The sequence below is a fragment of the Tindallia californiensis genome, assembly GCF_900107405.1.
Lineage (GTDB): Bacteria > Bacillota > Clostridia > Peptostreptococcales > Tindalliaceae > Tindallia > Tindallia californiensis.
Map to the genome: position 1 here is coordinate 1 of NZ_FNPV01000010.1, position 57,671 is coordinate 57,671.

Sequence of the window (57,671 nt, forward strand, 5' to 3'; positions counted from 1 at the left end):
CTGCCAATTCAACGCTTTTCAACGGAAGAGGAGGCTCTGGAACTGGCAAATAAATCACGTTTTGGCCTTGCTTCCTACGTTTTCACCGAATCACTCAGCAGAGGTATTCGGGTTTCTGAAAAATTGGAGTATGGTATTGTAGGCCTTAATGATGGCGGTCCGGCAACGGTGCAGGCGCCTTTTGGAGGCTTTAAGGAAAGTGGCCTTGGAAGAGAAGGAGGACATTTCGGGATTGAAAGCTTTCTGGAGATTAAATATATCTCCATTGGCATAAAATAACCAAGGACAGAGGATCAGTGGGAGGGGCTGGGCTCAGTGTGGGCTCAGTGGGGCCGGGGGCAACTCGCCCTCTCAACACGTCCTCCTTAAGCTTTCAAAATAAAGAAGAATATTGGAGGAAACCTTTAAATGAAAAGAGTGATATGGTGCAGCTATATAATCTTATTAAGTCTCATCTTAATGTCTTGTAGCCAAGCGGATAAAGATGTTGTTTTGGTTGGAGAGTCAGAACAATTCAGTGACAAAGAAATTAATCAGGCAATTGAATGTGTGAAGGAAAAATTTAAAGATTTCAATGGATGCGAACTTACGGATATTTGGTACGATGAAGAAAGATCTAATTCATTTATCGAGACTTATATGAACTATGGGCGTGGATCAATTAATGGTGTAAGTCCTGACAATGTAATGGTATTACTATCAAACTTTACGGTGGATGAGTCCAGTAGTGATGGAAGTCTTGAACCAAATTCAACCTATACAGACTGGATGTGGATATTAAATAGAGAGAGTAACACGAGTGATTGGACAGTAGATGATTGGGGATACTAGTTTATGCAAGGTATAAGGATCTACCGCGTATTCAGTGAGAGCATATTTTCATGAAGGTAAGAAGCGGATGAAAGGATGAAAAAAGGGTTGTTGAAACGGATGGTTAGGGGGAGCTGTGTTGAATAATTCATATAACATTTACCAGGAACTGGCCAAACCACCTTTATCTCCACCGGGTTGGATCTTTGGACCCGTTTGGACCGTATTATATGCGATGATGGGAATTGCCTGTTTTAGGGTGCTGTCCAAGGGTTTGGGTAGGCCTGAAGTCCAGAGAGCAGCCTTGGCATTTGTTCTTCAGCTTGCATTGAATTTCCTGTGGCCCTACCTGTATTTTACCTTAGGGCTTCGAGGCGTGGCAGCAATAGAAATTCTGGTATTGTGGCTGGCCATCGGTTTGTGTACCTGGCTTTTTTTCCGAATAGACGCTTTGGCTGGATGGCTAATGGTGCCCTACCTGTTATGGGTCACATTTGCCACTTATTTGAATATAGCAACCTGGTATCTGAATGCATAAGCAGGACGGATTCCTAGGTACAAAAAATGCTAAAACAGGCGCTAGGATGATGATAGGATCAATTCCAGTAGTGCTGGTCGATAGGGATTCTACAAGAGGGAGATAAGCGGTGCTACGTCTCTGGATAAGAATCCTGTTGATAAGAATCTTATTGATGTGAGGCTTGGACGATTCGAATATGTCGGACCCTTGGATCTTCCGTTCCCTGAATCCATAGACCAGCTTCTCGCTGGGTTTCAATGTAGCGTACCAGCTCTTCAGAAATAAGCTCTCCTGGGCAGAGGAGAGGAATACCGGGAGGGTATACCATTAAGAACTCTGCACTGATGTGATGGATACTTTCCCATAAGGGAAGCAAATGCGTATCGCCGTGCATGGCTTCTCTTGGTGAGAGCTTTTGCAAAGGGAGCGGTGGCAGGATGACATTATCTGTTTCAGAACAGGAGAGAATCGGGCTTTGACCATAGCCTTTACGGATAGATTGAAGGGCGCTAATCAGTGAATCCACCTGCTCCTGCGTATTACCAATGGAAAGCGTACATAAAACATTGTAAAGATCCGATAATTCTGGCTGAATATGGTATTCTTTGGAAAGAATTTCCTCTAACTGATGACCAGAGATTCCAAGATTCCGGCAGGTAATGGTTAACTTGGCTGGATCCAAACCATAGAACCCTGGACTTCCAAGGTTTTCGGCACCAAAACAGTGAAAGCCGTCGATGGCATTAATACGTTCTCGGGCTTGGTGGGACAGGAACTGTATCCTTTCCAGCAATTGAAATCCTTCTGTCATCATTTGGCGGCGGGCTACGTCTAAAGAAGCCAGTAAAATATAAGAAGGACTGGTGGTGTGCAGTAGGTTTAAGGCTGCTTGAACCTTTCGATGATCCACCCTCTCTCCCTGTACATGAAGCATGGAGCTTTGGGTCAGGGAACCAATGATTTTATGGGTACTCTGGGCACAGATATCCGCCCCTGCCTCCATGGCTGACATGGGAAGATCCTTGTGAAAGGATAGGTGAGGGCCGTGGGCTTCGTCCACCATAAGGGGGATGTTATGTTGGTGAACCAGTTTTGCAATGGCTTTTAGATCTGCTGCAACACCGAAGTAGGTGGGATTAATGACGAGCACTCCCCGAGCATCTGGATGGTCTTGTAGTGCTTTTTCAACGGTTGCTGGGGTTACATTCAGTGCTGTACCAGTCAAAGAGTCGATCTCAGGATGGATATAAATCGGTAGAGCGCCCACAAGAGCAAGGCCTGTGGTGACAGACTTATGAACGTTTCTTGGAAGGATGATCTTATCGCCTTCCCTGAGCACGCTGAGCACCATGGCATGAAGGGCTCCAGAAGTTCCATGGACGCAAAAGAAAGTATGCGTTGCCTGAAATGCATCTGCCGCTAATTTCTGAGCTTCGGCGATGCAACCGGAAGGATGATGGAGGCTGTCTACCTGCTCAAAAACCGTGACATCAATGGCCATGGCGTTGGTACCGATAAATTCCCGAAAGGCTTGGTCCATGCCGACTCCTTTTTTATGTCCAGGTACGTGAAAAGGAATGGTTTCGTTGTTAACATAGGTTAACAGTGCCTCAAAAAGAGGTGCTCTTTGATGATTTAGAGGGATCATTTTATTCACTCCTGCCCTTTAAGGTTAAAGTAAGACCTGTACAGAACCACTATAAACTTTTTTAGAGGTGGGTGCAAACTTAATCCTGTCTGGATCAATTGATTTGTTTACTAGCATATGTGAAACATTCAGCAGGAAAGCTTGATGTGGAGCCTGTAAGATCAATAAGCCCTCGTTTCTCCTTAGTAAAAAACACAAAAGGGAGGACGGGGGCTTTTTATGGCTAAAAGTACAAAAACGATCGCAATTATGCATAGATTATCAGTAACGGTTGCAGTATAATCATATTGCAATCGATTATTATTATCGCTTGATCAGAAATGCGAGAGGAAAATTTTCTAGCCGAAATAGAGCACATTAGGAGGGTAACAGCCGATGATGTTAACACGAAAAAAAGTTAGTTGGTTTATCATGAGCATGTTGATTGTGATGTTGATGGCAAGTTGCACGAGGGGAGAAGAATCTCCTTCAAATCTAGAAGAAAACAATCCGACCTCGGAGGAGGTTTCGGAGGAGCTGGTCTTTGTTAACTTTAGAGATATAAGAGACCTAAACCCTCATCTCTATAGTGGAGAACTTTTTGCACAAAATTTATTATTTGAAGGTTTGGTCATGGTTACAGAGGATGGAATTCAGCCTTGGCTGGCGAAAGATTGGGACATCTCTGAAGATGGACGCAAGTATACCTTTCATATTCGTCAAGGAATTACATTTTCGGATGGGCATCCATTTGATGCCAGTGTGGTAGAAGACAATTTTCGAGCGATTTATGACAACTACGATCGGCATGGATGGCTTGAAAGTATCCGATTGCTAGAAAGCTATAGCGCCACGGACAAGTATACCTTTGAAATGGAACTAAAAGAACCCTATTATCCTCTACTAATTGAGCTTGCCGTAACAAGACCCTTTCGCTTCATCTCGCCGGAGGCATTTATTGACGGCACTACAAAAAATGGAGTCAGTGAACTAATTGGAACGGGGAAGTACGTACTTGCGGAAAACCATATTGATGAATATGCCGTATTTGAGGTCAATCCAAATTATTGGGCAGAAAAACCAGAGATTAGCAGGATCGTTGCGAAGGTTATGCCGGATAACCAATCAAGAACACTTGCCTTGGAAAGTGGTGAAATTGATATTATCTATGGAACAAACATGGTGGATGCGGATACCTACATCAAGTATTCGGAGATGGATGGGTTTGGTGCAAGCTTATCTGATCCGTTGGCAACCAGAATGCTTATTATGAACTCTACGGATCCAATTTTATCGGATGTAAAGGTACGGCAGGCATTTAACGCTGCGGTGAATCGAGAGGAAATATCGGAAGGAATATTTTATGGTCTGGAAGCTCCTGCCGATAGGCTGTTAGCCAGTACCGTTCCATACTGTGATGTCGGATTGGATGGATACATTTACTCTCTGGAGAAAGCCAATAGCCTTTTAGAAGAGGCCGGTTGGCAGATGAATGAAGCAGAGAATGTTCGAGAAAAAGACGGAGAACCGCTGGAAATACAGCTGCATTACAATGCGGATAGCGTGACGGAAAGAACCATATCAGAATACTTACAAGACGAAATGAGAAAAATTGGTATGGATCTAAAGATTACCGGAGAAGAGGAACAAGCATACAGAGATAGAATGAAGAGTGGAAATTTTGGTATTACCTTCAATATATCATGGGGGACGCCATATGATCCTCATTCTTTTCTGGGAGGCATGAGGATGCCGGCGGTTTATGGCGACTATGCAGCTCAGCAGGGCCTTGAAAAAGTGGACGAGCTTCATGATACGATCTTAAAGGCATTTACAAGCATCGATGAAATCCAAAGACAAACATACTATGACGAAATACTTACCTATTTACACGAGGAAGCTGTTTACGCACCTCTCACTTTTGAAAGAAACAGAGCTGTATACAATGAAAAAGTCAACAATGTAACCTTTAATCCTTCGCAATTTGAAGTGCCTTTGGACAGAATGTATCTGGATTAGTGTTAGAAACAGATAGGGTCATGGGAAAGCTCTTCTATGACCCATCTGGCTTTCTGCAACGTAAGGGAGATTGCTATGAAAAACTATATGGTAAAAAGAATAGTAATGACGATACCGATGATCGTTGCCGTATCCTTGGTGGCCTTTATTTTAATTAACCTTATTCCCGTGGATCCGGCAGAAGTTGCTTTGAGAGTGAATGATATTATACCGACGGAAGAAGCGCTGGAAGGAATGAAAGAAGAGCTTGGGCTCAATAAATCCTACCTTCAGAGGTATATTGCTTGGATGGGCGATGCACTTAGACTGGATTTCGGGAACTCTTATGTGAATAGAAACAGGACCGTTTTAGATGAAATCACACGCAGTTTGCCGGCTACCATTGAACTTGCAACGGCTTCTTTGCTCATCGTGTTATGTATCAGCATTCCTGTTGGTGTCTTGTGCGCACTATATAAAAATAGTGTTTTCGATAAAATAGTTAGAATGTTTATTTTTGTTGGTTCGGCGATGCCCAATTATTGGATTGGGATTCTGCTGATATGGTTCTTTGGCGTAAAACTAGGGATTCTGCCAACTGGTGGGAACCGGGAAACTGGGGCTATTATTCTGCCGGCCGTTACCTTAAGCCTGACCTATATTTCTACCTATGTTCGACTGATAAGAAATAATATGTTGGAAAACATGACGGAGAATTATGTATTTTATGCAAAGATCAGGGGGCTTAAAGACAGAAGCATCGTAGTAAAGCATGTCCTTAAAAACTCCCTGCAATCATCCGTTACGGCATTAGGGATGAGTATTGTGCAGCTTATTTCTGGAACGGTAGTCATAGAAAACATCTTTTCTTGGCCGGGGATTGGGAGACTATGCATTACGGCGATCTTCAACAGAGACTACCCGGTTATTCAGGCGTACATTCTTATGATGGGCATTCTGTTCATTTTTTGCAACCTAATGGTAGATATTGTGCACCATAAATTGGATCCAAGGTTACGCGAGGGGATATAAAATGCTAAGAAAACTAAAAGGAGATAAAGTCGCAATCATAGCCTTAACGATTATTTTAGTGACGATGCTTCTGGGCGTACTTGCAGGACAAGTAGCTCCCAATGACCCTAATGAAACAAGTATTGTCAATAAATATGCTGAAAGAAGCCAGGAGTATCCGATGGGGACGGACCATTTAGGGCGTTGCGTTTTTTCGAGACTTATTTATGGGATCAGACCCACTATCTTTCTGTCCTTACTTACAATGGGATGCACCATCCTGCTTGGAACAACGATTGGAATGGTATCCGGGTATGCCAGAGGTATTGTAGATGAACTCATCATGAGGATTGTTGATGTGATGTTATCTTTCCCCAGTCAAGTCATGATATTGGCAGTGGTGGGGATGATGGGAGTTGGCATTAGGAATGTGGTTATCGCAAGCATAGCAATAAAATGGGCATGGTATGCCAGGATGATCAGATCTACGGTGATAAAATATAATAGCAAAAACTATATTTTATATGCAAAAACCATCGACACAAAGAAGTCTTTTATTATTACCAGGCATATGCTGCCAAACATTTTGTCGGAAATCATCGTATTGGCAACACTGGATATGGGATGGGTTATCATAAGCATCTCCACGCTTTCATTTCTGGGCCTGGGCGTTCAGGCGCCGGCGGCAGAATGGGGAGCAATGCTTAGTGAGGCGAAAAACGTTATTCAATCTCACCCTGGACAAATGATCGCCCCAGGGGTGGCGATTTTAGTGCTTGTATCTTCTTTCAACATGCTGGGCGATAGTCTGAGAGATATATTGGATCCCAAGGAGGTATAAGATGTCTACGGAACTTTTAACGGTTAAAGATCTGGAAGTGTGGCACAAGGAAGACTCCCATATTGAAAACATTATTTCAGATGTTTCATTTCGTTTAAAGAAGAATGGATGCTTAGGCATTGTTGGAGAAAGTGGAAGCGGAAAAAGCATCACCTGCAAAGCGATACTAGGGTTGCTGGATAAGAGTTTTGACGTAAAGGGAGAGGTTATGTTTAATGACATTCATCTGCTTAAAGCCGACAAGAGAATGATCAGGAAAATAAGAGGCAAAGAAATATCCATGATTCTTCAGAATCCAATGACTGCCTTTGACCCACTTTATACCATGCACTATCAAATGGCGGAGACCTTTATAGAAAATCTAAAGGTAAGTAAAAAGGAAGCACTGGAAATGTCCTTGAAAGTACTGGAAGATATGAACATGATTCTGCCCAAAGATGTGTTAAAGAAGTATCCGCATCAGTTGAGTGGTGGCATGATTCAAAGAATTATGATTGGGATGGCCCTGTTTTTAAAGCCCAGCATCATTATTGCGGATGAGCCAACCACGGCGGTGGATGCTATTAATGTAGTAAAGCTGATGGAGGAATTCAAGAAGATTAGAGAAAACCATGATACATCCATGATTTTTATCTCTCATGACTTGGGAGCTGTGGCAAAAATAGCCGACGAGGTTCTGGTGATGAAAGATGGAAGAGTCATTGAACATGGGGAAACAAAGCATCTTTTAAGATATTCAAAAAATCAGCATACGAGATACCTAATCGATACAAGATTATCCCTTGTAGATAAATTTCATCAAGCCCTAGGGTATGGAGGTGCTCATGCTATTAGAAGCAAAAGAATTGTATAAAAGCTACAAAAAGCCAGCCGGTATCGTCAGAAAGGAAGAAGTGAGAATTTTGAAGGGAGTGTCCTTTACCCTTTTAGAAGGGGAGTGCCTTGGAATAATTGGTGAAAGCGGCAGTGGCAAGAGCACTTTAGGGCGCATTCTAATTGGACTGGAGAAACCAGACAGCGGGGCGATACAAGTAAAGAGATCCGACGTGAGCTCGATAAAAAACAACCCTGTAAAACAGAAATCAAGTGTTGTTTTTCAGGATTATAGCACTTCTGTCAACCCAAGGTTTAAAGTGGTGGATGTTCTTTTTGAACCCATGAATTCCCTAAAGAAATTAAGAAAAAAAGATAAGCTTGAGAAAGCCGTAGCGTTGTTAAAAAAAGTAGGATTATCAGAAATATACTTATATCGGTATCCTCACGAACTCAGTGGTGGACAACTTCAACGAGTATGTATAGCCAGAGCAATAGCTGCCAACCCGGCATTCATTGTACTGGACGAAGCCATTAGCTCTTTAGACGTATCCATACAAGTGCAGGTGATGGACCTGCTCATGGACTTAAAAAAACAATTAAACATTGCGTATATCTTCATTACCCATGACCTGACAGCTATTACCTATATATGCGATCGTGTTTTGTTCTTTAAAGACGGTGTTGTGATTGAAGAAGTTCAAAACATGGCGGAACTACGAAATGTAAAAGAAGATTATTCCAAAGCATTATTGCATGCCGCGATGGAGATGAATGGAGGAGAGAACGGGGCGTATGAAATATAGTGAATATCTTAAACTTGCCATCCCTTTTACGGTGTCAACGATTACACAACCGTTGCTAGGAGCAGTGGATACTGCCGTAATAGGAAGATTGGGAGATCCCGCCTATATTGGTGGTGTAGCGGTAGGGACGGTTATTTTCAGTACAATGTACTGGTTGTTTGGATTCCTGAGAGTAAGCACATCCGGCTACTCCGCTCAAGCATTGGGGACTAAAAAAGAAGAGGATGGGTTGTTTGCACTGTATAGACCGAGCTTGATTGCTATGGTGATCAGCTTGCTATTTATACTATTCCAAGTGCCGATTTTCCAAGGGGCTATGAAGATTATTCGACCCGAAGCAGATGTATATCGTCAGGCATACGCATATTTTCATATATTAATCTGGGGCGCTCCTTTTGTTTTGCTGAATTATGTGAATTTGGGATGGCTCATGGGCAGAAAAAAAGTAAAGGCTTCCATGTTTTTACAGATATTTTCCAACGGTCTAAATATTGTGCTGGACGTAGTGTTTGTTTTATATTTCAAAATGGGCGTTGAAGGAGTAGCGTATGCCACCTTAATCGCACAAATCACAGCCTTTATTATTGGATTTTATCTTATTCGTATACATATTGATCTGGTTGCCATAAAAAAGCACACGGACCGGTTGTTCGATAAAGTGGCGTTTAGAAAAATCATTGGGGTGAATTCGGATTTGATGGTAAGAACCATATGCCTGCTGATTGTTACCAATATGTTTGTTGCCAAGGGTGCTTCTTTAGGGACAGAAATGTTGGCAGCCAATGCGGTTTTATTTCAAATGAAATATATAATGGCTTATTTTTTTGATGGATTTGCCAATGCTTCCAGTGTATATATTGGTACAGCCGTGGGCGAGAATAATGTAAAATTGTACGAAGAAGTTTTGAGGATTTCCACTAAAAGCACTTTTGTGTTAGCGAGTGCGATGTCTCTGTTGGTGTTTTTTCTTCGAAGTCAGATGATCACCACGTTCACAGTGATAGAAAGCGTTATTAATTTGAGCATGGAGTATTCTGTATGGCTGGCAGCCTATCCCTTTGTTGCAGGAATCGGCTTAGTCTACTATGGCATTTTTACTGGTGCTACTTACACAGCTCCTGTTAGAAAATCGATGATTCTATCGCTAATTCCATTTCTCATACCATATTTTATCGTGATTCCCATTTGGGGCAACCATGGTTTGTGGCTTTCCTATGTGTTATTTAGTTTAGGAAGAAGCCTATTTTTGGTACTCTTTACCATCAACTTCAAGAAGGCGGTTTTTGTGCTTGAGTCCAGACAAATGATGGCTACTTAGGGCGTAGCATCTGTTGCTTAAGACAAGTATAGGCAGGGAGGTAACATGAAAAGATCCATACGAACAAAAATAATTGCAGCCATATGCATTACGTTTTTAATACTTCTCTCCTTGTTTATTTACGTCATAGAAGGTCAGGTAAAAGAAAGGGTTAATCTGCTAAATAGAAACTTAACAAACCAATTGATTGATGCCAGAGGCAATCAGATTTCTAATTGGCTGGAGCAGAGAAAAATCGAACTGGAAATGATGGCATCTTTTATTCTGAAATATGACATGAGCAAAGAGGATGCCAAAGACTTTATTGAAATGATGTATGAACAAAAAAGCGACACTTATGTAGATATGGGGATCGTGGAATTTGGAGGGTACAAAAGAAGCATTCATGGAAAAGAAACCGCCATTAAACATAAAAAATACTACAAGGATGCCCTGAAGGAAAATGCGAGCTTTAAAATAAGCGAACCACAAGAAGTGAACGGGGACAAAATGGTGGCAATGCTTTATAAAGTGGGAGGCGTTAATAGGGAAATTGAGTTTATTTATGCAGAGGTTCCATTGGAAGGGTTAATGAGGATTGCCTCTAGAATAAATGTCTATGACGGATCGGGCGAGATCCTAATCAAAAATAAAAGCATCGATTCGAGGGAGAATCTCTATCCCACCAGTTTGGACAACAACCCACTTATTTTTGAAACAGATATCAAGGCTGCTAGGGGCTGGTCTCTCAATTATTATATTTCTGCGGAAAGAATCAATGCTATCAATAGAGAGCTTCGCAAATACATCGTTTTTTTTCAAATGATATTACTAGCCAGTGTTATTGTGCTGCTTATGATCAGTTTTGAGTCAGTTGTGAAGCCCATCGATAAACTCAAAGAAATGATGGGGAAAGTGGAGAAAGGAGATTTATCGGTAAGGCTTCAAAGCCATCGAAAAGATGAGATCGGTAGTCTGATCACCAGTTTCAATAATATGACACAAAACCTTGAAGAATTTAGATGTCAAGAAAGAGAAATGAAACTTAAAATCATGCAAGAACAAGTTAAGCCACACTTTCTTTACAATACCCTGGATACGATAAAGTGGGTAGCTACCGAAGAAAATACAGAAGAAGTGCTTAGTTTGATTGATGCGTTAGGAACCTATTTTCGCATTGGACTAAGCAGCGGAAAAACCTTTATTAGCCTTGATGAGGAACTGGAACATATTGATAGCTATCTCAGAATACTGAAAGCACGGTACGAGGATCGGTTAGTGTATAGCATACACTACGATGATAATCTACTGGATGTCATGGTAATGAGAGTTCTATTACAACCCATTGTAGAAAATGCCGTCATTCATGGAATCAATCAAATGACGGAGGATGGCAAAATTACTATCTATATTGCTTCGAAGGAGAATGAGGTTGTGATAAAAATAATGAATAATGCAGTATTTCAGGCAGATCTCATGGAAGGGATCAATAATGCCTTAATGGCGGATGAAAAAACAGATATGCTTAAAGGCTATGGTCTGTATAGCGTCAATCATCGGATAAAGCTTGAGCATGGAGAGCAATATGGCTTAGAACTTCAGTCTAAGGGGGGATGGACCATAGCCGTTATTCGAATACCCATAATAAGAGGAGAGAAGGATAATGTTTAAGGTTCTTATAGCGGATGATGAACCCAAAATAAGAAAAGGCTTAAAGAGGTGGATCGAAGAAAGCTCCTATTCGTTTCAAGTGGTGGCTGAAGCCAGGAATGGTAAAGAAGCTTTGGAATGCACACTGGCTACATCACCAGAAGTAATCTTTGTAGACATCAATATGCCAGTTATGAATGGCCTCGATTATATTAGCCAGGTGAAAAAAGCTTGTCCTGGTAGTCTGATTGTGATTATTAGTGGACATGATGAATTCAAGTATGCACACAAAGCAATAAAATATAAGGTGTTGGATTACTTGCTAAAGCCTGTTTCGAAAAATGAATTCAACCTTCTCTTAAAAAATGCAATGGAAATATTGGATGAGAAAGTTGCAGAACTTGAAAGAGAGGATAAAGTAGATGAAATCCTAAAATATTCCTATTTGGTAAAATCGGTAAAAGAGTATATAGACCAGCATTTTACGGACCCTCAACTTAACTTAGTTCAAACGGCTCAAGTATTTGACGTGAGCAGTTCTCATTTGAGTAAAAGGATGAAAAATGAGCTAGGAAAGACCTTTGTGGAGTATCTAACGGAAAAACGACTAAACAAAGCCAAAGAAATCCTGACAAACCAATACGACAGAGTGACTATCTTTAATGTATCTAAAAGAGTAGGATACACATCACAGCATTACTTTAGCAGAGTGTTTAAAAAGACTTATGGAGTATCTCCTATGGACTATAGAAGAAACAAACAATACCATTGAACAGGAAGCGTAGCGGGGATAGCCATAGCGATCATCAACAATGACCGCCAGAGGACAAGGGGACGTTTCTCGCGTCCTTTTTTCTGCGTCTAAAAATAGATTTTAGGATGGATTTGAAGATGAAACAATTTGCTTTTCATTCCGTATAACATTTAAAAGACATGGATCAATACAGATGAAGGCACTCTTGAATTATTATACTTGAAATTATAATAATATAAAGTATAATATATTTGAGGAGATGATGATCAAATGAAGCATTTTATTGATCGGGAAGAAGAATGGAAGTTTTTGGAAGATGAGTACCGCCGAGAAGGTTCTTCACTGGTAGTCCTTTATGGAAGAAGAAGAGTGGGTAAGACTGAATTGGCAACAGAATTTATCAAGCAAAAAAACGCACTGTATTTCCTGGCGACAGAAGAGCGTGAATTGCAGAACCGAAACGCCTTTCAACATGCTGTTGCAGAGTTTTGTGATCATGAACTGTTAAAAAACTCAAGAGTTGATAACTGGGAAATACTGTTTAAAACACTGCTGGCAGAAGCGAAGAGCGAAAAACTGATTGTGGTAATCGACGAGTTTCAGTATCTGGGAAAGTCAAATCCATCTTTCCCATCTATTTTACAAAAAATCTGGGACACAAGCCTGAAAGATGCAAACATGATGCTGATTCTTTGCGGTTCCCTCATATCCATGATGGAAAGTCAGGCACTGAGCTATGATAGTCCTTTATATGGAAGAAGAACCGGTCAGATTCGATTAAAACAAATCCCTTTCTCCAAATATCATGAATTTTTTCCTGAAAAAAAAAGAAGAGAGCTCATAGAGTATTATGCTGTTACAGGTGGTGTCCCCAAGTATATCGAGCTCTTTTATGCTGAGAAGGACATCTATTCAGCCATCGATAAAAATGTTTTATCCAGACAAAGCTTTCTATATGATGAACCCAATTTTTTGCTACAGCATGAAGTGTCGGAAGTAGGCAGTTACTTCTCTGTCATCAAAACCATTGCAGCAGGGCATCATAAGCTGTCTAAAATAGCTGGAAATTTGGAACTGAAACAGACCGGTCTGACAAAATATCTAAAAACACTGATGGATCTTGATATTGTTGAAAGAGAAGTACCGGTCACGGAAGAAAATCCTGAACGAAGCAAAAAAGGTCTCTACCGACTTAAAGATAATTTTCTGTTATTTTGGTTCAAATTTATTTACCCCAATTTACGATATATTGAATCAGGGCAGAAAGAACTTGTAATGAAAAAAATAAGAACGAACTTGGTGGACGGACATATTAGTTATATATATGAATCCATTTGTGCAGAAAAAATGTGGCAGCTGAGCGCAGAAAAAAAGTGGAAATTCACGTTTGATAAAGTCGGACGATGGTGGAACAACGATACGGAAATAGACATTGTTGCCTATGATCGTGAAGGAGCAGATATTATTTTTGGTGAGTGCAAATACTGGAGCAACAAGGTTGGCATAAATGTACTGGAAGAACTTGAAAATAAAGCGAAAGCCGTTGAATGGAAAAAGGATAAGCGGAAGGAATACTATATCCTGTTCGGAGTCAATGGCTTTACCGATGATCTTTTGAAAGAGGCAGAAAATAGGGATGATGTGGTGCTCTCAAATTGAGGGTTTTAAGTAGGACGCGCACCGGTTGTGGTGGCAATCTTTCGGATTTCGGCCGAACCTCTCCTTTTTGTGCATGAAATGAGAGGATTAGGGAAGAAACTATCCATTACCATGAAAGGAGATGTGGAGATGAACTACAAAATTGAAAAGAAAGAAGCATTTCGGATTGTGGGGGTCAAAAAGCATTTTGACTGCAATATCGAAGAAAATTTCAGTGAAATACCCCAGTTTTGGACAGAAGTCATTCAAAATGGCATGATGATGGAAATTGGAAAAATGTCTGACCAAGACCCTTACGGGATTTTAGGGGCGAGTGCAGGCATGAACGGAAAGGATTTCGATTATTATATTGCAGCTGCAACCGGCAGCCCAACTCCCCAAAACATGACGGAATACGAAGTGCCACAAGCAACCTGGGCAATATTCCAATGCATAGGACCGATGCCGAAGGCGATCCAGGAGCTTCAAAAGCGTATCATCACTGAGTGGCTGCCCACATCTGGGTATGAATACGCAGATGCTCCGGATATAGAAGTGTATCCGGCGGGAGATGTCACTGCACAGGATTATCAATGCGAAGTTTGGTTGCCGGTTAAGAAAAAATAGCAGGACAAGAGAAACGTCCCCTTGTCCTGACGAAACTGACACAAGGAAGGGGATTGGGATCATGGAAAAGGAAGCATTATTGACGGTGGTATCCAACGAGATTGAAGCAGGAATGGTTGAATCACTGCTGGCGCCGGAAAACATACCTGTTCTCCGAAAACAACGGGGAGCGGGGCAGTACATGGAAATCTATATGGGAATGTCAATGGAAGGCGTCGAACTCTATGTACCGGTGGAATCCCTGGAAAAAGCCAGAGAACTGATTCGTGTCCAGGAAACGGGAGAACCGCTGGAAGAACCCCAATCAGATGAAGAACTGGTTCAGGCCGAAGAGGATCAAGAGAAAAAGCGCAGAAGGAGAAGCTGGATTATTCTGCTGCTGGTTTTTCCGGGAATCCTGTGGTTATTGATTCATCACCTGGGGAACTTATTGCGTATATTGTTTCAATAAAACAATAGGACATTTTGTGTTTATATCCTGAGAAAGTCTTTCCAGGCAGGAACATCCCGCAGTCCCTGGGCATAACCTAATTGGCAGCTCTTTTTTAATTTGTGATAGTCTTTTTCCATATTGGATACCGGCATAACATCCGGGTACACCAAAAAGGCTTTGCCTTCCAGCTCCAGTTCCTGAAGCTCCTCCAGTGTCCGGTTGTACTGAAGATGTCGTTGGAGCATGGCTTCAGCCACCTGCGGGTATTTGCGGTAAAAAGTTTTCACAAATCCTTTGTATTTCACCGGGGCTTTTCGGTAGCCTTTAGGCCGGGTCAGGATGACAAAAAACCGCTCATAACCGTCCTGCTTGGCAATATCCAGAGCGATGCCGCCGTTGATACCGCCATCAACATATTCAGAGCCATTCACTACGGCAGGAGGCATAACGATGGGCATGGAAGAGGAAGCTCGCACAATCCGCATTAGATCCAGCGGAGCTTGAATGTCCTTCCTGGAAAAATACTTCATTTGGCCGGTTTCCATATGGAAAGCACCGATGCGCAAACTGGCAGGATTGCTGGAAAACGCTTCAAAGTCAAAAGGAAGGGTTCCCGTTGAATGAGGCGTCTCTTCGTAGATGTATTTTGCCCGAAAATAGCCTTCTCCCGATAAAAATGACTTCCATCCGCCAAAAAGAGGATCCTTGACAATGTCTACAAAAGATCGTTTGGCCCGGTCCGTGTCCCGGGACAGGTAATTGACGCTGCAGCTGGCGCCGGCGGAAATGCCGGCCACATAATCAAAATACAGCTGATGTTCAAGCAAATGGGATAAAAGTCCGGCAGAATAGCTGGCTCGCATTCCACCGCCTTCAAAAATGAGGGCGGTGTTTTTGATATTATTTTTAAGAAGATTATTCTGATTGGGCATGGGATCTACTCCTTATTAGCGGGACAAGGGGACGTTTCTCCTGTCCTTACTCCTGTGGTGACAGATAAAGGGCGGCATTCTGGTAGGTGATAGGCTCACCAACTAAAAAATGCCCCGGTTCCAGATTGTGCCGGTAATGCGACATGGTAAAATGAAGGTGCGGGCCGGTGGAAAAACCAGTGGTCCCGACAGTCCCGATAATCTCGCCCCGTTCGACCACTTTGTTTTCAACAGTCTTGAGCTCATCCAGATGAAAATAAACACTAAATAGCCCTTGGCCGTGGTCAATGACCACGGTTTTTCCCTGTGTTATTAAATCCATGGCCAGCACCACTCTCCCTCGGTTCGTGGCTGCCACTGGAGTGCCTGTGGGCGCAGCGATGTCCAAACCTGAATGACGATAGGAGGTGGGGGCATTGTTCACATATCGGGTTTCGCCAAACTCTGTGGTAAGTCTTCCCTTAACGGGAATGATAAAGGATTTTGAATAATAACGCTCCGGATTGCTGCGATCCCGGGAAGGGGTAAAATACTTGGCTGTCATGGCTGCCGCTTCTTCATTCCGGGTAGCAGCGGCAACTCCGGCATCAATGGTCAGGTACTGGATATGAAAATACCGGGGATGCAGGGTTAAGGTAGTTTCTTGCAAAGGTTCACCTTCCAAACCATAGGACAGCACGTATTCTCCGGGGCTGGTTCCGTAGTGAGTGGGGATATAGGCTGCAACTCCGTCTTCCAGAGGATAGAAGTGCACCTGATCTGTCAGTGAGTGTTGAAAAACCGGATTAGCACCATCCGGAAGATGGCGGGCGTGAAACACCAGCATTTCTCCTTGTAGTGCATGGGGACCAGGCACTTGGAAGTCTGGGGGCAAATTCATTTCCAGAGAAAAGGCAGAGGTGATGGAGCCACGGTAGGGCTGTTCTTCATCTGTCCAGGAAAACTCCAGTTGGTAGTCGTGACGTCCGTTGTAAGGAAAGACTGGCAGGGTTGAGCTTTCCAAAGGATCATTGTAACGCATATCACCGGAAGGATCGGTTACTTGTAACCATATCTCATCAGGAGGGGGATCAAGGTTCAACCTCAGGATGTAATTGGAACTATCCACTGGAAGAACAGAATCATGGGAAATATCCCTGAATTGAGAAGACTTTGTCCAGCTACCGTCTAGGCGCTGGAACTCCCACGAGTCATGAGTTGCAGGAGGATGAAAAATTTCGTCTGGTCCCTGAATCTGAATCGCTGGCGGCGTTGCATGATCATATAATGCTTCGAAAGCTGGATGGATATAGAAAAAAACAGGATGGCGGGAAAGAGAAGGCTGTCGGCTTGAGCGCTGGACAAACAGACCCTGATCCATGGATGCAGTGATTTCATACTGGCGATTGGGAAGCCAGCGGGTATGCAGTGTCATTGTAAAGGAAGCAAAAGAATTAGACGATTCTCCATCAGGGGTTTCTGGTGAAGGTTCTCCCGAAAGCCCCTGCAATAATGCTGTTGCATCATCATGATCCAAAGAATGGTAACTGGTTGTTCCGGATTCCTGGTGGACTACCGTCATTCCTGAGACCAAACTTGCCGGAACAGGAAAAACGAATGAAGCCAAAAGAATCATCATGATGATTAAGAAAAGAGTGATCCAACGATAACGAACAGCGAGAGTATGCTTCATTATTATTCTCCTCACATGACCCAACAATTCAACGCTTATAATTATAATGCTATTCTATCCGTAAAATACATTCATGGCAAGAAAGTGAAGGACATTTTCGTATATCATAAAAGGGTGAATAGAATGAATAGTCGTAAGCCTGCTTAAATGATACAATGAAAAAAGTGCATGTTATACCAAACTACGCTGATGCGTAAGGAGATGAGCAGATGAAGAAAGAAAACCTGGATTTAGTAACAGAGCTGCGCCATGAACTTCACCAGCATCCAGAACCTTCACATGAAGAAGTGTGGACAAAAAAGCGGCTAATTGAGTTTTTAAAGACGCATACAAGTCTGGAGATTGTAGATCGTGGAAAGTGGTTTTATGCAGGTTATAGGGCGGGAGACGGAAAGCGGAACATCGCTTTCAGGGCAGATTTTGACGCCATTCGTTTGCAGGAGAAGTCGGATTTGCCGTATGTTTCTCAAAACCCAGGGGTTTCTCACAAATGTGGTCATGACGGTCACTCTGCCAGTTTAGTTGGATTTGCTCTGGAAGTAGATCAGAATGGTGCTGAGCATAATGTGTTTTTCCTGTTTCAGCATGCTGAAGAGACGGGTGATGGTGCAGCTGAGGCAGTTGGATTCATAAAAGAGAACCAGATCGATGAGATTTATTCTTTTCATAACATGAGTGGATGGCCGGAAAAAACAGTGGTGGTTAAGGACGACACACTTATGTTTGCTTCCCGGGGAATGGTAATCCATATGGAAGGCACTCCCACCCACGCCAGCCAACCGGAGTATGGAAAAAACCCCGCTCAGGCTATTGCACAAGTTATTTCTTCTATTCCGGAATACACTAAGCCGGAAGACCATAAGGGATTGGTCCTTTGCACCATCATTCAAGTTGATGTTGGAGAACGGGCTTTTGGCGTGGCGGCCAGCAAAGGAGACTTGCTCCTTACGATCCGCGCTGAGTTTGAGGAAGAGTTGGACAAACTGCAGGAGAACCTGGAAAACCTGGCAAAGGCTAAAGGCCATGAAGATGGGATCGATGTAAGTTTTGAATACCATGATGTATTTCCTGTAACATCAAATCACAAGGAAAGTACCGATAAAATCCGGCAGGTATGCCGTGAAAAAGGATTCCCATTGATGGAGATGAACGAGGGCGTGCGGGGATCTGAAGACTTTGGTCACTACTTGAAAGAGACCAAAGGGGCCATGTGCTACATTGGTAATGGTGAAAAACATCCGCAAATACACACCGATGAATATGATTTTCCCGACAGCATCATCGAAACAGCGGTGGAGCTGTTCAAAGGATTGGTGGAACGGGGATAAACTTTAAGGAATCCATAGTCAATTGCCTCTAAAGAGCAGCAAATTTATCCATAATAGAAAGTATTATCAAAGCGACTGACGGTTGATCTTAACCGCCAGTCGTTTTTTTAGAAAATTATTTTAAAATGCTATTGCATCTCTCGACATATGTGATATATTTATAATATAAAGATATGTAAACATATCATAAAGTTATATTATAAACACATTTAGGGAGGTATTTGTAATGAAAAAGAACAAGTTAAGGTATTTAGGTTTTCTGGGATTGCTTGGATTGCTGGGGATCCCCACAGGTAATTATGGGTTCTTTGGATTCTTTGGCGCTTTTGCCTTCTTTGCCTGGGGTGAGATCAAAAACGATGAGATGTTCAAAATAAACGTTGCCAAAGCAGGGCTGAATGCTTTTATCGTTTCTTTGGTGGGGTTAGCATTGGCCATCGCAGCTGTATCCATCCTGCAAACACTGGCGGCAGCAGCCCTGTTTATTGCGGCCATCTTTTTTATACAACTAATGACCTTTATTATATCGTTTTATGAGTATGAAAGAAGAGGTGACCTTTAGAATGCAGATTGTAATAAGGTCCAGAATCAAAGAACTGAGAGCGAGGTATGACCTGACACAGGAACAATTGGCCAACATGGTGGATGTTCGCCGAGAGACCATTGGCCATATTGAGAAGAACAAGTATAATCCTTCTCTGACACTTGCCTATAAGATTTCCAGAGCTCTAAACAGCACCATCGAAGAAGTGTTTATTTTTGAAGAATAAGGACAAACATAATAAAAAAATGATGCTTTTAGGACTTGACACAGAAGATGTTGACATCAAAACAGTACGAAGACTGTTTTTTTATTATTGCATGAGCAGGAACTAGGAAAAGAGCATATTGAATCAGTCATTAACCTGTTGGTTGAAGGGTTGGCGGACAAATGGGGGAAATGAATATGATTATCGACGCTCATGCTCATGCCTGCGGCGAGTATTATGACCATGACAGCATTATCCGTGTATTGGATGAAAATATGACAGATCGAGTGGTGTTATGTCCTGGGGAGATTAACAGTAGGAAGAGCTATGGATTGCCCATGATCTCAGAGAGGTTTCCGCAGAAGGATATCATGTTTGCTGTTAACCGAATCATCGGTTTTGTGACGAAAATGACCGGTGCAGCCAAACACATTGACGAGCAGAACGCCTATGTTTATGAGCTTTCCCAAATGTCTTCTGGCAGAATCATCCAATCCTATTGGATCAATCCCCTTGACCGGAATTGTCTGTCAAAGCTTGAAGAGACCATAAGGCTTATGGCTTTAAGCTGATCAAAGGTGAAAATATGTACCAGCTTTTATTCCCGGACGAAGCGATGAACAAAGCTGAACTGTGAATACCCGGGACGGATGTTATAAAACGTCTAAACTGTCATCTGAGGTGCATCGATGGCAAGTAATTATCGAGTCGGCGGAAGCGGCCGAGATTAGAGAATAACTGTAAAGAATGCTTTGTGGGAGGGCTGGTTGAATGAGGAGAAATATGTTAATCGGAACTGCTTTGGTGCTTGTGATAGCAGTCATATCCGTATCAATTCAGTATCGGAAAGAAATGAACCAAGCCTATCAACGGGTGGCGGATGGCAGCAATGTCCTGATCACAGAAAATGGCGAAATCGAGTACGGCATGGAAGGAGAGGGAACCCCGGTACTTTTGATTCATGGCGCAGGCGGCGGTTACGACCAGGGTCTTCTCATGGGGCAGGCTTTTCTGGACGATGGCTATCAGTTCATTGCTGTTTCCAGATTTGGCTATTTAGGATCTCCCTTGCTGGAAGAAGCGACAGTGGAAAAGCAAGCGAAGCTTTATGCCGATCTCTTGAACTATCTGGATCTCGAAGAAGTGATCATCCTGGGCGTTTCTGCCGGAGGTCCCTCCGCCATCCAGTTTGCCCATGATTATCCTGAAAGAAGCAATGCACTGATTTTGGTATCGGCAGTTTCCATGTATATGGGCGATGACATTCCCCTGAGTACAAAAGTTGTCAACACCATTCAGAAATATGATTTTGCGTATTGGCTGGTGCTGAAAACATTTCGCACTCAATTTTTAGGGTTCATCGGCATTCCCAAGGAAACATACAACGCGCTCAGCCCAGGTGAGAAACAATTTGCCGATCAAATGCTGGAGCACATGCATCCCATGAGCCCAAGGCGTCCGGGGAATATTCACGAAGCCAACATCAAACCCTTATCCGGAGAAGCCATGAACCGTGTAGAGGTTCCCACAATCATCGTTCATGCCAAAGATGACACCCTGGTAGACCATGAACATGCAGTGTTTTATCATCAGCATCTGGCCAACTCCCAGCTGATCTCTTTTGATCACGGCGGTCATGGTCTGGCATCGGAACTGTCGGTAATTCGAAATCAGTTGAACGAATTACTCGAGACGGTGGCATCCTGCAATGAAAGCGAGGATATCCCCACTGTAAAGAACGGAACTTATGTGATGGAACACGGAGCATCAGAAGAGGGAATATCTCCTCAGGTTACCATATCTGATGACCTCATTTCATTCAGCTATGATTTGTTAAGCAGTTATTTTCCTGTGGGCACCTATGAAATCGAAAAACAACACCTAACGATGATGACGGATGACAAATTGTATAGATATACATTTCAGATAGATGGCGATACACTCATTTTTTTGGCGGATGAGTCGTCAACGATAAAATTGACGAATGATAAAATTGGTATAGCGGTGGCAGACCAAGCAAAGTTTAAGCGGCAGGAACATTAGGAGAAATGCAAGTATATACGATAAAGGAGATCAGGCTAATGGCAAAGATATTTTATTTTTCCGGAACAGGCAATTCATACCAAGTTGCAAAAAAACTTGGCATGAAAATAGACGATTGTGAATTAATTAAAATGACACATGACATAAAGAAGGAAGTCTATAAAGATGATATGATTGGCATTGTATTTCCTGTTTACTACTTTGGGCTTCCAAAAGTAGTGGATAAATTTTTGATTAACTTTGAGTCTCAAAGTAGTGGTTATTTGTTTGTCATTGCTACACGGGGCATACCTTTTGCGGGAGGCGTGCGAAAACAGTTGATGAATATTTTCAGTAACAAAATATCATATTTTCAATACATAACTATGGGAGATAACTTTAACATTGATTTCTGGAACAGCTCCTCAAATAAAGTTAAAGAGTCAAGAAATAGCCAGTGTGATGATACGATCCAGAAAATAGCCGTGTCAATAAATAAGAGAGTCCATAAGAAGAAATATACTTTAATCGATTTTATGGGGTTCATCACAAGGCGTTTTCCCAGGTATGGATATGAAACATATATAAATAAGGTATATGGCAGTGATGAATGTTTTAATGTAAACACTGAAATATGTACAGGTTGCAATAAATGTGTTACATCCTGCCCAGTAGACAATATTAGATTCGATAAACAAGTGAAATGGATGCACAAGGATTGTCAGCTTTGTCTTGCTTGCTATCATTGTTGTCCAACCAATGCGATACAGTACACGAATGGTCACTTAACCACTATAGGGAAAAGTCAGTATTGGAATTACTTCTAATTAATTTGTGTTGGAGGTACGCGGGGAAACGTTCCGCTGTCTTGATCGCATTAAATGAAATTTTAATATAGTTTGCTTATTTAACCCTAACCTTTGTCAGGTCACATCATCGTCCGGCCGCGTTTCAATAAACCTGAAAGTTCTTAGCAACTAAATCTCCGGCATATTACCGGATCTTTCCGATCTCTACGGCTTGATGTTGCAATTGAGAGCCATCGGAATAATGCTTATTTCCCTTCGGGTGGAAAGAGAGTCATGGAATTACAATGAAACTTCGAAAAAAAAAGAGTGGATGAAATGAAAAAAAGAAAGTACTGTTTTTGGCGCCGGTGTGTTGGGAAGTCTTTACGCCGCCAGGTTACAGGAGGCGGGTAACGAAGTGACCTTGGTGGCTCGGGGTTTCAGGCTGGAGGATCTGAAGAAACACGGTGTCGTGCTGAACGGTTTGACACTGGAGAACGCTCTGTCACAAAAGTAACGGTGGTGGACAAGGTGCCCCCGGAGGAGTATTTTGACCTATGCGTGGTCCTGGTGCCACTGCTTCAGCGGGTCTTAAAGATCAAAATTGCCGACATCGGTATGGCCCTTCATCTGAAAAATGCCCGGGAGGAAATGGATCAGTTGACAAAAGAGTTCATGGTGCTGGTGGAACAAGCCGGCATAGAGACCTCTGTACTGGATGTGCTGCGAGGCTAATGGAAAACCAATTTGTCTTGCAATCTCACGGGCATTTGCCCGGACATTATATTGACATTTTTGATAAAATATTGACAAATTATAGAACTGGTGCTTATAGTTGCATAGAGAAGTGCATAGGGAGCAATAAAAGGCTTTGAGGGGCGGACGATTTGTACTTCCCTCAGGAGAATACAAGGAGTGAGTCTGGAACTTGGTAAATTTCATGTCAAAACAAAAATCCGTTGTACAGAACGCCCCGGCGACTATGGTTTTTATCGCCATCAACATCATCATTTTCATTGCCTTAAACACCATCCCCGGCCTTAGTGAACAGCTGCTGCTTAATCCTGAGCTGTACATGATCCAACAGAGGCCCTGGACACTGGTGACCGTGTTTTTTTCCCAGGAGATACATATACACCTGTTACTTAACATGGGTTTATTTTTTGTTTTCGGGAGAGAGCTGGAGAGGAATACGGGATCGACCGCGGTTTTGTCCACCTACATGATTTGTGGATTCCTTGGCAGTGTTACCATTCCATTTCTTGCCCCTGTTATTGGCTGGACGACGGGATTGGTGGCGGGGGCTTCCGCTGCTGTCTGGGGCGTCGTTGCCGCAGTGGCAGTGCTTCAGCCTAACACACGGTTTCGGGGGTACACAGCAATGCATTACACCATGGGATTATTTGCCGGCAACGCCATGCTATTCATATTTAATCCTTCAGTCTCCATAGGTGCAGCCGCTCACGCAGCAGGGATCTTCGCTGGTTTGGCCTGTGGCTATGGGTTTAAAAAGCGCAAAGCTTCAAAAAAATAACAGCGTAATTGCATTCGAAAAGGGAAATTCAGTAAGGGATTCTTGATTCAGACTCCATGAGCGAAGCTATAAAACAGAAACTCGGTGTTTCTAGAAGCTTCCAATTGCGGAAGCTTCTTTCTACGTCAGGGTCCAAGAATGATGCCGGCAGCAATCGCCAGCAACAGCATGACGAAACAACCAACGGCCACGGGATTTGCAAAGTTCAAGGTCCAGCCAATGCCAAACCGCTTTTCAATCCAGATGGCCGGATCATCAGGGTTGTAATAGAACATGCCCCATTTCCAGTACTGGTCGTCATCCGTCGGCAACAAGTCGGAGCCGGCACTTTCTTCAGTATCCACCTTCACCCGTTCTGCCGATTGTCCTATGTGCCAGGCAACCACAAAGATTCCCAGGATAGGCCCGGCAGTGGACAACACATGCAGCACGCAATGGTCGGTTACAGATAGATCTATGAGTTGAAGCAGCTGCATTTGAAGCATGGCAAAATACGTTACCATCCAGGTGGCAGTAAAAATAATGTAAAGGCTCCAGTTCCGATTGGCAGCCTAATGCCGGCGAATAGAAGTCTCCGGGTGAATTCCGGCAGCAACATTCCCAAAGCATATAAAGGAATCACCACCATCATCAGTTGAATCAGTAATGGAGAATGAATTGTCATTTGGATCCCTCCTGCAGAAAAGTATGATAAATCCTTTCAATAAATTGTTGGCTTTCCTCCCGGGTGCCCCCCCGAAGATGTGCCTCTGCAAACAAAACTTCCAGGGTTTCTGTTAGCGATTCCCGGTAGGCTTCATCTGCCTGAAGTTTCAAATCCGGATTGATGATAACACCGCTTTTTCGATGAATCACCACCCGATTTTCCTGCTTCAGTTGCTGATACACCTTGTTGACGGTGTGAAAGTTGATGCCAATGTCAGCGGCTAACTGTCTGACTGAAGGCAAAGATTCTCCGGGCTTCAATTTTCCTTGCGCAATACCGGTAATGATCTGGTTCTTGATCTGTTGATATAATGGAATGTCAGATTCAAAAGCAATGGTGAGAAGCATAAGCATTTTCCTCTCTAATGATGGATATTCGCTTACAAAAACAGACTAGATTTTGTGAAAAAAATCGGCGATCCAATGCCTTTTCTTGACATTATTCCGATAACGGTATATTGTGTTTCTGAGGTGATTTTTCATGAAATATATGAGTTCTAAAGAAGCAAGTGAAAAATGGAGCATTAGTGATCGCCGAATTCGGGTGCTTTGCAATGAGGGGCGTATCGAAGGGGCTATAAAAATTGGGCGAAACTGGTCTATACCTGCTGATGCTGCAAAACCTTGGGACGCAAGGGAAACAAGCAAGAAGCATTATACTGGGTTGGAATGCGACTTCAGTTATATCGATTCACTTAAGAAAGCAATCGACGATCACAGACCTTTTTCAAAAGGACTTGCCAATTCGCTGAAGGAAAAACTCATTGTTGAGTGGACGTACCATAGCAATGCCATAGAGGGCAATACGCTGACGATGTCAGAGACCAGAGTTGTTCTTGAAGGAATTACCATTGGTGGAAAAAGCATGGTAGAACATCTGGAAGCGATGAACCATCGTGAAGCCATCCTTTTTGTTGAAGAATTAGTTTCTAATAAGGAACCACTTTCAGAGTGGAATATCAGGAATATCCATGCATTGGTCCTAAAAGAAATTGACAATACAAATGCCGGCAAATATCGGAGTGAGAATGTTGTCATTAGCGGTGCAAAACACATTCCGCCAAAGCATTATGAGATTGGAGAACTAATGCAAAAGCTTTTGGTGGAATATCAAAATGAGTGGAAAAAAGTCCATCCTGTTGTCAGGGCGACATTGTTGCATGGCGAGTTTGTGAAAATACACCCGTTCATCGATGGGAATGGGAGGACTGCAAGGTTGCTTCTTAATTTTGAGCTAATGAAAAATGGCTATCCCTCCATCATCATAAAGAAGGAAGAACGAGCAAGATACTATGATGTTCTTGATTTAGCACATACAACGATGAGTTATGGGCCATTCATAGAGCTGGTTTCGGAACGTGTGGCAGAGTCTGGAAAACTCTGGCTATCTGTATTGGAATAAAGGATTTCTTTCGTTTGTGTCTAATGATAGAATAAGGAGAAGCAATCCATACAGACGAAAACGAAAACCAGGAGGAACAACATGCTCACAGGCGAACTGCGAAATAAAGTCGATAAAATATGGGAAATTTTTTGGACCGGCGGCATTACCAACCCCCTGTCCGTCATCGAACAATTCACCTATCTGCTCTTTATCAAAGGACTGGACGACCGGCAAACAGAACTGGAACAGGATGCCGAAATCCTGGGCATCGAGGCAGAGCGAATCTTTGACCCCGAGCAGGAAAACTACCGCTGGAAGAACTTCAAACAGCTTCACGCCAACGCCATGTACGAAGTGGTTTCCAAACAGGTCTTTCCCTTTATTAAAAGCATGCACGGCGACGAGAATTCCGCCTTTGCTAAATACATGGACGACGCCATTTTCATGATCCCCACCCCCCAGATGCTGGAGAAGATCGTCACCAATATCGACACCCTCCCCCTGCAAGACCGGGACGCCAATGGCGATCTTTACGAATACCTGCTAACCAAGCTGACAATCTCCGGCACCAACGGTCAGTTCCGAACGCCGCGGCATATCATCCGCATGATGGTGGCCCTCACCCAGCCCACCCCCACCGACGTTATCATCGACCCCGCCGCCGGTTCCGCCGGATTTCTGGTGGCCGCCGGCGAATACCTGCAAGACCACCACGAAGACCTATTCGTCAATAAAGAACTGAAAGAACATTACAGCAAAACCATGTTCAACGGCAATGATATGGATCGAACCATGCTGCGCATCGGCGCCATGAACATGATGCTCCACGGCGTGGAAAACCCCAACATCGAATACCGGGATTCCCTGGCGGAAGTCAATAAGGACAAGGACCGCTACACCTTGGTGCTGGCGAATCCGCCCTTTAAAGGCTCTTTGGATTACGAGAGCGTCTCCGCCGAACTGCTGAAAATCACCAAAACCAAAAAGACAGAGATTCTTTTCCTGTCCCTGTTTTTGCGTATCCTGAAAAAAGGCGGCCGCTGCGCCTCCATCGTACCAGATGGCGTTCTCTTCGGCAGTTCCACCGCTCATAAAGGCATCCGAAAAGAAATCGTCGAAAACCATCACCTGCAAGCCGTCATCTCCATGCCCAGCGGCGTGTTCAAGCCCTACGCCGGCGTATCCACCGCCATTTTGATCTTCACCAAAACCGGCTCTGGCGGCACGGACAAAGTCTGGTTTTACGACATGAAAGCCGACGGATTCTCTTTGGACGACAAGCGCCAGCCCATCGAAACCAATGACATTCCGGATATAATCCAGCGCTACCATAACAGAGAGAACGAAACAGATCGAAAGCGAACGGAAGCCTCCTTCCTGGTGGATAAAGAAGAAATCGCCGGAAACGACTACGATCTTTCTATTAACCGTTACAAGGAAGTGGAGTATGAAGAAGTGGAATACGAAGCCCCGAAGGTGATTATTGAAAAGATCAGAACCCTGGAACGGCAGATTCTTGATGGGTTGGATGACATTGAGAGGATGGTGTAGGGGTGGAGAGCAATAAATTGCATGAATATCGAAACTATAAACAAGTTGAAAAGCTAATAAACTTATCAAATTATAGAGTTATTGCATTCTTGGATGTATTTGATGATTTATCAAGTAAAGGAAAGAAAATCAAGAAAGAAAACTACCTTGTTGATGGGGACTATGCAATTATTGATCAAGGTAACAATGATATAGCAGGATATACGAATGACTCTCACGGACTTTATGACAATATACCAGCTATAATATTTGGAGACCATACTCGATGCATAAAACATATAGATTTCCCGTTTTTTTTGGGAGCGGATGGAGTTAAATTGCTTAAAAACAAACTTGGTGAAAAGCATGCAAATACAAAGTATCTTTACTATTATTTGTTGAGTGTAGACATACCTAATACTGGATACAATAGACATTTTAAGTTTCTTAAAGAACTTTTAATACCTCTCCCTCCCATCCAAACCCAACAAAAAATAGTCGAAGTGCTGGACAAATCCCAAGCTTTGATTGATCAGCGAAAAGAACAGATAGAACTGATGGATGAACTGATTCAATCAACGTTTTATGAGATGTTTGGGGATCCGGTGAAGAATCCGAAGGGGTGGGAAGAAGAAAAGCTAGCAAAATTCATTGATTTTATAACAAGTGGATCAAGGGGTTGGGCAAAGTACTACTCAAATGAAGGCGAATTATTTATTCGAATTCAAAATGTCAAAAATGGCAAATTAAACTTTGAATCAAAACAATATGTTGAAGCACCAAAGACTCAAGAAGCGAATAGAACAAAAGTAAAAAAAGATGACTTGATTATATCTATAACTGCAGATTTAGGAAGAACGGCGGTTGTTGATGAATCAACAGAAATATATGGAGCATATATAAATCAACATCTTTGTTTACTAAGGCTTAAAAAGTCAATTGATCCAAAGTATGTATCATACTACATTGAAAGTTCAGGTGGAAAAACTCAAGTGCAAAAATTAAATCAAGTAGGTGTGAAATCAGGCTTGAATTTTAACTCAATAAAAGCTTTAAATCTGTTCGTTCCTCCAATCGCCCTCCAAAACCAATTCGCCGAAATCGTTCAAAAAATAGAAGCCCAAAAACAACTAATGCAAGAATCTCTTGTCGAAATGGAGAATAATTACAACGGCCTTATGCAGCGAGCGTTTAAAGGAGAACTTGATTTTTGAGATAGAAAAAACCTTCCAGAATCAACTGAAAGGTTTTCCGCTCGCCATTCCGCGAACCCCGAGGGGCAAAGTGCCCCTGCTATTACTATTATTATACAATGAATAAATACTGCGTCAAGATATACTACAGAGAGCATGATTAAGGCGTTGATCTGTAGATAATATTGAAAATAAATTGTAGTGATTTTTCGTGCAGTCTATGATAAATGTATGTTACAATAAAATGGATTCTGAATGATTGATATGTAGATACTAAAAATACCGTAGCATCTGGATGAGATACTTACCATTGATTCGCTCGGATTCATCTCGATCTAAGTTTCTTTTGCCAAATATGACAAAGCCATTTCTTTCATAAAAGTCGATTAAGCTTTGGGAATCCTCGCATTCAAGGTACGCAATTTTACATCCAATGACGTCCTGAACCTCCTGGACCTTATCACAAGTGATTTTCAACAATTCATCGCCTGTGATTAGTTGGTTATATCCATTTTGATAGTTTTTCCCAAGCTGAGCGATCAGCGGTGCACTTATGAGGTATCGTTGTAATTCGGTTGAGTAGGTGGCGAATTTATTTATTCTCTTTTGTAGCCGATTGCTCAGGACCTTTTTAGGGATCAAGATTGTTTTCGCACTTAAAGTAAAATAAGCAATTAGCACAGGGTTTCCTTGGTATGATGTTACAACCAAATGCGTTTTGGATAAGTCTTGTTTTGAAAACTCAATCGCTTTATGTCGAATAAAGTACTCAACATCTTCGTTTAGCGGACAATAAAAATTAAGGAGAATAGATTTTGTTCTATCCTCCCCAATTTGCGAAATCATATTTGATAGGCTGACTAAGTTGTAGCCAGTAATGCTACTTTTCACCAAACAACTCCCCTATCTGATCGGCTCTGATTTCCTTAACCGTCTTTGTCATTTTGATTGGTTTTGCTTTTTTATCTTTTGCAGCTTCAAGAGAAAAAACTAAAGAACGTCCGTTTTTTTTATCCTTGATATAAATGTTTTTTAAAATACTCTTTGTAGCCATTTTAACACCCTCTTTGGCTGATATATTCAATCAATACCCGTAACAGAATTAATTACACATAAGCTCCTTGAGCTGTATATAAATTATAAAGCAAATAAAAGCGAAATGCAATGATGGAAACAGACAGATATGGATCATTGGCCCCTGACCCCGAGAGGAGTGAACCCATGCCCGGCAACTTCCACTTTCTCGAAAAAGAAGCAAAATACAAAAGCTTCACACCTGCCTGCATCGAGGCGGAAAAAAGCCTGATGGTTTCTTATGCCACCACCGCCATTCTTACCCGAAGAGCGCTGGAGCTTGCCATCAAATGGGTCTATAGCTTCGACGAAGCCCTCAAGGTTCCCTACGACGAAAAACTGGGTGCCTTAATTCACGACTATCAGTTTAAAAGCACCATCGACAGCCAGTTGTTTCCCTTGCTGATATACATACAGAAGCTGGGCAATAAAGCCGTTCACTCCGCTTCCCCCATCAGCCGGGAGCAGGCAGTGCATGCCCTGAAAAATCTATTCGAGTTTACCAGTTGGATCGACTACTGCTATTCCGAAGAATACCAGGAAGTCCATTTTGATGAAACCCTGCTGAGTGATGAAGCCCAGGAAAGCAAAACCCTGCAGGAGCTTCAAACATTGCAGCAGCGGCTGGGCAAGCAGGACCGAAAGCTGGAAGAAATCATAGCCGAGAACCAACGGCTGCGAAAAGAAAACACAGAAAAACGCCATATCAACCGACAGCAGCGAACCTTCCAAGTGGATGAAATCTCCGAATTTCATACCCGAAAGCTCTACATCGATCTGGAGTTGGAACTCTGTGGCTGGACCTTCGGTAAAAACTGCCTGGAAGAGGTGGAAGTCCTCGGCATGCCAAACGCCAGCGGCATCGGCTACATCGATTACGTCCTCTACGGCGACGACGGAAAACCCCTGGCCGTGGTGGAAGCCAAGAAAACCAGTGTGGACCCGAAGATCGGTCAGGTTCAGGCGGAACGCTACGCCGACTGTCTGGAAAAGCAGTATGGGTTTCGACCGCTGATTTTTTACACCAACGGATTCGACTATTACCTGTGGGATGACCGCAGCTATCCGGAGCGCCTTGTCTCCGGTCTCTATACCAAGGAAGAACTGCTCTGGACCCTATACAAGCGGGATCACCGGCAGTCTTTGGAAAATCCCCTTATTAACGAACAAATCACCAACCGCCCCTATCAGAAAATGGCCATTGGCGCTACCTGCGATGCCCTAAACAGAGGCAACCGGAAAGCCCTGTTGGTAATGGCCACCGGATCTGGAAAAACCAGAACCGCCATCTCTTTGGTGGAAGTGTTGCTGAACCGGGGATGGATCAAGAACGCCCTTTTTCTGGCAGACCGAAGGTCTCTGGTGAAGCAGGCCAAAGGCAGCTTCCATAACCACCTGCCGGAGCTTTCCCTGTGCAATCTGTTGGACAGCAAAGACAACCCGGAAAGCCGCATGGTTTTTTCCACCTATCCCACCATGATGAACGCCATCGACGACGTCAAAAACAGCGCCGGAGAAAAGCTCTACACCCGGGGTCATTTTGACCTTATCATTATTGATGAAAGCCATCGCAGCATTTACAAAAAATACCAGGCCATCTTCTCTTATTTCGACGCCATTCTCCTGGGCCTGACGGCCACCCCCCGAAACGATCTGGATAAAAACACCTATGAAATTTTTGAATTGGAAAATAACGTCCCCACCTACGCCTACGAACTGGATGAAGCCATCAACGACAATTATCTGGTGCCTTACCATACCATCGAAACCAAAATGAAGTTCATGGAAGAGGGCATCCACTACGATGAACTACCGGAGGATGAAAAAGAACTCTTTGAAGAAACCTTCGAAGATGACGTTCGGGACATCAGCAGCGAAGAGCTGAACGCCTTTCTCTTCAACAACAGCACCATCGATTTGGTGCTGCGGGAGCTGATGGAAAAAGGGCTGAAGGTGGAAGGCGGCGATAAACTGGGGAAAACCATCATCTTCGCCAAAAATAAAAAACACGCCGATTTCATCGTAAAGCGGTTTAACCTCCTGTACCCGGAATACAGGGGCGAATTCACCAAGCCTGTCTATACCGGGATTAACTATGTAGTTAGCACCATGGAGCATTTTGAAACGAAAGAAAAACTCCCTCAGATTGCCGTTTCTGTGGATATGCTGGACACCGGCATCGATATCCCGGAAATTCTTAATCTGGTGTTTTTCAAGAAAGTCCGTTCCAAAACCAAGTTCTGGCAGATGATCGGCCGGGGCACCCGACTTTGCGAAAACCTGCTGGGCGCCGGCATCGATAAAAAAGAGTTTCGCATCTTCGATTACTGCAGCAATTTCGAGTTTTTCCGGATTGAAAAGAACGGCAAAGAAGTGAAAATGACCGTCAGCCTGACGGAAAAGCTTTTTAATATCAAGCTGAACATTATCCATGAACTGCAAAACCTGGACTATCAGCGGGAAGACTACGAAGCCCTTCGGAAGAAGCTCATCGAAGAGACTCTTGAAGACGTGCTGAAAATCGACGAAAAGAAATTCAGCGCCCGAATGAAGTTGAAGTACATTCACCGATTTAATCGGAGAGAAGCCTATGAAAACCTCAGCGAAGAAAACCTGCGAGAGCTGAAGGAACACATAGCGCCCTTGATCCCTGCCCTGGAAGAGGAGGAAATGGCCAAGCGATTTGATTTCCTCATGTACACCATCGAATACGCAGAACTGGCAGGAATGGAAGCCTCCAAGCCTAAGCGAAAAGTCATCACCACAGCAGAAAAACTGGCAGGAAAAGGCACCATAGCACGGGTGCGCCAGCAGTCCGACCTTATCGGCCGGGTTCAGACCCAGGAATTCTGGGATCAGGCGGATTTAATGGACTACGAACAGGTGCGGGAAGCCTTCCGGGAACTGGTGCGCTATATTGAAGACACCTCAAAACAGATCTACTACACCAATTTCACCGATGAAGTGTTGGAAACCAAAGAGAACAAAGGTGAATTCAAAATCAACAACATGGAAAACTACCGGAAGAAAGTCAGTCAGTATCTGGTGGAAAACCAGGACGACTTGGTGGTATACAAGCTGCGGCATAACAAAGAACTGGGAATGGAAGACATCAAGCATCTGGAGAAAGTGCTCTGGCATGATCTGGGAACCGAAGAAGACTACCGGAAGGAATTTGGCGACGAACCCCTGCTGAAGCTGGCCGGCACCATCGTCGGCCTGGATCCCAAAGCCGCCAACGAAGCTTTCTCCGAATTCCTCGCCGATGAGAACCTGAACCAAAACCAGCAGGAATTCGTGAAGCTGATCGTCAACTACATCATCCAAAACGGCAGCCTGGATAAAAAGGTGTTGAACAAGCATCCTTTCAATAAATCGGGGAACGTGACGAAGCTCTTCGACCAGAAGATTGATACGGCGAAGAAGATTATTCATGTGATTGATCGGTTGAATGGCAGGTTGAGTGTGTGAGGACTTTCCTGAAGCCAATAAGAGGATAGATAGAGGTCAAATATCTGGAAGGTAGATGAAAGACTGAAAAATTTTGTATTTACGTCGCTATATAGCAATATACTGCGCAAAAGACTGAGTCAGGTTAGATGGATTACTGGAAGACTGAATCACAACGGATTTATATTGTTTCAGTAAGAAATCGATATTGCCGAGCTAATGGCACGAATACCTATTGAAATGGGAGGAAAATCGAACTGAGTGACGGGAATAAGATGTTATATGCCATCCCTGCTGAAAAGTAGTGGTAATAGGCAAAAGCAAGATGTTAGAGATAGTCATATCTGATGAAAAATGCGCAGTAACTACAATACAAAATATAATTGCTGGTAGATATTGGTTAGTTTTTGAAGAGAAAAGCAGCTTGTGATATTGCGAGAAAAATCAATACCGCTGAATAATTGAGTGGAAGGAATTGGTTGGCTTTATAAATTCATTCGGGAGGTTTAGTTTTATGTCCAATGCTAAATTATGCAAATCATGGATAGTGGATGATGAGAAGAGTAACGTGTATAACAAGACATTACTTTTTATGGAGAAGCGTAGAATGGCTATTGCAGAAAAAAGTCAAAAATCGATATCTGCTAAACAAGGGTCACTTCAGATAACCAGATTATTAGGAAGTTTCCTAACTCCTGCAATATATCTACCGAAAACAATAACCATTGAATTTGAAGAATTAGAAACAGGAACTAAAATAACACTACATATTATGGAAGACATAGGATTAAGTGAAGATAGCAAGCTGAAATATAAATATAATAATTTTTTCAGTGCTTGGTTAGATGATTATAATAATTACTTAAACGAACTTCAATCAAATACTTACTAAAGCCTTTGCCCTTATTATTGGTGCTCATAGCTGAAAAACCCTCAATTGCGCTACGGCTCTTTTGACTATAGAAGTTCAGTTATTGGAGTAACTATCCCGCAGGATATTCTTAAAAGAACATCATCTGATTAAAACGCAACAGGTGAATTATAAAACATAGAAATGCCAATTATGTGATAGGGGGCAAGGTATGACAAAAAGAAAAGCTATTGCTATAGGGTTAGTGGTTTTGACATTTATGCTATTACATTCTACGCCTGCTTTAGCATTAAGAACAAGTATATTGTTTTATGGTCATCCAATAGTGGCATTAACAACAGAAATACAAGAATATGAACCCTATAGCCAAGACGATAAAGAATTGCTTGAGAAAGAAAATGCTAAGTTCTATAGAGTCACTCCGGCTCCTGTAGAAAAAGCCACCCAAGGTCATCTATACACTTGGAAGGTACGCAAAAATATCTTTATCTATTTTGCAGATTATCATGGGGAAGGCTAATGTAGTATTCACGTTGCTTCGCATTATCTATTCTATGCGCCATAAAAAGCGATAAAATAGTGGAAGTAGAAATCTTAGAATCAACGGGACGGCATATAACAGAGGCTTAGCAGACATCGGAAAGTGGATTTTCAGGGGAAGTCCGACATCGCTAAGCCTCGGGACGTTATATGAAGTAAATAAGGAGGTTATTTATGGAAAAAGAAGAGAAATTATTAATAACAATTTATTTAAACCAGAAGATTGTCTTTGACATGTTAGCTACTTTGGAAGATGGATTTTCTCAATTATCTGAGATAACCAGATCTGAAAAAGGTGTAAATGGAAAAGAGACGAATGTAGGAAGTTCCATTGGTGTTAGCAATGTCTTTGCGCTTTTAGGTATTAATTTAAATGCAGGAAGAAAAGCTATGTCTTCTGGAGAAAACGCAGAAACCAGATTAGAATCTAAAGTTCATACTCCATCTTCTCTTTTTATAAAACTATATGAAAGATTAGATGACTTAAAAAAAAATAAATAGGATTTCAGGTTTTGAGGATTTAAAGAATATCAGTACAGGTGATTTTGTTGAATTTAAAGGAACTTTGATAAAAAATCCATTAATATCCACGATTGAATCTTTTAGTAAAATGATGGAACTTGTCTATGCATTTGCTGATTCTCCAGGAAAGGGAGGGCCGAAGTCTAATCAAGGGAATAGTAAAAATGAATACCAGAAGATAAAAAAGCAAATGGATTTTTTTACAAATGCTTTAACTGTAGATGATACTTTCGATATAATTTGCAACATTGATAGAAATTTAACATCAGTTATAAACGTATATCAAGATTATTTCTTCAATAAGAACATGAATGAAATTATTGATGGAGAATATACAGTAATTGGAAAAGTCGTTAAAATCTCTCTATCAAATAAAAAAGATTCTATAAATCTTCTACGAAATACCGGTCTGAATCTAGCAAAGAAAGAACTAATGGATCAAATGTTAAAAGGTTTTAATTCTGTTGAATTATCTTCAGCGGGAATGGATGTCCCACAATTCTCAACAATAATTGAAGATAATGCTATGTTGGTGATACCAATATGCATCTATACTTAAACTCTACATATTTACTTCATCTAACAGCAGATATGTGTTTTCGCTTCGCTCCATTCGAATTGGAAGTTGTCCAGCTTCGTCAATTCGCGGGACGTGTACAAAATTGTCAGAGGATCGGTGGGGATGGGAGCAACTCGTCTAAACAAGAAGAATAAATCTGATGGGAGGATGGAAATCGGCCTATATTGTAATCGAAAGTGAAGCAATTCGCGTAGATCTGCTCGAACTTCTAAACCTAAGATAAACGATATCAAATGTTTGAGGATTCTGCAATAAGAGACATTTTGGAATCTAAGATTGGAGGTTGTTATGAAAGCACATGTAGACCATATTTATGATTTAATTCAGATAGACGAAAGATATTTGGAAATACTAGAAATCTACGAGGAAAGATTAAGTAGTCTTAAAGAGGAAATTCAAGGCATTATTTTATCCCATGTATATCCACTTAGGTCATATAAATGTTGGGAGCATCAGATAGGAATATATCATTTAGTTAATCTGTGTGAGCAAAACAATAGTCTTGAGACAAAAGTTGTTAGTAAAAACTTAAAATTAGCTGCATTATTACATAATATCGGTCATGCTAATTATGGATATCTGCTTGAAGAACTTTTAATGTATTATGACCAAAATGAAGATGACAGTCTACTAATGGACCGCTATAACAACATAGAAAAATATCTGGGTTGTAAGGAAAAATGCAAGCTTAACTGTCTTGAAACTACAGTAAAAGAGAAAATATTTCAACGCATTAAGAATTATGAAGCTGCAAAAATAATCTTGTCAATGGAAGACGCTTTTAAAAATATAAAACAAAATGACAAAAAAAGGTATGAAGGTTTTCAGATTGGAGACATTATTAGATACTTAATATGTAAAGAAGATAATGGTTTTAAAATGCTTAATTTTTTAGATCAAATAGATTTCATTTTGCGAGATTTGTATTATTTAGGCATTATGGATGTTAGAATAAATTTTCAATATCTTCTTGACCAAAACAAAGGTAATGTAATTACAGAAATAGAAGAATTAAAAGTAGTACAACGTGATTTGTTTAATTATCTATGTGAGAATATTTACTCTAATTCTCAAGTAGTCCTTATTACAAGATTAATGCAGAAGAGGTTAATAAGAAATGAAAGCATATCAATAGACTTGCTTAAGGAAGATGAATTTTTAAAAGAACTATTCAATTTCGACAATGAAATGAGTTTGCTTCAAACAGAAGCAGAAGATTTTAAATTAGTTGAGACATTCAGGTGGGTACAAAAAAATGATAATAATCTCGCTCTAGAGGAAAAAATTATACCTCCAGATTGGAATTTTGGCAATTATCATGAAGAAAAAAACCTGATGCTTGTGGTTTCTGATGGCAAAAAAAGATCCAAACGAGCATCTCTCTTTATTTCTCAATCACTAGATAAGTTTACAAATATTATTGGCTGTTTATTGAGTATGAAAAGTTGTTTAAAAGGTCCGGATTTCAAAAGTGAGAGATTTGTAACGAAAATGCTTGGAATTCTATTTGAGGGAAAAGTAGTTATTGACCACAGTAAAAGCGAGAAGTTGTTAAACCTTATGATTGAAAAATATTGTGATGAAGGAAACAGAAGAAGCCTTGTTGAGTTATATTCGTCAATGCTTTTCAATATAAATAAAGAATTTATGGACATGGAAGATGATAGTGAACATTCTATAATTAAAGAGTTTGATAGAATATTTAACGAAGACGAGACTCGTGATTTCGAAAAGAACTTGGATAAGGAAAATTTTGATGAATTAATATCGTTTAAAAGGAGTATTTTTAGTGAATTCAGACATTTGTATAATGCCAAGAATGGAGTAGAATTCATTAATTTTCTAGAGACAAATTTTAAAGAGATCGTTAGGGACGAAAGTAGTGAACATAGAGAAAAGGCACTTGAATTGCTTGTTTTTATTCAGGAGTCTAAGAAAAATATGCAGGTTGATAAAGTTGATTCTTGGATTGTACCAAGTTTTAAAATTGGAAATGAAAAAGAATTTGACTGTATGACCTTAGAATACAGAAATGGAGAAGTTGAGATTAATATTATTGAAGTCACGCTTACAAGTAATGAAGGGAAAACAATAAATGATTTGAAAAAAAATCAAGATATCATTGATAGAATTTCAAAAAAATATAAAGATATAAAAATAATTAAAAAAATAATTGCTCCTGAACTAAAAGTTAAATTTGAACCTGTAGAGAATATAATCCAATAATAACTTTGTGCAGGCTCAGTGGGGTCGGAGGCATCCGCGCCGCCTAACCGCATCGCGGCCGCTCACTACGTTCCCTTAAGGTGGTGGGACGTCGTGAACACGGAAACGTGCTACGACATATCCTTAGTTGTATATTGCATAATATAAGTACCAAAAGTTGCAAAGCAAAATCCCCAGTATTGCATACACGAGGGCATACACGAGGGGACGGTTCTTGCATACACGAGGGGACGGTTCTTTTGTGTTTGCTTGCCTTCTGATTCACGCTAAGATGAACAAGAGGTGATCATTTTGCCAAGAAAAGAGCGAAAGAAAAGCCGTACAGGAATATACCATGTCATGTTAAGAGGAATCAACGGCCAAATCATATTTGAAGATCGTGAGGATTCCATCAAACTATTAGAGACGATAAAAAGCTACAGAGACGAAAGCGGTTACGAAATCTACGGGTATTGCCTTATGAATAACCATATCCACTTATTAATCAAAGAGGGGCGAGAAGAACTGGGCACTGTCTTTAGAAGAATCGGCGCAAAATACGTCTACTGGTATAACCGGAAATACAGCCGAAGAGGGCACCTGTTTCAGGACCGGTATAAAAGCGAAGTGATCGAAGACGACGGATACTTATTGACCGTGCTGCGATACATCCATCAAAACCCCCTTAAGGCAGGCATTGTCAAAAACATCGAACAATATCCATGGAGCAGCTACAAGGAGTACATAAGTAAAAAAGACATTTGTGAAACAGAGTTTCCATTACGTGTTTTTTCGAAGGACAGTAAAAAAGCCATATCATTATTTAAAAGCTATCATGCAAAAGAGAATAATGATCATTGCTTGGACTATGAAGATTCATTCAGGGTTAATGACCTGGAAGCGGCAGAAATAATAAAAAAGACAGCAAACATTGACAACACCAGTAAAGTTCAAAACTTCGATAAGGAAAATAGAAACAAACTAATAAAGGATTTCAAAAAAAAAGGGCTATCCATAAGACAGATAGAAAGATTGACGGGAATCAGTTTTGGTGTGATAAGAAAGCTATGAACATGCACAAAAGAACCGTCCCCCGCGTGTTTTCATTGGCATTTTGCGATACCATATGCTTTTTTAGAGAAATTAGCAATGGAGTGCATTATTAGGTTTTTAGACGAACGAAAAAGACATAACAAAAATCCATTTGATCATAATTCAATTGAAGGAAAACATCATTTAGCATGGGTTTCTGAATAAAGGAAAGATACAAAGCAAAAGTGAGGGATAATGTGGAGAATAAAACAGATATTCTTATTTACCAATTGGAAGACGGAAAAACCAAAATTGATGTAAGACTTGAAAATGAAACAGTATGGATGACACAAAAAGCGATTGCAGAACTTTATCAAACAACGCCTCAAAATATAACACTTCATATAAAAAATATTTATGAAGAAGGCGAATTAGAGGAAAATTCAACTTGTAAGAATTACTTACAAGTTCAAAACGAAGGAAATAGAAGGGTTCAGAGAAATTCACGCCATTATAATCTTGAAATGATTATTGCCGTTGGCTACCGCGTACGATCTAGTCGAGGCACCCAATTCAGACGATGGGCAACGGAAAGATTAAATGAGTATTTAGTCAAAGGTTTTACCATGGATGATGAACGTCTTAAAGATATGCGTAACATCGGTGATGATTACTTTGATGAGCTTTTAGAACGTATTCGTGATATTAGAGCGTCAGAAAAAAGATTTTATAAGAAAATCACGGATATCTATGCCTTATCGATAGATTATGATGGAAAATCAGAAGAAGCTAAAAAGTTCTTTGCAACGGTACAAAACAAGCTTCATTTTGCTATTCATGGTCATACAGCAGCAGAACTCATCGAACAAAGAGCAGATGCCTCAAAAGACAATATGGGTCTTACCACTTGGAAGGGTGAGAAGGTACGTAAAGGGGATATAACTGTTGCCAAGAACTATTTGACGGAAAAAGAAATAAAGTCTCTCAATCGCATTGTAACAATGTATCTTGATTATGCTGAAGATCAGGCAGAAAGGCGTAACCCAATGCATATGAAAGATTGGGAAGAAAAGCTTAATGCCTTCCTAAAATTTAATGAGCGAGACATTCTTAATGGTGCAGGTTCTATTTCACATGAAGTGGCTAAGGAACTTGCTGAAAAAGAATATGAGAAGTTTAACAAAAAGCGATTAAGTGCACCTGAAAAAGATGATTTTGATGTGTATTTGAAAGAGCATGAATGGATACAAAAGAAGTAAGGGATTGAAGGTGATGTGAAGATGGGCATTCATACAATTGGCGTGCCTTTCTTTCTTAAAGGAAAGTTGCTGATTAGTTTTGTAACACCAATTGTTGTTTCAATCTTACGGGTTTGCGTCGGCTTGATCAGTGGGGACGGGGGCAACTCGCCCCACTCTTGTCCTTTTACAACATCGGGTTTGGTTCATATATAGGACAAAGATGCCGCCAAGATAATCCGTCGCTTTTCGGCACATCATCATACGGCCAATAAATATTTTAAGATACTCAATTTTAGAAGCAATAGTCGTGTGGATGAAAAAGTGAAGGATCATGGCCTTAAAATGAAACAGTTGCAAAGGAGGCATAAGCTATGGTAGAAGGATCAACCAGCAAAAAAACAGAAGCAATAACGGAAGCAATAACGGAAGCAACAACGGAAGCATCAGAAACAATCAAAACTTCCTTTGCGCCCATTTCCAATAAGGATACGACCATTTTAATACTAGGTAGCATGCCAGGAGACAAATCCCTTGAACTTGGGGAGTATTACGGACATCCCAGAAATCGATTCTGGAAAATCATAGCCATCATTACAGGCAATGAATTGCCCTTAACCTATTCAGAGAAGAAAGCAATGTTATTGAGGTCAACCATTGGTGTTTGGGACGTCGCTCATAAAGCAAAAAGAAAGGGAAGCCTTGACAGTGCCATAAAAGACGATGAACCAAACGATTTAGAGAGTTTTATGGCAGAACACAGGCACTTAAAAGTGATCGGTTTTAATGGGAAAAAGGCGGAATCCCTCTACGACAAGTATTTTGATCGAAAAAGCGGAATAAATTATTTTTCCTTGCCAAGCACAAGTCCGGCCAATGCAGGAATTGATTTTGAAAGCATTTGTAATAAATGGCGGCATATTTTGATCGAATAATTAATGTATAATAAACATATTAGCCGTGTGGGGTATTTCATTTGAATATGATGGCTTGATAGGGAGGGAAGGATCTGATGAGTTATGTAACCATTGATCAGAGGAATGTGGATCAGGAGCATATTTGCTGTGCTTTTTCTGATAAAAAGTGTGCTGAAAGCTACGAATTAAAAAAGCAGTGGCTCAAGAGTGAGTTTGAAAAAGGGCTTGTTTTCCGAAGACTCCATGAACGTGCAAAAGTGTTTATTGAGTATGGGCCAGCAGAAAAAGCCTGGATGCCTGTGACGGCTCCCAACTATTTCCTGTTAGGCTGTTTTTGGGTTTCGGGAAAATACAAAGGGAAAGGCCACGGGAAAGCCTTGCTTCAAGATGCCATTGCTGACGCAAAAAAGCAAGGAAAAGATGGGCTGGTTACGGTTGTGGGCACCAAAAAATATCATTTTATGAGTGATACAAAATGGTTGCTGAAGCAAGGATTTATTCAATGCGACACCACGCCAGCTGGTTTTTCTTTATTATACCTAGGATTCCATGACGAAGCTTCGGTGCCTTACTTTAATGAAATGGCAAAAGTAGGAGAATCCCCAGAAAAAGAAGGATATGTGGTTTATTATACGAATCGCTGTCCCTATACCGAATATCATGTGAGAGAGTCCTTGGCAGAAACAGCTAAAAAAAGGCAGTTGAATATCCGAGTCGTAAAACTGGAAACCATGGAACAGGCTCAGACCGCTCCTACTCCAGCAACGATTTTTTCTTTATTTTACAATGGAAAATTCATTACAACGGATATTAGTGTGTGCATGGATAGTAAATTCGATAAAATAGTTTCCAAATATCACTAACGAGAAAGATTTTGAAAAAATTCTGTTTGTAGAAAATCTGGCATCTACCCTCGAGGAGATGGTTATGCATGAAAGATATAGAGGATAACCATTGATGGAAAGGAACATGAAAATGACCGCAGTACCAGAACGGAATGAGATAGAAATAGGGATGACTGTTTGGGTGGTTCAAAAGCAGGATCAGCGCAGCGGAAACCTGACAGAAGGAGTGGTTAAAAAAATCCTGACGAAGGCGTCCTTCCATCCTCATGGCATTAAGGTGATGCTGGAGAGTGGAGTGGTTGGAAGGGTAAAGGAGATTAAGAGATAGCATCAGAGGTTTTTGCAATAGGTGAAAACCGTTTTCTTTCTTTTGGCGAAACACAGCGCCTAGATACAACCATTCAATGCGACTGTGGAAGGCCTGCTGAAGAAGGAACGAATGATTAAAAGGAATAAATAATGAAAACGGAGGAATGCATATGTTCTGCAGCCAATGTGGAAAAAAAATAGAGGAAGACAGTCGGTTTTGTGAATTTTGTGGATCGTCAGTACAGGCAAAAACAGGAGATAGATCGATGGAGGCCGAAATAGCTTCAAAAGAGAAACGCAAACCTGAGGCATCGTCTTCCGAAGACACTGGACCCAATCGTAAGATCATTCCCATCTTATTAAGTGTTGTCATTGTGGCAGTAACCGTTGGTTTTCTGTTTTTGGGCAACAATGATGAAGGAGAAGAACTTAAAGAGAGCTTGGCCGAAGAGCAAACGGTGATGGCGGAAGAGGGGCTGGAAGCATCGAATCAAGAAAAAGCGGAAGAAGATGAAGGGATTGAAACAGAAGAAGATGAAGATCAAAAGATAGAAAAAGAAAAAGATGAAGATCAAAAGATAGAAAAAGATGAAGATCAAAAGATAGAAGAAAAATCTGAAACAGAGATTGAAGAACAGGTTGAACCCACTAAGCTATCCTTAAGTTATGATGAACATCGTGCCCTCAATGTTTTTTTCAGTAACTTTGCCGAAGTCTTTCTCCTGCCCTTTGAAGCGGGTGAAATTCGAGACAGCGAATTACTTCGATTTGGCTTTTTTCACAACTATGTTAATAATACCAGCAGGATGAATTATAGAGAATTCGAAGCATATCTTCGAGAAGATCACTTATTTGAAAGCATAGACAAATACTTTGGTATCGATATGACAGAGAGAAACCCTGACCGGGGGCAAATACCGATGGAATATCGAGATGGTTACTATTTCTTCCCGGCAGCAGATGGTGAAACTCCTCCTTTTGCCCAACTGGTTGAAATATATGATCTCCACGATGGTACCTATCAAGCCATTTTCGATATTTATGAAGCCTTGTCTTTTGATGTATTTAGTTATGAACCAAAGTCACACTGGTCGGAGGAAGTGAAGACGAACACTCGAGTTGCAAGAAGAATGGAATCACAGATTACGATAAAAGGAGAGCGTTTTATTTTACTGTCTTATGAAGAAAAAGAATAAAGGACAAGGGGACGCGAAACCGTAGGAGATATAAAATGAAATCTGACATGAAAGCCAATGATCTAAAGAAAACCATCATCAAAGAATTGCAACAACATCCTTATAAAACCATTATGCTGATGAAACTGGAAGAATGGTGTCCTTCCGATAGTGCTTATGCAGATTTTTCGGCGGTAGTGATGGATCTAATGGAGGAAGAAGTGTTGACCCGAATCAAGAGTGCCGGTGAAAACCGTAAATCTCCTTCCCTTCCCTATAAGTTTCGAATAGAAAAACATGGGTTAAAGAGAGAGCAACAGCAGGAGCTTCGACGTCAGGCAGCGAACTTTCATCCGGCCATGGATCTTAGTGCTTATTACCGAAAAGAGCTGACTGCCTGGAAAAGAGATTTACCCGCACTGAAGAAGGTTAATGATTACTTGCAGAAGCATGGAACCGACTTCACTGGTCACACCTTGCCGGAGCTTTCGTGGAAGCTGACAGGCAATGAAAAATGGCTGGAAGAACAAGGAGGCAAGCAGTTGTTGGAGCGGATCAACCTGTGGCATCAGGTCGAGAAGCAAATGCATCCGGACCCATTGATGCTGGCGCTAAATCCGTCGTTTTTATCGGAGGTTCAAGCCGGAGGCAATAAAACCCTCCCTCATCTGATTGTGGAAAACAAAAGCATGTATTACCGGTTGCTTCCCCTTCTGTCTTCCAGTAATGTGGCAACATTAGTCTATGGTGCCGGCAGGAAGATTGTAGCAGGTCTCTCCCAATTGCCTTATCAACTGGGGCTTGAAAAAGCAGGCAACCTTCAACATACCATCCATTACTTTGGTGATCTGGACTGGGAAGGCATTGCCATTTGGAATGATCTTCAAAAACGATATACCCATGTGGAATCCTGGGATGTGATTCCGGCAACCGCCTTTTATCAGTCTCTGGCTCAGTGTTCCTGGAGCCAGGGAAAAACAAACCAGCGTCAGCAGGAAGAAGCCCTAAAAGAATTTCTTGATTATTTTTCATCCGAAGAAGGAAAGAACCTGCGCCGACAACTGGAAGCCGGGTTCTACTGCCCTCAGGAAGCCTTAGAGGAAGGGCTGGAAAGTTTGATGAAGAAGGGGTAAAATAGAGTCAACACTTGTTTGAAAGGACGAACAGCATGGACCTACCCCTTCGAACCATTACAGACGGCTATGGCGAACGCATGGCCCGGCTGGCTCTTTTTGAGCCTTTGATGAATTTGAAAAAGAAAACACGAAAGGACAACCAAGGAGCAGAGATCGATTTCTACGGTCTTGGGCTGCTGACTTTGTTGTTCTTTTTTGAATGCCGATTATTAAGGCAACGGCATACAGGCGTGGCGGAACTGGCCAGATTTCTGAAAGACGTGCAGCGCCAGTTTCCAGAACCGCTGCTAGACTTGGAAGACCCACAGTATGAAAAAATAGCCCGGGAGCTGGTGGAAACCTTTCGTCCTCCTGGAGGCAGAGGATTGCAGGCTTCTTTCTTCAATTATCATACTGGACAGCAGGAAACTGTCAGCCTTAGTATTCTAAAGGCCGGTGCTTCGGATACGGATGCCAACGCTCAGTACTATACCTTGGATGAAGATGGTCTGGCGCTGGTTTTTGCCACCCGAGAATATTACGCAGAATTTCAGATTTCCATCAACCAGTTGGTAATCCGAAAACAGCTGGAAAAAGGCGAGTTTGCCAGTGCTCTACGTCAGATTGATGAAATGCGCATGGCTGTGGAAAAGCTGTCCGACAGCATGGTGCGGATTCGCCACGAAGTGAATCGGAACATCGTCTCCGATGACACCTACCGTCGCTATCGATCCTTGGTGGAAGACACCTTTCAGCGGCTAACCCGGGAAAATGAAGAATTTGAAGAACTGCAGGTCTTTGTGATGGAAACTAGGCGCCGGCTGGATCAGGAAGCTTCTACCCGGAAACATCCCCAGGCCTATGAACGAATCGGGCGTATCGAGCAAGAACTGGCTTCGGTCCATCACAGCCACCGGCTCCTGCTGCAGGATTGCACCAAACTGAAAAACACGGCAGTGGACGCCTTTTATCAGATGCTTCTTTTTAGCGGCGTGGATTCCTTTAATTTTGATCAGGAAATCACCGCCCGTCTTCTTTCGGTTCCCCTCCCTCTGGAAGCAGCCCGCCAATTGGTAAAACCATTTTTACACCTGGAAAAAACCCAGGTCTGGTCACCCTTGACGGTCTTTGCGCCACAACGAATTGCCGGCGAGAAGAGCCAGGAGGAAGCTCAGGTGTTTTTAGCGGCCTCTGGCGGCCGGCGGATCTCAAGACGTCAGTACGAATTGAAAAAAACATTTGTGCAATGGATGGAAGCATTGCTGGAAGTCAGCATTGATTCAGAAAAAAAGACCCGTCCCCGCCTTTTATCGGAAGCGGTGGCGGCCATGGAACAGCGACAGCCGGAATGCACGGCCAAGCCTTCCTTTTATGGATTCTGGATCTGGATGCATCATCAGGCACCCCTAAAACTTCACGCCGAAAGCCCTTCATCTCAAGGGGAATTAGAGGAAACCCTGCTGGAAAAACCCTTGGCAGAATTGCTTCGTCAGGCAGGAGTCCAGTTGTGGTTGGAAGAAACCGGAGATATTCTGACCTATGGGAACCGGTTTCAAATACAGGAAATGAAATTGATCTGGGAGGAGGACTATCCATGGAGCATAAGGTAATCATGGATGCATTTCGATTGTTCAGCCATTTGACCTTAAAAGGAGAAGCCGGTCGGGAAGAACAGCGTCGCTACTTGGCGGAAGAAGATCTGAAAGCCTTGGTAGATGATTTTGCTGAAGAAGTCAGTTCGTTAGTGCTGGTGTCTGGCGAAGGACTATATCTGGTGCCTAAAACCGTGGAATCCGTGCACCATCTTTCTAATGAAAAAATGAAGGAGTTGTATTTGCCCAAAAGAGCCACCAATGAGGATCTTTACTTGATGTATGTGGCTATTCTGGTGTTTTTTGGTCAGTTTTACGACAGCTATCAGACCACAGAGCCGACCAGAGACTTTTTATCCATGGAAGACTGGCTGGATGCCATGAACCAACGGTTGGACAGTTTGGCGTCTATGGAGGAAGACCAGCTCAGGTGGCATGAGCTGGATCAGCAGATCAACTGGCTGGCGGTGCTTCGCAAATGGGGTGCCCTGGACGACCTGAACGAGAAGGTGAAAGTACAGGACGCCAAAACCAACAGTCGCATGAGTTTTCTCAACAGCGTCCGTGGATTTCTGCTGGAACAGAAGCTGGTGCTGGATATCGGAAACAAGGAACTGGAATTAACGGAAAAAGCCCGCACCATTGTGCAACGATACTATATGGACGTGGAATACAATCGAAACCTGCTGGAATTTATGTTCCAGCTCAGCGAAGAAAGAAACCAGCAACAAAACCGGCAAGAAGGTCAGCAAGAGGAAGGGAGGGAAGAGGATGCCAGCCATCTCGAAGGTGAGAATGACCAATATACAGTTTGAAGGCGGCCATAAACGAATCAATGATGTGCTGTACCGCTTTGACGGTCATAACGGTGCTCTGTTACTGGAAAACGGCGGCGGAAAAACCGTAACGGTGCAAACCATTCTGCAGACGGTACTGCCCCATGTGACGGTTGCTGGTCGAAAAATCCGGGAAACATTGGTGCTGGAGAATACAGCGGCTCATGTAGCCGTGGAATGGATGCTTCAGGATCGGCCCCGACGCTACGCCATAACCGCCGTCACCCTGTATGCGGATGACAGTGGGGTGAAATCTGAAAAATTTGTGGACGAATATGAAGGCGGTGACCCTCACAGTATTGAGCACCTTCCCTTTGTACGAAAAACACAAAATCATTTGGAGCGGCCGGCCGTTCGGCAGGAAATGCACGATTACTATCTGGAGCGGCAACAAAAACGAATGACGGCCCGAACCTTCCATACCCTACATGAATACAACCGCTATCTGGAGGAACACTTTGGCATTCGGAAAAAAGAATGGGAATCCATTGTGAAAGTCAACAGTGACGAAGGCGGCGTGGAAGCATTCTTTGAAAACTGCCGCACCACAGATCAACTGGTGAGCCGCCTTCTAATCCCGGCTGTGGAGGATACCCAACCGGGAAAAGGAACAGAAGAGTTTGTGGAAACCTTTGAAAAACAACAGGACAATTTTCGGAAATACCGACAACTGACCCGACTAATGGAAGAAAGCCAAAAGCTGGAGACCCAGGTTCAGCAATACGCCGGCCAGTGGGAAAAACTGGAAGGCATGAGGCAGGAACATCTGGAAGAACAGCGACAGGCCAAGACCCTCTACCAGTTCACAGAAGGGGAACTGGAAAAGGCAACCATCGAAAAACATTTATTAGAAGAACAGATCCGACAGCGAGAAGCCGATCTTCGGCAAGTGTTGCATCAAAAGGCCTCTTGGCAACTGGCACTTCAACAGCAGGAAAAAAATCGGATGGATGAGGCTATGGAAAAAGCCCGGCAGGAACATACAGAAGCAAAGCTCGCGGCAGAGGAGCTGAAACGTTTTGATCATCAGCTGAAACTGGCCAAGCTGCAAATGGAGATAGAAGAACAAGAGGTTCGGGAGCAGTATGCAAGAGAGAAATTGGAAAATCTTGATCAACAGGAAGATCTGGCTTCAGTCCGGGAAACACTGGATACCAACCGGAAAAAATTGAAATTTCGTCTGGAAGAGGAATTAAGTCAGATGAAAGCCGAAGTAACCAAGCAACAGCAGGAATGGGAGCGGAAAAAGCGGGAGCAGGAACGAAGGGCAAAACGGCTGGAAAATCGTCAAAAAGAGCTGACGGAACTGGAAAAAGAAAAAGCTCGGCTGGAAGAAAAAGTGGCTGGCTACCAACAGCGGATGGAGGAGTTGAAGAGCTACTTGCTGGTCCTAAAAGATGCCCAAAGCATTCAGCAGGAATTGCCAACCTGGCAACAGGACTTAAAGCAGATGGAAACACAAAAATACACCTTGCAGCAACGGTTAAAAACCCTGGAAGAAGAGGAAAAAAAACAGAAAGAAACCCTGCCTTCTCTCAAAGAAAAAGTGACAGAAACCCAACAACAGTGGCAACAACGGAAAAATCAGGTAGAACAGATGGAAGAAGCAGAAACCGCCATGTTAGAGGAAGTTCGTCAGTGGCATTCCCGCTGGCAGCTTTACGACTCTCTTTATCATCGGGAAAACACTCTGCGGGGAGATTTGGAAGAACAAGTAGCCTTGACCGAAAGCCGCAAGGAAGAAAGCATTTTGCAGGAGCAACAGTCTGGCGTAGCTTGGCGACAGTACCAGAATCGGGAAGTCTATACCGCCGATCCAGAACTGGAAAGGCTGGCCAGGGAATGGCAGCGTTCTTTGGATTATCTGGAAACCGGAGCTGATTGGTTAAGATCCATGGAGCCGGAAACGGCAGAAAAAATGCCCTGGTGGCCTCAAACCCTTATCACCACTGGGGATCAACAACAGGAAGTCGTTAAACGACTGGAAAAAGCCAGGGAAAAACTTAGTCAGCCAGTGATGGTACTCACAGAACAGGAAGCAAGGCAATTGATTCAGCAAAAGCCCATGGAGGGATGGGAAGAGTCATTGCATACCACCATCTATCCCCCTCATTGGGAGCATCACTACCAGGCTTCTGTTTTTCAGCAGTGGAAGGAAGAGCTGGAAAAAGAAGCAGCAGAAAAAAGACGGCAGAGGGTGGAAGCAGAGGAAGAAGCCAGAAGGTGGCAGCGAAATCGAAACCAGTTGGAAGGTTTTTTTCGGAAATATTCCTTTGAAAGCGTGACAGAAGCCCGGGAGCAGGTGGAACACTGGAAACAACAGTATCGGGACGCGCTTTCAGAGCTAAAAGAAAGAGAAGAAGTCCTGAAGGCTTTGGAAGAGGAGAAAGCGGCCGGGCAACAGCATATCAATCGATTGCTGGAAGAAATTCCTGTTATGGAACAAAAGGTTTCCAAAGGCAGGGAATACCTTCAGTTAAAAAGAAAGGCAGAAGAAGAAACCCTGAATCTAAAAGGAAAAGAGCAGCAACGGCAAGCCGCAGAAAAACAGGTAGAGAGCCTTCGACAGGAAGAGGAAAATCTTCGGCAAGCCTTGCAACAACAAGCGATACAATTGGAAAAAGGGGAATTGAAGCAGCGAAATTTTCAGCAACAGGAAATCTATCAGGAACTGAAGGATTTAGAAGCACTGGCAACAGAAGAAAGCCGGGCAGCTTTGGAAGAAGAAGGAAAACAGCTTTTGGCAACCCTAAGGGAAAAACACCGGGACGCGGAACAACTGGAAGCCGAAATACAAGCATGCCAGCGACGGCTTCGTGATCTGGACAGGGAACGCAGGTTGCTTCAGCAAGAATCCGGCTTGGTGGAAGGATTGGCCTCCTTTCCGGAAGATGGATGGGATCAACTGCAAGATCTTCAAAACCAGAGGAAAGAGCAGGAAAGGCTGGTTGAGGAAAAAGACCAAATTCATCAAAAGATCAAGCAAGAGCACGCCGTGTTGACATCGGCCATGGAAAAAAGCGCCGAAAGCATTCGTCAGGAATACGGGGAACCCATCGTCTTTCAGGAAGAGTTGCACCAGGTGGAAGCAGGACTGGAAAAGAGAGCGGAAGAACTAGAAGTAAGAAAACAGCATCAGGAAGAACAGTTGTGGCAAGGGATGGAAGTGCTTCAGCAACTGGAAGAACTGATGACACAGATGAAAATAGCCAACGGAAGCTACGGGTTTCTGTTACAGGAGCTGGAAGCGGCTCTACCATCAGAGGAACTGATGCGGGACTACCCCTACCAGCGAGAAAACTGGTTAAGAGAACAGTTGCATCGGTTACACCAGACGAAAATGAAAAAAGAGAACCAGGAAAGCCACCTTCAGGAAGCGGCAAAGGAATTCCAGCATTTTTGCATGCATCAGCTAAACAATATTTCCCTGCGGGAAAATGCCCTAGCCGTTCTGAAAAACCGGGAAACCTATGAAGAAGTACAACAGTGGGAAAAGGATCTGGGCATGAAAATCCGACGGGTCCGACAGCTCCATGAAGATGAAATTCGAGAAAAGGAGAAACTGCTGAACAGCTTTATTCAACAGCTCCATACCTGGATGGTAACACTGATGCGGGAGTTGAAACGAATTCCAGATAAAACCCGTATCAAAACTGAAGACGGGTGGAAGCCAGTCTATCAGTTTACCCTGCCGGATATCGAAGAAGCCGCCCTGCGAAGCCTGATTCGAAGGCATGTGGAAGAGTTGACAGAGTTTCTGGAAAAAAGCGATCGCTTCCGGGACGAGGAAGGCATGGAGGATGCGGCAGAGGTTCGAAAATACGTGGAAAGCCAGCTGAAAAGCGCCCACCTGTTGGCCTTGTTAACGAAAAACCAGCCCCTGCGGATCAAATGCCGGAAAGTCACCAACGACCAGCGGGTAGTGGGCATTCCGGCCAGTTGGGAAACCAGCAACCAGTGGTCCGGCGGCGAAAAATGGAGCAAAAACATGACGCTTTTTCTGGGAATCCTCAACTACCTGGCCGAAAAAAGCCATGGGCATTCTGGTGCCTTGACCCGACGTGCCGTTATTTTGGACAATCCTTTTGGCCAGGCCTCCAGCGACCATGTGCTGGCTCCGGTTTTCTTTGTCGCCCAGCAATTAGGCTTTCAACTGCTGGTACTGACCGCCCACGGCGAAGCCGCCATGCGAGATGCCTTTCCTGTGGTCTACAGTTGTCGCCTGCGGTTAGCAGAAGACGGCAGCAAGCAGATTATGAATACCAGCCAAGAGCTGCACACCGCATACTTTATGGATAAAGACCCTACGGCACTGGATCGTCTTGGCGGACATCAACAGATTACCCTGGAAGAGTTGTAAGGTGAAGGAAATCGCCAAAGAGAATAAAAGAGAAGAGCCTGCGTATCAAAAAAACAAAGCGTAAATTAGTAAAAGCCATTGTAAAGAGTACTCTCTTACAATGGCTTTTAACAAACCGTTATCTTGGAATCATCCGTAGAATCATCCGTACATTGTGATCGTTTAATGAGCTGGATACAAGATTTCTTGTCCAGGAAAGATCACGTTCGGATTGTTAAGTTCATTTATTTCGGCTAATGTTTCCCAGGTAGTCCTATGCTGTTCCGCAATTCTCCATAAAACTTCTCCTTCTTGAACCACATGGATCTCATGTTCCATCATTGGCATTTCTGGCATAGGATCTTCTGTGATAGGTTCTTCCTCAATGAGCTCTTCCATTTCAGGTTCTTCTATTTCAATAACATCTGCTTCGGATTCTTCCATTTCAAACGGTTCTTCCAATGCTACGGTTGTAATCCTACCTTCAACTTCCGGCGCTACTTCTCCTCTTTCGGTTAAATAATCCATAAAAGCTTCATCCATGGAAACAAAATCAGTAATGGTAAATGCTTCCACAAACATAGTCATTTCATCTCCACCGGCAGCTAAAAAATCATTGGTAGCCATCACATATTCTACATCCATCCCAAGAGATTCTCCCCCAATAGTCACGTCGCTGATTCGTTGACCCTCTGGTTGATTAGGATCTATTGTATAGGTCATTCCTGATACATGGGCAAATTTACCAGCTGGTTCTGGATAGGCTGAAGAAGCTATTTCCAATGCTTCCAAAATCGCATCGCCTGTCATTTTCTTTGTGACAACTCGGTTTCCAAAAGGAAGTACGGTGATGATATCTTCTTTCGTAATGTCACCTTCTGCAATGGAAGCACGAATTCCACCCCCGTTTGTAAAGGCAAAATCAGCATCCGTAGCCCAAACCATGGAATCTGTAATCAAATTTCCTAAATTTGTTTCTCCTGCACGAACCTGCTCCCGCTCTCCATCTAAATGAACCGTAGTTTTACCCACCACTTCTGCCATAATTTCCTGCTGATTCTCAATGATTTTGTTTACCACGGCGACAACATCAGGATCTGGTTCTATCTCCATAGCCTCTTCTTTTTCGTATAACATGGCGTTAATAGAAGATACCTCGCCATCGGTTACTGTAATTTCAACAACCCCTAAATTTTTAGTATATTCTTCAGCCATCACAATAAGGGTTTCCTCCACCATTAATCCTTCGTCTAACTTATGATGACTATGGCCATCTACGATTAAATGAATGCCTTCCACCTGCTCAGCAACCCCTATACTAGTCTCGTTTCGAAGGCTGCTTTCATCGATACCCAGATGTGCAAGTGCAATCATTACATCTACCTGATCTTCCAACTCGGCTACCATTTCTGTCGCGGCTTCCACCGGATCTGTGAACAGAAGTCCTTCGGTTCCGGCCGGATGACTCTTATATAAGGTTTCTGGTGTTGCTAAACCAAAAACGCCAACCTTAAAGCCATCAAATTCATAAATCATATAAGGCGGTAAAAAATAATCCCCCGTTTCCTCAACCATAATATTGGCGGCAATCACTGGGAAATCTGCCATTTCATCCAGTTCTAGCAATCTTTCTTTTCCATAGTTAAACTCATGGTTCCCTGCCACTAAAAGATCATAGCCGATCTCATTCATAATACGTATGATGCTGGCGCCTCTTTCGATGGTAGCCACTGGCATTCCGTGTACCGCATCGCCAGCATCCAACAACAGTACATTCTCATTTTCTGCCCGGTACTGATTAACCAAAGCACCTACCCGATCCAGCCCCATTCCATCAAATCGACCTTCCAGCACCCGACCATGAATATCATTGGTGTGCAATACCACTAAGGTATGTTCTTGCTCGTCAGCAAAAACCACCAAGGTGCTAAAACTGCTGAAAACCATTAGACATGCCAGGAACAAAACCAGATACTTTCGTCTCATAAAAACGTGCTTCATACTTTTTTCCTCCTTTTATTGTTTGATATATGACAATCACAGGCCTTTATGCCTTTTGTCACTATTCATGTACTTTTCTTACTTTTCTCGCTTTTCTGATGATGCCCATCTATTGTATCATTTTTTCATGGTTTTCGATAGGAATAGGACTCACTTTAGTATCGTCAGTTGTGAAATGAAAGCCAATCAGCAATTTCAATCAGTAATTATGACTAGGGATGCAAGAAAAATATACCTACCTTTGATAAAATGATAGTTATCACAATGAAATTCCAAGGAAAAGGATGCCTATTTCGTGATACACTATAGTAAGATGACTTGTCATAAAGAAGATGACTTGTCATAAAGAAGATGACTTGTCATAAAGAAGATGACTTGAAACGGATAAAAAAGTTACTAGGGGAAGTCCTATGCCAAGAGGAGAAGGAACTCAGAAAAAAATGAATAAAGCATTTCAAGCAAAAGAGACGAAATGGAAGACAGATAAAAAGGATTAGAGGAGGGCAATGATGAAACTGACCTTGGAAAAAATAATCGTAGAAGATTTGGTTTTTGGTGACCATACTAGGATGAATGGTACCACTTTAATGGTGAATAAAGAAGAAATTACCAAAAAAATCAAGGAAGATAAGCGAATTGTCAGCGTCACCATGGATATTGTAAAGCCGGGAGAATCTGCCCGTTTATTTTCTGTGCGAGATGTTATTGAACCTAGAGTAAAAGTGGAAGGTGCTGGAGAAGTGTTTCCAGGCTTAGTGGGTAGCCGTGAACCAGTAGGCGAAGGCATTACCAAAATATTGAAAGGATCTGCCGTAGTGATTACTGAGAAAACGGTGGAAGCGAAGGCAGGCATTATTGATATGTCCGGTCCGGGAGCGGCGTATACCCCATTCTCCAAAACCAATAACCTTGTATTGGACTGTGATCCGAGTTCAGGTTTGGAAAGTCACCAATATGAAGAAGCTTTACGACTGGCTGGGCTGAAAATTGCACAGTATATCGGTGAAAAATGCCAGGAAGTAACAGGGCAGGAGAAAGTCCTTTATGAAACCCTACCCATGGAGGAACAGAAGCATATGTATCCAGAACTGCCCAAAGTGGGGTATGTGTATATGCTTCAAAGCCAAGGGCTTCAGCAAGATACCTATGTCTATGGTAGGAACGCCAAACAATTAATGCCCACCTATATATTTCCAACAGAAGCCATGGACGGAGCCATTGTCAGTAGCAATATCATGATTCCTTGTGACAAAAACACCACCTATCATCATCTGAATAACCCGATGATAGAAGATTTATATGAACGTCACGGAAAAGACCTTAACTTTTGCGGGGTGATTATCACCAATATGAACGTTACCTTGAAAGACAAAGTGATCGCCTCTGATTGCGTAGCGAAATTGGCGGAGGAATGTGGGTTTGACGGTGTTATTATTTCAAAAGAAGAGTACGGGAATACGGACGCTGATTTGATGATGAATTGCAGGAAAATAGAGGAGAAAGGAATCAAAACAGTGCTTGTAACAGATGAGTATGCAGGCAGAGATGGATCTTCTCAATCCCTGGCAGATGCAGACCCGAAAGCGGATGCTGTCGTGTCTACTGGCAACGCCAACGAAGCAATCTTGCTTCCCCCTATGGAGAAAGTGATTGGGAGCATCCCATCGGCGGATCGGGGAGTCAGTGGGACTGAAGGTGAAGATCCCTGCAAAGATAGCATTCAAGTAGAACTAAACGCCATTATGGGGGCTACTAATGAACTGGGTTTCAATAAAATGAGTGCCATTGGATGCTAAAGCGGGGACCTACCAGAAGATAAGAATCCTGCACTGATGTGACCAAGCCGAAAGAGGTTCTCTTTGGTAATTGAGAGGGATCCTTTTATTCACTCCTACCCTTTAAGGTTAAAGTAAGACCTGTACAGAACCACTATAAACTTTTTTAGAGGTGGGTGCCATTGCTTGTGTAATACCGTAACACTAAAAACATCCCCAGAAACCATTTAATATCAATGGCTTAAAGGGGATGTTTTGTCTGTTTTGTTGCAAAGATTAAGTTTTAGGATGCTGTGTGCGTGTTTATACTTCTCCAGAAATTGATCATGAAAGGCTTCTTCCTATCGGCAAGGGTTGCTTAGGAGGAAGCTTTTGCTTGATAACGTTTCCCCAGGGCATCGGTGGCCAGAATCGCATCGTAAAGCATTTGCGGGGTAACGGTAAAAGGCATATTACCCATGGTATCATTGGGGCCACAAGCAATTTCAGCTACCTGCATCAGTTCCTTTTTGTTTATTTGATGAATGCCAAGGTCTTTAAGGGTGGTGGGTAAACCAACATCCAGACAAAAATGAAGGACTTCTTCCAATTCCTCCTTAGAGGCATTTTCGAGCACTAATTGTGTGAGTGTTCCAAAAGCCACTTTTTCACCATGGTAGCAGTCATGTGTCTCTTCAATGGCTGTGAATCCATTGTGGATGGCATGAGCAGCGGCAATACCACAACTTTCAAAACCAATGCCAGAGAGGTAGGTATTGGCTTCAATAATATTTTCCAGAGCTTTTGTGCAAACCCCGGCATGGACAGCCGTTAAGGCTTTTACACCATCTGAAATAAGTGTGTCATAGCATAATTTAGCAAGTGCCATGGAGGTTACCGTATATTTTCCGCCAATAAAGTTATTGCTGTCTGACTGCTGGCACGCCCGAGCTTCAAAATAGGTTGCAAGGGCATCTCCCATGCCGGCCACCAGCAATCGGGCAGGAGCTTTACTGATAATTTCCGTATCCACTAAAACCATGTTTGGATTTCGAGGCAAGAATAGATAGTCTTCAAAAACGCCATCATCCGTGTAGAGAACGGATAAAGCACTGCAAGGAGCATCGGTTCCGGCGATGGTTGGCACAATAACAACAGGTGCTTTTGCATAATAGGCCAAGGCTTTGGCCGTATCATGGATCTTTCCGCCACCAATGCCAACTACCACATCACAGCCGGAGGCTTCATATGCTTTTTGTAATCGATTAATTTCATTGCGGGAAGACTCTCCGCCAAAAATCTCATATACCAGCTTTGTGCCTAATTCTTTGGCACCTTCTGAAATAGGTGCTTCCACACGACCTTTTCCAGATTGACTTACTAAGATAAACGGGGCATTTCCCATGCTTTGGACGTGCTTACAAAGATCCTTAAGAACTTCTCTTCCTTGTACATAACGTTCAGGACTTCCGATAACATTTGCCATTGTACAGCCCTCCTAAAGGTGAAATGTCAATAATGTGGATAATTGTCTTTTTTTTAACAATATCACCTTCATTATATCTAAATCTGTGAAGTTGTCAAGAGGACCTGGGCGGCAACGATGCCTTAGTCACACAGGTCTTCGGATAAAGACATATTGGAAGTCTTCAGCATTTCCTTTTGGGATAGGGACCTGCTCTTTACCAATCCCCAGTGGATTAAAAAGCTGATGGCTCATAAAGTGATGATAACTCTGGGGGTGGTGTTCATCGAGCCCCACGTATTCGTCGAGATTAAAGGTTTTTATGTTGGAATAGTCGGTTTGATAGAGGGCATGATCCTCCAGGATGCGTTGATAGCATCCAATATACGTTCAGAAAGATTTTCAGTCAAACAGGAAAAAAAGAACCATGTTTTGTGATTGCCAAGTGAAGTGGTGATGGATATCATATAGTGATTGCGTATCAAACTGCAAGACTAGTGGAAAATGAAGGCATAAGGATATGCTAACTGGAGAAAAATAAGGGATGAAGAAATCAGTGCATTCGAATCAAAGAAACGAGAAAAGATTAGGATTAAGTTTTTGAAAAAGCACTGCGACGTTTATAAGGGAAGGAATAAAGCTTTTTTAACAGTAAAAATGGTTTTTTATGTGGAAACAAAAAAGGAAAGGACGGTATGCTTGAGAGAATGATGCATCTATGGTATTCTGAGGACATTCACAGGAATAATCAAGGAAAATAAAGAAAGAAGGCTTGTTGAATGAAAAAAATAGATGTCTTAAAAAAAATAGAAGAACAGTATGATGAGTTCACAGAAAGCCAAAAAATACTAGGCAAGTATATTTTAGACAATTATCGAGAAGCAGCTTTTTTATCGGCACAAGAGCTTGGTGATACATTAGGCTTCAGCGACGCAACGGTTATTAGATTTTCTAAAGTCTTAGGGTTTAATGGTTATACTGAGTTTAAGGACTCTATTAGAGAAAATATCAAAAGACAACTTTCACCAGATACAAAGCTATTGAAAAGCATGAAGAATTTTAAACACAAGGACGATGCCATTACGAATATATGTAAAGCGGATTTAAAGAATTTGGAAGAATATTTATTAAATATTAAAAGTGAGAGAA

Annotated in this window: 52 protein-coding genes and 2 pseudogenes (1 of these 54 running past the window's edge); 44 read left to right on the top strand and 10 right to left on the bottom strand. The window is 42.4% G+C overall.

The window, feature by feature from the left end:
- The 3 genes and pseudogenes from BLV55_RS12585 to BLV55_RS12595 all read left to right on the top strand — a co-directional run.
- Positions 1–279 (top strand): aldehyde dehydrogenase family protein (locus BLV55_RS12585; RefSeq protein WP_143033213.1); only part of this gene is annotated, 279 nt, incomplete at its 5' end.
- A 129-nt stretch (positions 280–408) separates the two neighbouring features.
- On the top strand, positions 409–831 hold the full coding sequence (locus BLV55_RS12590; protein ID WP_093315010.1) for a DUF4829 domain-containing protein: 423 nt from the start codon (positions 409–411) through the stop codon (positions 829–831).
- Between the two features lie 112 nt (positions 832–943).
- Positions 944–1,348: pseudogene (locus BLV55_RS12595) on the top strand (TspO/MBR family protein); the annotation flags it as partial.
- 148 nt (positions 1,349–1,496) lie between these two features.
- Here the strand turns inward: BLV55_RS12595 and BLV55_RS12600 are convergent.
- Positions 1,497–2,978, bottom strand: a complete 1,482-nt coding sequence (locus BLV55_RS12600) for an aminotransferase class I/II-fold pyridoxal phosphate-dependent enzyme (protein WP_093315014.1) — start codon at positions 2,976–2,978, stop codon at positions 1,497–1,499.
- A gap of 375 nt (positions 2,979–3,353) precedes the next feature.
- Between BLV55_RS12600 and nikA the strand changes: the two genes are divergently transcribed.
- From nikA to BLV55_RS12655, 11 genes are all read left to right on the top strand, one after another.
- Positions 3,354–4,976, top strand: a complete 1,623-nt coding sequence (nikA, locus tag BLV55_RS12605) for a nickel ABC transporter substrate-binding protein (protein WP_093315016.1) — start codon at positions 3,354–3,356, stop codon at positions 4,974–4,976.
- Positions 4,977–5,051: 75 nt separating this feature from the next.
- The gene (gene opp1B / locus BLV55_RS12610; protein ID WP_093315018.1) at positions 5,052–5,987 is read left to right on the top strand and encodes a nickel/cobalt ABC transporter permease; all 936 of its coding nucleotides are present in this window, start codon (positions 5,052–5,054) and stop codon (positions 5,985–5,987) included.
- Between the two features lies 1 nt (position 5,988).
- Positions 5,989–6,807 carry a nickel/cobalt ABC transporter permease gene (gene opp1C, locus BLV55_RS12615; protein WP_093315020.1) on the top strand — a complete coding sequence of 273 codons (819 nt, stop codon included), beginning with the start codon at positions 5,989–5,991 and terminating at the stop codon, positions 6,805–6,807.
- Between the two features lies 1 nt (position 6,808).
- Complete coding sequence (locus tag BLV55_RS12620; RefSeq protein ID WP_093315022.1) at positions 6,809–7,660, top strand: ABC transporter ATP-binding protein; 852 nt, start codon at positions 6,809–6,811, stop codon at positions 7,658–7,660.
- On the top strand, positions 7,632–8,426 hold the full coding sequence (locus BLV55_RS12625) for an ABC transporter ATP-binding protein (RefSeq protein WP_093315024.1): 795 nt from the start codon (positions 7,632–7,634) through the stop codon (positions 8,424–8,426). Before BLV55_RS12620 ends, BLV55_RS12625 begins: the two co-directional genes overlap by 29 nt.
- Complete coding sequence (locus BLV55_RS12630) at positions 8,416–9,744, top strand: MATE family efflux transporter (protein WP_093315026.1); 1,329 nt, start codon at positions 8,416–8,418, stop codon at positions 9,742–9,744. The genes BLV55_RS12625 and BLV55_RS12630 overlap by 11 nt, the downstream gene beginning before the upstream one ends.
- A 45-nt stretch (positions 9,745–9,789) precedes the next feature.
- A complete protein-coding gene (locus BLV55_RS12635) occupies positions 9,790–11,394 on the top strand; it encodes a sensor histidine kinase (protein WP_093315028.1) in 1,605 nt (534 codons plus the stop codon).
- Positions 11,387–12,145, top strand: a complete 759-nt coding sequence (locus BLV55_RS12640; RefSeq protein WP_093315030.1) for a response regulator transcription factor — start codon at positions 11,387–11,389, stop codon at positions 12,143–12,145. The genes BLV55_RS12635 and BLV55_RS12640 overlap by 8 nt, the downstream gene beginning before the upstream one ends.
- Before the next feature lie 252 nt (positions 12,146–12,397).
- Positions 12,398–13,786: an ATP-binding protein gene (locus BLV55_RS12645; protein ID WP_093315032.1), complete on the top strand. Its 1,389-nt coding sequence runs from the start codon at positions 12,398–12,400 to the stop codon at positions 13,784–13,786.
- Between the two features lie 129 nt (positions 13,787–13,915).
- Positions 13,916–14,392 (top strand): GyrI-like domain-containing protein, encoded by a 477-nt coding sequence (locus BLV55_RS12650; RefSeq protein WP_242870127.1) that lies wholly within the window; start codon positions 13,916–13,918, stop codon positions 14,390–14,392.
- Between the two features lie 61 nt (positions 14,393–14,453).
- Positions 14,454–14,843: a putative signal transducing protein gene (locus tag BLV55_RS12655; protein ID WP_176968410.1), complete on the top strand. Its 390-nt coding sequence runs from the start codon at positions 14,454–14,456 to the stop codon at positions 14,841–14,843.
- 20 nt (positions 14,844–14,863) lie between these two features.
- Here BLV55_RS12655 and BLV55_RS12660 read toward each other — a convergent pair whose 3' ends face one another.
- A complete protein-coding gene (locus BLV55_RS12660; protein WP_093315036.1) occupies positions 14,864–15,757 on the bottom strand; it encodes a patatin-like phospholipase family protein in 894 nt (297 codons plus the stop codon).
- A 46-nt stretch (positions 15,758–15,803) separates the two neighbouring features.
- Positions 15,804–17,429, bottom strand: coding sequence for a M23 family metallopeptidase (locus BLV55_RS12665; protein ID WP_093315038.1), 1,626 nt, complete (start codon positions 17,427–17,429; stop codon positions 15,804–15,806).
- A 209-nt stretch (positions 17,430–17,638) separates the two neighbouring features.
- Between BLV55_RS12665 and BLV55_RS12670 the strand changes: the two genes are divergently transcribed.
- The 9 genes and pseudogenes from BLV55_RS12670 (at position 17,639) to BLV55_RS12710 (ending at position 23,850) form a co-directional block, all read left to right on the top strand.
- Positions 17,639–18,757, top strand: a complete 1,119-nt coding sequence (locus tag BLV55_RS12670) for a M20 metallopeptidase family protein (RefSeq protein WP_093315040.1) — start codon at positions 17,639–17,641, stop codon at positions 18,755–18,757.
- Positions 18,758–18,983: 226 nt separating this feature from the next.
- Positions 18,984–19,319 carry a DUF3796 domain-containing protein gene (locus BLV55_RS12675; RefSeq protein WP_093315042.1) on the top strand — a complete coding sequence of 112 codons (336 nt, stop codon included), beginning with the start codon at positions 18,984–18,986 and terminating at the stop codon, positions 19,317–19,319.
- Between the two features lies 1 nt (position 19,320).
- A complete protein-coding gene (locus tag BLV55_RS12680; RefSeq protein ID WP_207646080.1) occupies positions 19,321–19,527 on the top strand; it encodes a helix-turn-helix transcriptional regulator in 207 nt (68 codons plus the stop codon).
- A gap of 161 nt (positions 19,528–19,688) precedes the next feature.
- Entirely contained in the window at positions 19,689–20,078 is a 390-nt protein-coding gene (locus BLV55_RS12685) for a hypothetical protein (RefSeq protein ID WP_143033214.1), read from the top strand.
- 199 nt (positions 20,079–20,277) lie between these two features.
- Complete coding sequence (locus tag BLV55_RS12690; RefSeq protein WP_093315046.1) at positions 20,278–21,549, top strand: alpha/beta fold hydrolase; 1,272 nt, start codon at positions 20,278–20,280, stop codon at positions 21,547–21,549.
- Positions 21,550–21,587: 38 nt separating this feature from the next.
- Positions 21,588–22,355, top strand: coding sequence for an EFR1 family ferrodoxin (locus BLV55_RS12695; RefSeq protein ID WP_176968411.1), 768 nt, complete (start codon positions 21,588–21,590; stop codon positions 22,353–22,355).
- A 325-nt stretch (positions 22,356–22,680) separates the two neighbouring features.
- A pseudogene (locus BLV55_RS15060) lies at positions 22,681–22,833 on the top strand (ketopantoate reductase family protein); the annotation flags it as partial.
- 5 nt (positions 22,834–22,838) lie between these two features.
- Entirely contained in the window at positions 22,839–23,051 is a 213-nt protein-coding gene (locus BLV55_RS12705; RefSeq protein ID WP_143033215.1) for a hypothetical protein, read from the top strand.
- Between the two features lie 193 nt (positions 23,052–23,244).
- Positions 23,245–23,850, top strand: a complete 606-nt coding sequence (locus BLV55_RS12710; protein ID WP_093315053.1) for a rhomboid family intramembrane serine protease — start codon at positions 23,245–23,247, stop codon at positions 23,848–23,850.
- Positions 23,851–23,975: 125 nt separating this feature from the next.
- Here the strand turns inward: BLV55_RS12710 and BLV55_RS12715 are convergent, their stop codons facing one another.
- Genes BLV55_RS12715 through BLV55_RS12720 form a run of 3 tightly spaced genes read right to left on the bottom strand, consistent with a single transcriptional unit; the run spans position 23,976 to position 24,903 of the window.
- A complete protein-coding gene (locus BLV55_RS12715; RefSeq protein ID WP_143033216.1) occupies positions 23,976–24,335 on the bottom strand; it encodes a DUF5808 domain-containing protein in 360 nt (119 codons plus the stop codon).
- Positions 24,336–24,346: 11 nt separating this feature from the next.
- Complete coding sequence (locus BLV55_RS14650) at positions 24,347–24,514, bottom strand: hypothetical protein (RefSeq protein ID WP_176968412.1); 168 nt, start codon at positions 24,512–24,514, stop codon at positions 24,347–24,349.
- A complete protein-coding gene (locus BLV55_RS12720; protein WP_093315057.1) occupies positions 24,511–24,903 on the bottom strand; it encodes a GntR family transcriptional regulator in 393 nt (130 codons plus the stop codon). Before BLV55_RS12720 ends, BLV55_RS14650 begins: the two co-directional genes overlap by 4 nt.
- A gap of 133 nt (positions 24,904–25,036) precedes the next feature.
- Here BLV55_RS12720 and BLV55_RS15065 point away from each other — a divergent pair, with 133 nt between their 5' ends.
- From BLV55_RS15065 to BLV55_RS12735, 3 genes are all read left to right on the top strand, one after another.
- The gene (locus BLV55_RS15065) at positions 25,037–25,957 is read left to right on the top strand and encodes a Fic family protein (protein ID WP_093315059.1); all 921 of its coding nucleotides are present in this window, start codon (positions 25,037–25,039) and stop codon (positions 25,955–25,957) included.
- 81 nt (positions 25,958–26,038) lie between these two features.
- Positions 26,039–27,490 carry a type I restriction-modification system subunit M gene (locus BLV55_RS12730; RefSeq protein ID WP_093315061.1) on the top strand — a complete coding sequence of 484 codons (1,452 nt, stop codon included), beginning with the start codon at positions 26,039–26,041 and terminating at the stop codon, positions 27,488–27,490.
- 2 nt (positions 27,491–27,492) lie between these two features.
- Complete coding sequence (locus BLV55_RS12735) at positions 27,493–28,683, top strand: restriction endonuclease subunit S (protein WP_093315063.1); 1,191 nt, start codon at positions 27,493–27,495, stop codon at positions 28,681–28,683.
- Positions 28,684–28,935: 252 nt separating this feature from the next.
- On the opposite strand, the gene BLV55_RS12740 is transcribed toward BLV55_RS12735, so the two are convergent.
- Both BLV55_RS12740 and BLV55_RS14655 read right to left on the bottom strand, forming a co-directional pair.
- On the bottom strand, positions 28,936–29,553 hold the full coding sequence (locus tag BLV55_RS12740; protein WP_330386626.1) for a hypothetical protein: 618 nt from the start codon (positions 29,551–29,553) through the stop codon (positions 28,936–28,938).
- A complete protein-coding gene (locus BLV55_RS14655) occupies positions 29,543–29,716 on the bottom strand; it encodes a hypothetical protein (RefSeq protein ID WP_093315065.1) in 174 nt (57 codons plus the stop codon). Before BLV55_RS14655 ends, BLV55_RS12740 begins: the two co-directional genes overlap by 11 nt.
- Positions 29,717–29,883: 167 nt before the next feature.
- Here BLV55_RS14655 and BLV55_RS12750 point away from each other — a divergent pair, with 167 nt between their 5' ends.
- The 16 genes from BLV55_RS12750 (at position 29,884) to BLV55_RS12825 (ending at position 51,323) form a co-directional block, all read left to right on the top strand.
- Positions 29,884–33,207, top strand: a complete 3,324-nt coding sequence (locus BLV55_RS12750; protein ID WP_093315067.1) for a DEAD/DEAH box helicase family protein — start codon at positions 29,884–29,886, stop codon at positions 33,205–33,207.
- 493 nt (positions 33,208–33,700) lie between these two features.
- Complete coding sequence (locus BLV55_RS12755) at positions 33,701–34,078, top strand: hypothetical protein (RefSeq protein ID WP_093315069.1); 378 nt, start codon at positions 33,701–33,703, stop codon at positions 34,076–34,078.
- A gap of 190 nt (positions 34,079–34,268) precedes the next feature.
- Entirely contained in the window at positions 34,269–34,577 is a 309-nt protein-coding gene (locus BLV55_RS12760) for a hypothetical protein (RefSeq protein WP_093315071.1), read from the top strand.
- Between the two features lie 194 nt (positions 34,578–34,771).
- Entirely contained in the window at positions 34,772–35,098 is a 327-nt protein-coding gene (locus BLV55_RS12765) for a DUF6414 family protein (protein ID WP_093315073.1), read from the top strand.
- A gap of 28 nt (positions 35,099–35,126) precedes the next feature.
- Entirely contained in the window at positions 35,127–35,678 is a 552-nt protein-coding gene (locus BLV55_RS12770; protein WP_456300631.1) for a DUF6414 family protein, read from the top strand.
- Positions 35,679–35,987: 309 nt separating this feature from the next.
- Positions 35,988–37,925 (top strand): hypothetical protein, encoded by a 1,938-nt coding sequence (locus BLV55_RS12775; protein WP_093315077.1) that lies wholly within the window; start codon positions 35,988–35,990, stop codon positions 37,923–37,925.
- A 282-nt stretch (positions 37,926–38,207) separates the two neighbouring features.
- On the top strand, positions 38,208–38,975 hold the full coding sequence (locus tag BLV55_RS12780) for a transposase (RefSeq protein WP_334292460.1): 768 nt from the start codon (positions 38,208–38,210) through the stop codon (positions 38,973–38,975).
- Between the two features lie 218 nt (positions 38,976–39,193).
- Positions 39,194–40,195 (top strand): virulence RhuM family protein, encoded by a 1,002-nt coding sequence (locus BLV55_RS12785; protein WP_093315081.1) that lies wholly within the window; start codon positions 39,194–39,196, stop codon positions 40,193–40,195.
- Between the two features lie 353 nt (positions 40,196–40,548).
- Entirely contained in the window at positions 40,549–41,109 is a 561-nt protein-coding gene (locus tag BLV55_RS12790; protein ID WP_093315083.1) for a DNA-deoxyinosine glycosylase, read from the top strand.
- Between the two features lie 77 nt (positions 41,110–41,186).
- Positions 41,187–41,954, top strand: a complete 768-nt coding sequence (locus tag BLV55_RS12795) for a GNAT family N-acetyltransferase (protein ID WP_093315085.1) — start codon at positions 41,187–41,189, stop codon at positions 41,952–41,954.
- Positions 41,955–42,048: 94 nt separating this feature from the next.
- A complete protein-coding gene (locus BLV55_RS12800) occupies positions 42,049–42,264 on the top strand; it encodes a YwbE family protein (RefSeq protein ID WP_242870128.1) in 216 nt (71 codons plus the stop codon).
- 151 nt (positions 42,265–42,415) lie between these two features.
- Complete coding sequence (locus BLV55_RS12805) at positions 42,416–43,441, top strand: zinc-ribbon domain-containing protein (protein WP_176968413.1); 1,026 nt, start codon at positions 42,416–42,418, stop codon at positions 43,439–43,441.
- Between the two features lie 35 nt (positions 43,442–43,476).
- The gene (locus tag BLV55_RS12810; protein ID WP_093315089.1) at positions 43,477–44,553 is read left to right on the top strand and encodes a Wadjet anti-phage system protein JetD domain-containing protein; all 1,077 of its coding nucleotides are present in this window, start codon (positions 43,477–43,479) and stop codon (positions 44,551–44,553) included.
- Positions 44,554–44,588: 35 nt separating this feature from the next.
- The gene (locus BLV55_RS12815) at positions 44,589–46,145 is read left to right on the top strand and encodes a hypothetical protein (RefSeq protein WP_093315091.1); all 1,557 of its coding nucleotides are present in this window, start codon (positions 44,589–44,591) and stop codon (positions 46,143–46,145) included.
- Positions 46,130–46,942: a DUF6063 family protein gene (locus tag BLV55_RS12820; protein WP_176968414.1), complete on the top strand. Its 813-nt coding sequence runs from the start codon at positions 46,130–46,132 to the stop codon at positions 46,940–46,942. The genes BLV55_RS12815 and BLV55_RS12820 overlap by 16 nt, the downstream gene beginning before the upstream one ends.
- A complete protein-coding gene (locus BLV55_RS12825; protein ID WP_143033217.1) occupies positions 46,899–51,323 on the top strand; it encodes a coiled-coil domain-containing protein in 4,425 nt (1,474 codons plus the stop codon). Before BLV55_RS12820 ends, BLV55_RS12825 begins: the two co-directional genes overlap by 44 nt.
- A gap of 162 nt (positions 51,324–51,485) precedes the next feature.
- Here BLV55_RS12825 and BLV55_RS12830 read toward each other — a convergent pair whose 3' ends face one another.
- Complete coding sequence (locus tag BLV55_RS12830) at positions 51,486–53,303, bottom strand: 5'-nucleotidase C-terminal domain-containing protein (protein WP_093315095.1); 1,818 nt, start codon at positions 53,301–53,303, stop codon at positions 51,486–51,488.
- A 509-nt stretch (positions 53,304–53,812) separates the two neighbouring features.
- Between BLV55_RS12830 and BLV55_RS12835 the strand changes: the two genes are divergently transcribed.
- Positions 53,813–55,099 (top strand): glycine/sarcosine/betaine reductase component B subunit, encoded by a 1,287-nt coding sequence (locus tag BLV55_RS12835; RefSeq protein WP_093315097.1) that lies wholly within the window; start codon positions 53,813–53,815, stop codon positions 55,097–55,099.
- A 337-nt stretch (positions 55,100–55,436) separates the two neighbouring features.
- Here BLV55_RS12835 and BLV55_RS12840 read toward each other — a convergent pair whose 3' ends face one another.
- Positions 55,437–56,543 (bottom strand): glycerol dehydrogenase, encoded by a 1,107-nt coding sequence (locus tag BLV55_RS12840; protein WP_093315099.1) that lies wholly within the window; start codon positions 56,541–56,543, stop codon positions 55,437–55,439.
- 758 nt (positions 56,544–57,301) lie between these two features.
- On the opposite strand from BLV55_RS12840, the gene BLV55_RS12850 reads away from it, so the two are divergent.
- Positions 57,302–57,671, top strand: the start of a protein-coding gene (locus BLV55_RS12850) for a MurR/RpiR family transcriptional regulator (RefSeq protein ID WP_093315103.1). Its footprint extends 485 nt past the window's final position; the window shows 370 of its 855 coding nt (coding positions 1–370); the start codon lies at positions 57,302–57,304; the stop codon falls past the right edge of the window.

Excerpts from the sequence above, each read along its gene's own strand:
- BLV55_RS12825 (WP_143033217.1), top strand. The coding sequence starts at position 46,899 with ATGCCAGCCATCTCGAAGGTGAGAATGACCAATATACAGTTTGAAGGC.
- BLV55_RS12820 (WP_176968414.1), top strand. The coding sequence starts at position 46,130 with ATGGAGCATAAGGTAATCATGGATGCATTTCGATTGTTCAGCCATTTG.
- BLV55_RS12790 (WP_093315083.1), top strand. The coding sequence starts at position 40,549 with ATGGTAGAAGGATCAACCAGCAAAAAAACAGAAGCAATAACGGAAGCA.
- BLV55_RS12625 (WP_093315024.1), top strand. The coding sequence starts at position 7,632 with ATGCTATTAGAAGCAAAAGAATTGTATAAAAGCTACAAAAAGCCAGCC.
- BLV55_RS12630 (WP_093315026.1), top strand. The coding sequence starts at position 8,416 with ATGAAATATAGTGAATATCTTAAACTTGCCATCCCTTTTACGGTGTCA.
- BLV55_RS12830 (WP_093315095.1), bottom strand. The coding sequence starts at position 53,303 with ATGAAGCACGTTTTTATGAGACGAAAGTATCTGGTTTTGTTCCTGGCA.
- BLV55_RS12715 (WP_143033216.1), bottom strand. The coding sequence starts at position 24,335 with ATGCTTCAAATGCAGCTGCTTCAACTCATAGATCTATCTGTAACCGAC.
- BLV55_RS12775 (WP_093315077.1), top strand. The coding sequence starts at position 35,988 with ATGAAAGCACATGTAGACCATATTTATGATTTAATTCAGATAGACGAA.
- BLV55_RS12750 (WP_093315067.1), top strand. The coding sequence starts at position 29,884 with ATGCCCGGCAACTTCCACTTTCTCGAAAAAGAAGCAAAATACAAAAGC.
- BLV55_RS12645 (WP_093315032.1), top strand. The coding sequence starts at position 12,398 with ATGAAGCATTTTATTGATCGGGAAGAAGAATGGAAGTTTTTGGAAGAT.
- BLV55_RS12815 (WP_093315091.1), top strand. The coding sequence starts at position 44,589 with ATGGACCTACCCCTTCGAACCATTACAGACGGCTATGGCGAACGCATG.
- BLV55_RS12840 (WP_093315099.1), bottom strand. The coding sequence starts at position 56,543 with ATGGCAAATGTTATCGGAAGTCCTGAACGTTATGTACAAGGAAGAGAA.
- opp1C (WP_093315020.1), top strand. The coding sequence starts at position 5,989 with ATGCTAAGAAAACTAAAAGGAGATAAAGTCGCAATCATAGCCTTAACG.
- BLV55_RS12635 (WP_093315028.1), top strand. The coding sequence starts at position 9,790 with ATGAAAAGATCCATACGAACAAAAATAATTGCAGCCATATGCATTACG.
- BLV55_RS12655 (WP_176968410.1), top strand. The coding sequence starts at position 14,454 with ATGGAAAAGGAAGCATTATTGACGGTGGTATCCAACGAGATTGAAGCA.
- nikA (WP_093315016.1), top strand. The coding sequence starts at position 3,354 with ATGATGTTAACACGAAAAAAAGTTAGTTGGTTTATCATGAGCATGTTG.
- BLV55_RS14650 (WP_176968412.1), bottom strand. The coding sequence starts at position 24,514 with ATGACAATTCATTCTCCATTACTGATTCAACTGATGATGGTGGTGATT.
- BLV55_RS12720 (WP_093315057.1), bottom strand. The coding sequence starts at position 24,903 with ATGCTTCTCACCATTGCTTTTGAATCTGACATTCCATTATATCAACAG.
- BLV55_RS15065 (WP_093315059.1), top strand. The coding sequence starts at position 25,037 with ATGAAATATATGAGTTCTAAAGAAGCAAGTGAAAAATGGAGCATTAGT.
- BLV55_RS12665 (WP_093315038.1), bottom strand. The coding sequence starts at position 17,429 with ATGAAGCATACTCTCGCTGTTCGTTATCGTTGGATCACTCTTTTCTTA.
- BLV55_RS12755 (WP_093315069.1), top strand. The coding sequence starts at position 33,701 with ATGTCCAATGCTAAATTATGCAAATCATGGATAGTGGATGATGAGAAG.
- BLV55_RS12730 (WP_093315061.1), top strand. The coding sequence starts at position 26,039 with ATGCTCACAGGCGAACTGCGAAATAAAGTCGATAAAATATGGGAAATT.
- BLV55_RS12620 (WP_093315022.1), top strand. The coding sequence starts at position 6,809 with ATGTCTACGGAACTTTTAACGGTTAAAGATCTGGAAGTGTGGCACAAG.
- BLV55_RS12685 (WP_143033214.1), top strand. The coding sequence starts at position 19,689 with ATGGGGGAAATGAATATGATTATCGACGCTCATGCTCATGCCTGCGGC.
- BLV55_RS12835 (WP_093315097.1), top strand. The coding sequence starts at position 53,813 with ATGAAACTGACCTTGGAAAAAATAATCGTAGAAGATTTGGTTTTTGGT.
- BLV55_RS12690 (WP_093315046.1), top strand. The coding sequence starts at position 20,278 with ATGAGGAGAAATATGTTAATCGGAACTGCTTTGGTGCTTGTGATAGCA.
- BLV55_RS12590 (WP_093315010.1), top strand. The coding sequence starts at position 409 with ATGAAAAGAGTGATATGGTGCAGCTATATAATCTTATTAAGTCTCATC.
- BLV55_RS12695 (WP_176968411.1), top strand. The coding sequence starts at position 21,588 with ATGGCAAAGATATTTTATTTTTCCGGAACAGGCAATTCATACCAAGTT.
- BLV55_RS12810 (WP_093315089.1), top strand. The coding sequence starts at position 43,477 with ATGAAATCTGACATGAAAGCCAATGATCTAAAGAAAACCATCATCAAA.
- BLV55_RS14655 (WP_093315065.1), bottom strand. The coding sequence starts at position 29,716 with ATGGCTACAAAGAGTATTTTAAAAAACATTTATATCAAGGATAAAAAA.
- BLV55_RS12650 (WP_242870127.1), top strand. The coding sequence starts at position 13,916 with ATGAACTACAAAATTGAAAAGAAAGAAGCATTTCGGATTGTGGGGGTC.
- BLV55_RS12800 (WP_242870128.1), top strand. The coding sequence starts at position 42,049 with ATGGAAAGGAACATGAAAATGACCGCAGTACCAGAACGGAATGAGATA.
- BLV55_RS12805 (WP_176968413.1), top strand. The coding sequence starts at position 42,416 with ATGTTCTGCAGCCAATGTGGAAAAAAAATAGAGGAAGACAGTCGGTTT.
- BLV55_RS12765 (WP_093315073.1), top strand. The coding sequence starts at position 34,772 with ATGGAAAAAGAAGAGAAATTATTAATAACAATTTATTTAAACCAGAAG.
- BLV55_RS12680 (WP_207646080.1), top strand. The coding sequence starts at position 19,321 with ATGCAGATTGTAATAAGGTCCAGAATCAAAGAACTGAGAGCGAGGTAT.
- BLV55_RS12795 (WP_093315085.1), top strand. The coding sequence starts at position 41,187 with ATGAGTTATGTAACCATTGATCAGAGGAATGTGGATCAGGAGCATATT.
- opp1B (WP_093315018.1), top strand. The coding sequence starts at position 5,052 with ATGAAAAACTATATGGTAAAAAGAATAGTAATGACGATACCGATGATC.
- BLV55_RS12670 (WP_093315040.1), top strand. The coding sequence starts at position 17,639 with ATGAAGAAAGAAAACCTGGATTTAGTAACAGAGCTGCGCCATGAACTT.
- BLV55_RS12760 (WP_093315071.1), top strand. The coding sequence starts at position 34,269 with ATGACAAAAAGAAAAGCTATTGCTATAGGGTTAGTGGTTTTGACATTT.
- BLV55_RS12640 (WP_093315030.1), top strand. The coding sequence starts at position 11,387 with ATGTTTAAGGTTCTTATAGCGGATGATGAACCCAAAATAAGAAAAGGC.
- BLV55_RS12600 (WP_093315014.1), bottom strand. The coding sequence starts at position 2,978 with ATGATCCCTCTAAATCATCAAAGAGCACCTCTTTTTGAGGCACTGTTA.
- BLV55_RS12660 (WP_093315036.1), bottom strand. The coding sequence starts at position 15,757 with ATGCCCAATCAGAATAATCTTCTTAAAAATAATATCAAAAACACCGCC.
- BLV55_RS12675 (WP_093315042.1), top strand. The coding sequence starts at position 18,984 with ATGAAAAAGAACAAGTTAAGGTATTTAGGTTTTCTGGGATTGCTTGGA.